Origin of the sequence: Halobacterium sp. KA-4 (genome assembly GCF_021028995.1) — an archaeon.
Classification (GTDB): Archaea; Halobacteriota; Halobacteria; order Halobacteriales; family Halobacteriaceae; genus Halobacterium.
The window spans coordinates 1-55,093 of the sequence record NZ_JAJJZG010000001.1; the positions used below are offsets into that span (position 1 = coordinate 1).

Here is a 55,093-nt window from a genome sequence, read left to right on the forward strand (position 1 = left end):
GACGAGTCGGGGGCTGACGCCCGCCGACTCGTCGAACACTTCACCACAGTCTGGACAGCAGTCAGAGGTGACCTCGATTTCTCGGTCAGGGTCAGGAGCGTCGCGCCATTCCGGGTCGTGCCCAGGCTTTCGACCAGGCGTGCCACCGTCAGTACGTGGCTGTTCGTCGTCCTCGTCCGATGGGGACGAGGACGACTCCTCTTGGTCCGATTGGTCCTTGCTCGGTGGTGTGTGCGGTCCCTCGTACCACCTGAGCTTTGCTCTAAGGCGCTTGTTCTCCTTTCGGAGCTTTTCGTTTTCTTCTTCAAGCGCAGCAAGACGGTCGAGGATTTCTTCTTTGGTCGGCTCCGAGGAGGTCATGAACAGACGAGACGGGATGGTCTCCGGATCGGAGACCATCCCTCCAGGGTGCACTCACTCGCCTGTTGCATCGATCTACGTTATTTGTTTCACGGCCCCTACGAGAGACTACCGAAACCGATCTGGGGCTAAACACGTACATTAAAAGAAAGTCAGAGGTGGCTCAGATATTCCCTCCGCTGTTCCATCTTTTCGCGTTCAGTTCGCTGATCATAGTGCCGATCAAGTACCCCCTCCGAGACGTTAGCTCGATCACTGACCGCGGGTTTCGGCCAATCCTGATTCAGCGCATACGTGATTGCACCTCGCCGAACCGCGTGGGGGCTCCGGCTAGTAGGACAACTGGATGCACTTCCATAGGCGGTTGCGGGACATGATTCGATATCTCGTTTTTCGGGACACGCTGCATCAATCACGCAGGGGCGAGTATACCGGTAGCAGTCCCCTCGAAGCGTCGTTGTATGCGCTCGCCCTACCTCAGTCGTTAGTAACGGTTGTCGGCCCGACTCCTCGGTGATGTCTTCTCTCGTTGTTTCGGTCCAATCGTTGAGAACCGTACACACCTCCTCGGAAAGTGCGATGAAGCGCTGTCCTCCCTCCTGATTCTTGATCGGTGTCCCAGTCTCGGGGCGATGGACTACATGGATATACTGTTCGTCGGGGTCGTAGTCTTCGAGATCAAGCGAGCGAGCAGCACCGACTCGCATCATCGTGTGCCACAACAAAGTCAAGACGACGTGCGGACGAGAGGCGTACTCAAACTTCGCAAGGAAACTAAGGATTGCTTTTGCTCGATCCGGGTCGAGCATTACCGTTCGGACGTTCTCGTTTTCACCCAGAGCCGGTGAGAGCACTTTCGTGTGGAGATCTGGACTGACGCCATCGATTGATTCGAGCCATCGAATGAAGACTCGGAGCGTGTCCATCTGCGTCTTTTCGGTGACCGGTTCCAGATTGCCTTCCTCGCGCCGCCAGAGGCGGTATCGGTGTAGTATTCTGCCGGTCAAGTCGTTTAGATTAGTGATGTCTTCGCGGTCACACCAGCGGACGAAGTGTCCGAGACGGGAGCTGTGCGAGTAGATGGTTGCTTGTGATACCTCGTGCTCACGGTCTGTGAGATAGAGGTCGAGTGCTGTTTCAGGGTCGATTGGTTCGAGTGACATAGTCAGTTGGCAGCGAATCCAGTAAGAGCCGCTCAGGTCAGAACCCTCAATTCGGACGCCTCATGGCCTGCAAGGGAGTTCGTTCGACGGTCGAACTAAAGCCTGCAGCGCCCATTCTTCTACAGACGGAGCAGGCCGAGTGCCTCGGGACTTGACTGCGAGGCGGTTCACGTAACGCCGTGCATTCCCATCACGGCGTACACCGGGTTTTAAAGCCGGCCTTGGAATTTACTGCGTGCATCTAGCGGTTCCACAGTACCAAGTTACAGGGTCAACGGCCCCGCGCACGGTGGCGCGGGGCTTGTCAGTGAACTCGGCCTCTACCCCCAATTAGGGGGACGGGACGAATCCCCGGTTCGGCGTCACTACTCCTGACTTCAGGGCGAGCTGACTGTCGCCCGTCCGCCGCGACGACTGTAGGCCACGACGGACGTACCGCCATCCAACGTTTTTCGCTCCAACATAGTCCGCATTCGCCGTTGCATCACACGACTCACACTCAAACTCCGCCTGCCTGACGCGATTCCCCTTGCTCGTGTGGCCACACTCCGGACACCGTCGACTCGTGTTCTCCGGATCAACGTACTCTACACAGATGCCTTCCGCGTCAGCCTTGTACTCGACGAGATCCACGAGTTGGCGGTGCGCCCACTGATGGAACTCTTTGACCGGCGGCGCACGCTCTCGGATGTGTCGGAGGTTCTCGACGGCGATGTACTCGCAGTCGTGAATGAGTGCTTCCTCGATGATATCGTTGGCCACACGATGCAAGACATCGCGGACGTATCGGGACTCCCTACCGCTCATCTGCTGGATCGTGCGGTGCGCAGACTGCGTGCCGGTCTGTTGGAGATTGCCGCGAATCCGCTCGAACTCCCGATGCCGGTGCCTGAGTTCCCGACCGGACGCGAAGTACGCTGTCGAGGTGGTGGCGATGTTGACGATCCCAAGGTCAACGCCAAGAACTGTCCTGTCCTCGTCGTCGCCCTGTCGTTCGACCTGTTTCTCAGGCTTCTGTTTGCGAAAGCCGAGATGCAAGTAGTAGTCGCCATCACGCCGAGAAAGCGTGGATTCGGTGACCTCCCAGTCCTCGTCTTCGAGGTACTGGTATTGGTAGCCGTCTTCCTCATCCGGCAACGCGAGGTCACACCGAATCCGGTCATCGACCGTTGCGAGTGAGACTGTCTCGTCGTCGAACAGCGTCATCGTCCGCGTGTCGTATTTCACCGTCTCAGCGGTGAAATTCGGACGCGAGGTTTTGTACTCCTCGTCTAATTCCTCGAGTTCCTCGACGCCAGAGAGTGCGGCTGCGGCCTGGTGGGCGGCCAGAATTGCGTGTTGACTCCCAAGACGCGTCTTCTCCAACACCGTGTCGTAGGCGAGGTCTTGGAGGTAGGTTTTCCGCGTTTCACCCGTCCGCCAGCCGATTTGGCTGCTGATGTTGCAGGCGTCTTGCCACTCGCTGATGGTGGTGTCGAGCAGTTGCTTCTGCTTGTCGGTGAGGATAGGGCGGGTGATTGCGGTACGTCTCAAGTAATCGTCCGCCACGTTCTTCAATAGACGAGTAAGATAGTTAGTAGTTAGTGATTTGTGGCAGCGAGTGTCGGCTTCCTCCCCGCCCACGGTGGGGCGGGGAATCTGCCTCGCTACCTAGTTTGAAAGTTGACCGATTGTGGGGGGTCGATTCTCCGATGCCCGGAATCCATGCAGATACGCGAGCCGCGCCGTTTTTCCGGCAGTACGGCGCGTACTCGTGTATGGCGACACTCGGCACGAAACTGGTTCAGATGGACACGGTGCCCGCGGTGTTACACTACGCGGACGGTGGTCAGGATGGTCCACTGGAGATCCAACACGTGCAGGTCGAGGACAACACCGTGAGCGCGGTGATTCATGTACAGGCAGGCGGAACGCAGTCACTCGCACGGATTACAGGCGGGCTGGACGACGACGAGCTCAAGCTCGAGATTCCGACCGAGCCCGCGGACTTCGACTCTGTAGAGGCGTTCTTGGCTGCCGACGACATCTTTGAGACTGCGAAAACCATCGTCGACATCCAGACGGACCTCTGATTCAAGTCTGACAAGGACGGGACGTTATCCGTCGACCTGTCCTGGGTCACGACTCGGTACGAGTCCCTGCGCCATGAGGCGGCGTGCGACGACGACGAGCCCGTTCCCGACGCCGGTGCCGAAAATGGCTTGCTCGGTGTGCGTGTCGGGCATGATGGAACTCACGAGGAACGACGACCGGTCGATGAGCATGAGCCGACCGACGGCAATGTCGTGCTCGGCGTCGGTCTCGCTCCGGAGCCACTCCAGCCCGGAGGTGAACGTCGTGGCTTCCGGCACTGCGTCCTGAATCTCGGTCTGTGCGGACCCCGAGACGGCACCGATAGCCAGGCTAACACCGTCTGGAAGGCTGTTCAGGTGTTCGACGAGTTCGTCGGTTAGCAGCTCGTCGTTGCCAACGACGAGCACGACTTCGTCGTCGGCGTCCTCGACGAGCTCGTTCGTGCGGTTCGCAATTGCGGTCTGCCCGGTTAACGTCCACACCTCTTGTACTGACGATTTCGCGTCGCTCTCGACGCTTTCGACGGCTTCGAGGGCATCGTGAAGCTGTTCGACGCGAGATTCGTACTGGTCGCGCAACGTCTCGGTGGCCTCCGCCAGCGGGACAGCGCGGAACTGCTGAGGACTGGAGTGCTGGATTTCGACGAGCCCCTGCGCTTCCAGGACGCGAATCGCATCGTAGATTCGTGTCCGCGGTACGTCGGTTATTTCACTGAGCTTTTTCGCCGTGCCAGTCGGAACCCGCGTCAGTCCGACGAAGCACTTGGCTTCGTACTCTTTCAAGCCGAGTTCTTGGAGTACATCGATGGCCTCTTCGGCGTTCTCGTTTCTGGTCATGTGTCCCAACCCGCAGTCCGGTCGAATCCGGGGTTGGCTTCGAATAGCACTGCAGGACGGATAGGCGTTGTCACTATCATCATCAGTAGTGATGCCAGTTATTCACCCTGTTAGCAACTCTATAAGCCGTATAGCCACGACTCTAGAATCTATTTGTGATTTCTTCAGTGACAAATCGAAGGGTTTAGCGAGCCGTAATCTCACACTCGATTCGCTTGTGCTCTAGGTTAACCCAATTAATCACAAAACGATTATACGGTCGGCTGAGAAATTTTACGGATGGCACGTGATCGGTTTGTGTCCCAACCACAACTCCGCGTGCCAGCCTCGCCACACCGTGTGGCGGGGTTTCCGGAGCGGGCAGGCCAGTCATGAGTGCTAATTCATCCGACAACGCACGCGCCGTTGCCATCGAACAGCTCGAACAGTTCGGCTTGAGCACGTACGCGGCGCGGACGTTCGTCGCGCTCGTCGGACTCGGGACTGGAACCGCCAAGGACGTCAGTCGGGTCGCAGACGTGCCCCGAACGCGTGTCTACGACGCCGTCGACGAACTCCGCGACCACGGGCTCGTCGACGTCCAACAGTCCACGCCCAAGGAGTTCTGGGCCATTTCCTCGGAGACGACCGGACGAAAGGTCGAACGTGAGTGGCAGCACCGTGCGGCCGTCCTCACAGAAGCGCTGGACGAAATCGAGCCAATCGAGCGGCGGGACGAACAGCGTGGCGTCTGGACAGTCTCCGGCCGGGAGACAGTGACCGATCGCGTACTGGAGTTCTGCGAGAACGCCGAGGATCGCATCGTCTACATGACTGTCGAGGAATTGCTCACCAAGGACGTCGTCGACGCTCTCGAAGCTGCCACGGACCGCGGCGTCGACATCGACCTCGCAGGCGTGTCACCGGAGGTCCAAGAGCGCATCCAGGAGGAGGTACCCGGCGCCGAGCTGTTCGAATCGCTGTGGATGTGGTCGGACACGCCAGCTGGCCGGCTCATGATGGTGGACGGCGAGACAACACTCGTGAGCGTGCTCGTCGACAACGAGAACGGCCAGCCGACGACACCCGAGTCGGAGACGGCCATCTGGGGAAGCGGAGAGTCGAACAGCCTCGTCGTCGTGCTGCGGGCGATTTTCACGTGGCGTCTCGACGACTCCAACTAGCTATCTCGCGGCAACAGTGAGTACGGCTGCGGTCAATCCACCCCATGCGACAGCGCCGCCGACGGCGAACGTGAGCAGCGCGCCACCCCCAAGGAAGCCGGCGACAGCCCACGTGAGTACGCCGACCGCGGCGAGCGCGTGAATCGTCATCACACCAACCGGAGGTTCACGGCCACCGATGGAGAGCCACGTTCCATAGGCACCGAGCGCGAGCGCGAGCACGTAGGACAGAGCCCCTAGCCCGCCCCACAGCGAGAACAGGCTCGCCAGCAGCGAGTCGCCTCCTCCGTCACTAGAGCCGGGTGCGGTGGACACGGTCGATCCTGCTGACGTCCGCTGTGTTGGCTGTTGCGCGGGCTCAACGGTGACGTTCACGGCCGCGTCATTGAGGCTGCGGACGCCCAGTTCGTCCTCGACGACGAGCGAGACCTCGTACGTCCCGGGCTCCTCGAACGCGGTCACGTATGTCGGCGCCACACCGGACCGCCGCTCGTCGTCGATAGTGAAGTCATAGAGCGCGATAGCGCCATCGTCGGTAGACTGCCGCCCCGAGAACTCGATCGACTCGCCGGACCGAACAGTCGTCTCGTTGGCAGCGAGGACCGCAATCGGGCGCTCGTAGCGCGGGCCGAACGGCTCGCTCGCGAACGGCATCGGGTCGGCCTTCCCACCGTCAGTGACGACCGCGTCGCCCGCACCGCCGGGGTTAAGCGTCTCGTGGTAGGGGCCAGACTCGGAACCCCAGTAGTTGTGCTCCGCGACCACGGTTCCCCTGTCGAGAGAGCTACGCAGGCCGACGATGTGGCCGTAGATATCGTTGTAGATGAGTTCGACGTTCGGCGCATTATTGACAATCACGCCGGTCGCAGCGGCGTCACTGCCGCCGTCGGCCCGCTCGCTGTCGGCAGTGTTCAACACGACGGCGTTGTTCGCCAGCCGTGCCGGCGTCGGACCGGTAACACGCACGCCGTTCGCGTTCGCCGCGATGGTGTTGTTATGGATTTCGGTAGTCGTACCCGCGATCTGACCCGCGACATCAACACCGAACTCATCGTTGTCGAGCGCCTCGTTGAATCCAACGGTCACCCCGCCGAGAATATCGCTCGCCTGAACGGAGAGCCCGTCATCGGCATTCCCAACGAAGCGGTTTCGGAGGGCAGTCACGCCGCGTACGCGGACCGCGGATACGGCGATCCCCGAGCCACCGTTCGCCCGCACGACGTTGTCCGCAAACATCGTGTTGTCGACTTGCTGAGTTGCGAACGTCACGCCGCCATCGCCGTTTTCGGCGAAGGTGTTGTTCTGCACATCGAAGTCATCCACAAAGACGTACTCCGCGGTGGCGTCGACACCGTACCGGTCGTTGCGCACAAACTCGTTGTTCTCGACGGTGAACGTGACGTACTGGATGCCGCCGGTCGTCCGTCGCAGCCCGATCCGAAGCCCGTTCCGGGAATCGACGACCGTGTTTCGCGCGAAGCGCACGCGGTCGGCGTCGGTCGCCCCCTCCACGTGGAAGCCGCTTCCGGACGCGTCCCGGACCTCGCTGTTTACTACGTCGACCTCGTTGAGCGCGCCGCCACGGAACACGACGCCGTCACCGCCCACGCTCTCGATTCCGACGCGTCGGAGTGTCACGTCCTCAACGCGATGCTCGTTCGTGGCCTGTGGCCGCGCGTCTGTCGACTCAATCTCAAACACCACGCCAGCACCCGAGACGCCGGCGACGGTAACGTCGGTGAGTCTGATGTTCGAAATCTGCCGGGTACGCACGCGAACGCCGTTCGTACCGGTATTCGCAAAGGTGGTACCGGAGATTCGCACGTTCCGGACTGCGTCCACATACGGGTTGGTCTCGGGAACCTCGAACGCTATGCCCGTGCGTCCAACGTCGGTGAACCGGGCGTCCACAACCCGAATCGACGGCGACCCGTCCCGCGTCGTGATGGCCATCCCGTCGCGGACGTGCTCACGAACCGTCGAGTCGGCGAGCCGAATCGAACCCTCGCTGGAGGTCGCCGTAACCGCGGTCGTGCCGTGTTCGACGACGGTGTGTGTCAGCCGCAGTGTCGAGTCACCGTCACCAGCGTACTCGATGGTCTGCCACGTACCCGCGTCCGAGGACGCATCCGCGGTCGTGAACTGAATCGGGTTGGCCGCGGTCCCGGCTGCGACCAGACTACCCTCGACGGTTATCGTGACCTCCTCGCCGACGTTGACCCGCGTACCGGATTCGACAGTGAGCGTCACGTCGCCAGCAACTGTCAGGTCGCGGCCGACGTAGTACGGGCCATCATCGGCCGTCCACGTCGTGTTCTCGGTCACGTTACTCTCGACGTACGTCGGCGTCGCCTCCGCGGCCGCCGCTGGCACGACAGCGCTCGCCGCAACACCGGTAGCAACCACGCCGATAACCACGATTGCGCCGAGGAGAACCTTTCCTGACGTCATGTGAGTACGGTTAGGAGCCGTCCCAACGGGTAATGTACCGACCAATCGAACGCTCCAGTACCGCCCGTAACCGCTGAGTTCTTCGCGTCGTCATTCGGCGTCGTCGGGTCCATGCCACGCAACACTTCCTCGCCGTCCGGAATCCTGTCGGCATCCGAGTCAGTCGCAGTCGGATTGGAGCCGTACCGTCGTAGTTCTATGGCGTCTTCGATGCCGTCGTCATCCGTGTCCGCGTCCAACGGGTCTGTTCCCGTGTCGCGGAACTCGGTCAGGTCGGTGAGCCCGTCGCCGTCCGTATCGCGGTCCTCGGGGTCGGTGCCGAGTTTGACTTCAAGCGGATCCGGAAGTCCGTCGAGGTCCGCGTCAGCCTCGATAGCGGACGTGTTGGCTGCGAGTTCGGACCGGTCATCAAGGCTATCGGCGTCCGTATCCGCGTCTCCGTAGTCCGTGCCCGCGCGGACCTCCTCATCGTCGCGAATACCGTCGTCGTCCGTGTCGCGATCGGTCGGATCGGAGTCGAACTGGTGGACCTCGTAGCCGTCTTCAAGTTCGTCGCCGTCCGTGTCGGCATCGCGGAAGTCGGTGCCCAGCGTGAGTTCGTTGGTGTTCGAGAGCCCGTCGGCGTCAAGATCGCCGCCCTTGTTGATGACGTGGACCGTAATTGCCCGGTCGTCGCGGCGCGAACTATCGCCGCTCCGTGAACTGTACATCGTCGCGTACAACGTGTGTCGGCCCGGTTCGAGGTCCTGTTCACGGGGTTTGAGCGTGAGGGCGGCGTCGATCGTCGCCAGTTCGCCAAGCGTCACCGTCGTCACATCTAGTGAGGTGTCGAGTGGCTCGTTGTAGCTGGCTTCCCGGGTTTCGGTCAGCCGGACGTCGTAGTCGGCGTAGTAGGAGTCGGAGTCGTTGAGGTAGTCACCGACGGTCACTTGCACGGTCGCGGGTTCGTCAGCCCACACGTAGTAGACGTCATCCCGTTCGGTCGCCGCGCCCGCGCCGGTCACGTCGACCGAGAGGACGCCAGAGTCGACCGTAGTGGCGTCAACGGCGCCAGTCACAAGCGCCGTCGCCGGGCTCGTCGCCAGGAGAGCAACGATGACGGCGACCACGGCGACGCGCGGAGCTGAGCACCGAGACACGTACCTCTGTCTTGGTGTAACGCACTTGAATATAGTGGTGAGTCTACCCCGGGTACGAGAACAGTCCAGCCGCCGTCTTGGGTTACGGGGAGTCAAGGAGAACTCCGTCTTTTAGCGCGGGGAGGATGTCAATCGTAGGGGCGTGACTGCTGGCGGTAGTGTTCAGAGTGGCCTTATGGCGCGAGCGGCGTCGCTACCGGTGGAGCGTCTCATACACCTGTGGGAGCAGGTACGCGAACACAGCGAACACCGCGGCGAACAGTAGCGCCAGCAGCAGTTCAACGGGTCCCATGTGAAATTTGTTCTCTACAATAGGACGTAATCTTTGTGGCCGTCGAAGAGAAAACGGTTTGCCGCCCTACGACTCACGAAAGACCATGAAGGTACGAATCGGTGCTGGCGCGACCGACGAGGAGGCGCAGGCGGTCGCCGCCGCGCTCGCCGAACACGTCGCCGACGAGGTCGAGGTGTACCTCGGCGAGGCCGACGAGCCCGCAGCCACCCACGCCCCGCTCGAGCGCTCCACGAGCGACGAACCCGAGGAACGCGACCTCGGGCCCACCGAACGCGAGGAACGGCTCCGCGAGGAAATCGAGGACATCCTCGAAGGCGGCCCCGAGAAGTACAAAGAACGCCTGAGTGAGCAGGACAAACTGTTCGTGCGCGACCGCCTCGACCTCTGGTTCGGCGAGGACGGTGGGGATGGTACGGGCGACCTCCTGTTCGAGGACGGGAAGTTCGCCAACTTCGATTCCTGGCACCCGAACAGCCCGGACGTCGACGACGCCGACCCCGACAGCCGCCTCCCGGCGGACGGCCTCATCACAGGGGCGGCGGACTTCGAGGGCCGAGACGTCCACTTCATGGCCAACGACTTCACGGTAAAGGCGGGGTCGATGGCCGAACGCGGCGTCGAAAAGTTTCTCCGGATGCAGCAGCGCGCGCTCAAGACCGGCCAGCCGGTGCTGTACCTGATGGACTCCTCGGGCGGCCGCATCGACGAGCAGTCCGGGTTCTTCGCCAACCGCGAGGGCATCGGAAAGTACTACTTCAACCACTCCCGGCTCTCCGGACGCGTCCCCCAGATTTGCGTGCTGTACGGCCCGTGCATCGCCGGCGCCGCGTACACGCCCGTGTTCGCGGACTTCACCGTGATGGTCAAGGGAATGTCCGCGATGGCCATCGCCAGCCCCCGGATGGTGAAGATGGTGACCGGCGAGGAAATCGAGATGCAGGAACTGGGTGGCCCCGAGGTGCACGCCCGCCAGTCCGGGAGCGCGGACCTCGTCGCCCGCGACGAGGAGCACGCCCGCGAACTCGTCTCGGACCTGATTCAGTACCTCCCCGACAACAGCGACGAGAAGCCGCCGAGCCAGCCCGCGCAGCAGCCCGCGAAACCCACCGAGGGCATCGACGGCCTGATTCCCAAGTCCCCGAACCGCGCGTACGACATGCACGACCTTATCGAGCGCGTGGTTGACGGCGACTCCTTCTTCGAACTCAAGCCCGAGTACGGCAAGGAGATTCTCACGGGGTACGCCCGCATTGACGGTCGCACCGTGGGTATCGTCGCGAACCAGCCCGCCGAGCGCGCGGGCGCCATCTTCCCGGACGCCGCCGAGAAGGCAGCGGAGTTCGTCTGGAAGTCCGACGCGTACAACATTCCGTTACTCTACCTCTGCGACACCCCTGGCTTCATGGCGGGCTCGCAGGTTGAGAAGGACGCCATCCTGGAGAAGGGCAAGAAGATGATTTACGCGACCAGCGAGGCCACCGTCCCGAAGCAGTCCGTGGTCGTACGGAAGGCCTACGGCGCGGGCATCTACGCCATGAGCGGCCCGGCCTACGACCCCGAAGCCACTATCGCGCTCCCCTCCGGCGAAATCGGCATTATGGGCCCGGAAGCCGCCATCAACGCCGTCTACGCGAACAAACTGAACGACATCGACGACCCCGAAGAACGAAAGCAACGCGAGCAGGAGCTCCGCGAGGAGTACCGCGAGGACATCGACGTCCACCGAATGGCCAGCGAGACCGTCATCGATGAAATCGTCCCGCCCTCGGAACTCCGGACAGAACTCGCGAACCGCTTCGCGTTCTACGAGGACGTCGAAAAGGACCGCCCGTCGAAGAAACACGGCACGATTCTCTGAGGCAGCGACGTTTCGGGCGCGCTACGACATGTGTGCGGTGACGTCGGTCGAGGAAATCATGCCGACGTAGTCGTCGTCGACCACGGGGAGGTGTTTGATGCCGTACGTCGTCATCATCGCGGCGACCTCCTCCATGTAGAGGTCGGGCGCGGCGGTCTCGACCTCGGTCGTCATCACGTCCGCGACCGTCATCTCGGCGACGTCCTGTCCGTCGGCGACGGCGTCGAGGACGTCGGTGCTGCTGATTATCGCGCGCGGCGTCGTCGTCACGACGAGCGCGCTGATGTCTTTCGCGCGCATCCGCTGTGCGGCCTCTTTCACAGTCGCGTCGGCGCTAATCGTCTCCAGCGGCGTGGACATCACGTCCTCAACTGTGGGCTTCTCGGTAGAAGACATACGACACCCCACGCACCCCCCTACCAAGGCAGTTTCCCCGTCCGCAGCCACGAACGTTCATGACGCGCCCGCCGGATACGTCGGTATGGTCGTCCCGCAGTCGGTTCCGGAGTTGACCGCGAAGTACGCGCTCCTGCTCGGACAGGTCGCAGAATTCGTCGCCGTGACGCTCGTCGTCTACGTCTTCGGACGGCTCGTCGTCCGGCCGCTCGTCGAGTCGCTGTTCGCCCGCTGGGACCTCGCGCCGACGCTGGAGAACACCGTCGTGAAACTGCTGCGCGCCGGCGTCCTGCTGGGCGCGGTCGCCGCGGGCGCGTGGGCGGCGGGGTTCGGCGCGTTCCTCGGCGGGTCGGCGCTCATCTTCGCCGCGCTCACGCTCGCCGTCGGGTTCGCTGCACAGGACGTGCTCTCGAACTTCGTCGCCGGCGTGTTCATCGTTCAGGACCCGAACTTCAACATCGACGACTGGATAGAGTGGGAGGACAAGGCGGGCTTCATCAGCGACATCGGGTTCCGCGTGACGCGCATCCAGACGTTTGACAACGAGACCATCACCGTCCCGAACACGGAACTTGCGACGAAACCCGTGACGAACCGGATGAGCAACGAGACGCTGCGCATCTCCTACACGGTCGGCATCGGGTACGGCGACGACATTGACGCCGCGACCCGCATCCTCCTGGACGCGGCGGCCGACCACGACGACATCCTCGACGACCCGGAGCCGTCCGTCCGGGTCGCGGACCTCGACGACACCGCGGTGCTCCTGCAGTCCCGGTTCTGGATTGCCGATCCCGACCGCGAGGACTTCTCGGTGACGCGCTCGGAGTACATCCAGGACGTCACCGAGCGCTTCGCGGCCGCCGACGTGGACCTCTCGACGACCAGCCAGCACGCGCTCTCCGGCGAACTCACCGTCCACGAGCGCCCCGCGGAACCCTGAGTCCTACTCGCGCTGCAGCGCGTCCACGAGCACTGCGAGCGCGAGGCCGGCGAGCCCGACGTCCCGCGCGATTACGTCCCCGAACTGTCCGGTCGTCGCCCAGACGACGGCGAGGTACGCGACGGTCACCGCCAGCGAGACGATCGCGACGAGCGCGGCGAACGCAGTGTAGCGGTCCGCGAACAACAGCGCCGCGAACCCAATTTCGAGCATGCCGTTCGCGAGCATGAACGCCATGGGCGAGACGACGAGCCACGGCGCGAGCCAGTCGGTGACGTAGACCGCCCAAGCGCCCGGGTCGAGGAGTTTGTGGACGCCCGCGGCGAGTAGCATCGCGCCCAGTCCCCAGCGCGCGAGCGTCCCCGAGTCGGGTGCACCAGCAGCGAGTCGCTCCGCGCGGTCGCGGACAGTCACAGTCAGTCCTCGGCGTGTTCGCGCTTCAGCGAGAGTGCCGTGCGGTCGAACTCGCAGACCAACTCGTCGTCGCGGTTCACGGCGAACGCCTCGACGTGGAAGGTGACAATACCGCGCTCGCCGTCGCTGGTCTCGCGCTTGTCGGTGACCGTCGACTGCGCGCGAATCGTGTCGCCGTGGAACACCGGCACGGGGTGTTCGACGTCGTCGTACGAGAGGTTCGCGACGATGGTGCCGTCGGTTGTGTCCGGGATGGTGAGGCCGACGGCGAGGCTGAGCGTGTAGAGGCCGTTGACGACGCGCTCGCCGAACTGCGTGTCGGCGGCGAATTCGGCGTCGAGGTGCAGCGGCTGCTGGTTCATCGTGAGGTCGCAGAACTGCTGGTTGTCGGCCTCCGAGACGGTGCGGCGCTTCTCGTGTTCGATAGTTTCGCCGACGTCGAACTCCTCGTAGTAGCGTCCCGCCATGGGCGAGTGGGGTCGGCCCCAATCCTTAAAACCGCCGAAACCGCGGCCAGCAGGCTTTTACTCGGGAGATGGCCATCACCATTTTTCAGTCGGCAGGCGAGGTTGGGGATATGTCAGGGGACTACGTCCGTGCAGAGGTACTGGTGGCTGTCGTTCTCGTGGCTGCCGTGTTCGCCGGTGTGACGACAGCAGCGACGGGTGGCTCGATAGCAGCATCGCCGAACGACCCGAACACGACCGCGACACACACCGCGAGCGTAGTCGTCGACGGGAACGCCGTCGGTGGGTCGTGGACGAGTTTTCAGGTTGAGTACCAGGCGACCGACGTGAGCAACGTCGGGCAGAACGACGTGGTGAAAATCGGTATCGACCGCGACAACGACGCGCCCGGTGACACCATCGACGTCGACGTCTCCGACGACCTCAGCAGCGCCGGCGCGGATAACAACGGTCACACGCTGGACGTCGGACTCGGTGGGAACTACGGCCTCCAGCAGAACGACGAGCTCGTCGTCGTCTACGAGAACGCCCAGAACCCGAGGGCCGGCGACTACGATGTCGCGCTCCACGTGAACTACCAGAGCGCCGACGAGACGGATACGGCGACGCTCTCGATTTCGGCGGACACGACGACTACGCAGACGGCGACCGCGACCGCGACGGCCACGCAAACGGCAACTGCGACCGCAACGAGCACACAGACGGCGACCGCCACGCCGACGGCGACGACGACTGACTTCGGTGGGAGCGATACCACCACGACGTCGGACGGCAGCGACGGAGGCGACGACACGTCCGACATCGTCTCCTGGGCGTCCGTGAACGCGGACCCCGCGGAGCCGAGCATGAATGCGACGCACACGACGATTGCCACGGTCGACAACGAGACTGCGCGCGACTCGTGGAACGGGCTCGTCGTCAACTACAGCGGGACGGGGACGAACGTCAGCGGGGTCGGGCAGGGTGACGTGGTGAAAATCGGCATCGACCGCGGCGGCGACGCGGGCAACGACACCGTCGACGTGAACGTCTCCGACGACCTCAGCAGCGTCGACGCGTCGAACGACGGCGAGACGCTGACTGTCGGCCTCGGTGGGAACTACGACCTCCAGTACGGCGACGAGGTGGTGGTCGTCTACGAGAACGTCCAGAACCCCTCGGAGGGCATCTACCAAGTGCCGCTGGACGTAAACCACCAGAGCAGCGGCGGCACGGGAACCGCGTCGCTCGTCCTGCTGACGAACGACCAGACGACCGAGACCGCGACGCCGAACACCGAGACCGTGACCGAGACCAGCGAGTCGCCTACTTCGCCGACCACGACGGCGGAGTCGACGCCGTCGACGTCGCCCGGATTCGGCACCATCGCAGCAGTCGTCGCGCTCGCCGCGGCCGCGCTGCTCGCGCGTCGATAGACATACAAGCGGCCGGGGAGACGCCCCGGCATGGCTCGACGCAGCGTCTTGTTTTCGCCGGGCGACCAGCCGGAGTTACTGCGGAAAGCGCCGGAGACGGGCGCGGACGTCGTCGTCTTCGACCTCGAAGACGCGGTCGTTCCCGCGCGGAAGACGGAGGCGCGGACCGCCGTCCAGTCAGTGCTCGCGGACCCCAACTTCGACCCAGACTGTGAGGTCTGCGTGCGCGTGAACCCAATCGGAGCGGGCGCTCGTGACGACGTGGAGACGGTGCTCGCCGGGGAGAACCCGCGGCTGGACGCCGTCGTCCTCCCGAAAGCGCGGTCCGCCGACGAGGTGACGACGCTCGGCCGGCTGCTCGACGAGCGCGCGTTCGACGTCCCCGTGCTGGCGCTCGTGGAGTCCGCACGCGGCGTCCTGCACGCCGAAGAAATCGCGGACGCCGGACCGACGGACGCGCTCGTGTTCGGTGCGGAAGACCTCGCGGCGGACGTCGGCGCGACGCGGACCGACGACGGAATCGAGGTCCTCCACGCGCGCGAGCAGGTCGTGCTCGCTGCGGGTGCCGCGGGCGTGGACGCCATCGACACCGTCTACACGGACATCGAGGACACGGAAGGACTCACCGAGGAGACCGAATTCGCGGCGCAGTTGGGCTACGACGGGAAACTCGCGATTCACCCCTCGCAGGTCGACCCCATCAACGACGCGTTCACGCCCGCAGCGGAGGACGTGGAGTGGGCGAAGCGGGTTCTCGACGCCCAGGAGGAGGCCGACGAAGCGGGTCACGGGGTGTACCGCGTGGACGGCGAGATGGTGGACGCACCACTAGTGGCGCAGGCCGAACGCATCCTCGAACGGGCGCGGGCCGCCGACGGTGGCGACGCCGACGAGTAAGCGGGCGAACGACTACGATTACAGGTTCCGCCACGCTTTTGCTGAGCGACAGAGTCGGTCGGTGTATGGCGGACGCTAATCCCTTCGAGAGCCTGCAGGAACAACTCGACGACGCGAGCGAGTATCTCGACGTCCGAGAGGACGTCCTCGACCGACTCAAACAGCCCGAGCGCGTGCTCGAACTCACGCTCTCCGTGGAGATGGACGACGGCACCATCGAGACGTTCGACGCGTACCGTTCGCAATTCAACGGCGACCGCGGCCCGTACAAGGGCGGCATTCGCTACCACCCGGGCGTCACCCGCGACGAAGTGAAGGCGCTCTCCGGATGGATGGCGTACAAGACGGCGGTCGTCGACATCCCCTACGGCGGCGGCAAGGGCGGCATCGAACTGGACCCCAGCGAGTACTCCGAGAGCGAACTCGAGCGCATCACGCGGTCGTTCGCCAAGGAGATTCGCCCGTTCATCGGCGAGGACAAGGACGTGCCCGCGCCCGACGTGAACACGGGCCAGCGGGAGATGAATTGGATCAAAGACACCTACGAGAAGCTGGAGAACACGACCGCGCCCGGCGTCATCACGGGGAAAGCCCTCGAAAACGGCGGCAGCAAGGGTCGCGTCGAGGCGACCGGTCGCTCGACGATGTTCGCCGCTCGCGAGGTCTTCGACTACCTCGACAAGGACATGGAGGAAGCCACGGTCGCCGTGCAGGGGTACGGGAACGCCGGCTCCATCGCCGCGCGGCTCCTCGAAGACCTCGGCGCGAACGTCGTCGCCGTCTCGGACTCCTCGGGCGCCATCTACAACCCCGAAGGATTCGACACCCGCCACGTCAAGGAGTTCAAACGCGACACCGGTAGCGTCGCCGGCTACGACGGCGCGACCGAGGAGTTCGGCAATGACGACCTGCTCACGCTGGATGTCGACCTGCTCGTGCCCGCGGCCCTGGAGAACGCCATCGACGGCGACCTCGCGCACGACGTCGAGGCGGACGTCGTCGTGGAGGCTGCGAACGGCCCGCTCACGCCGGACGCGGACGAGGTGCTCGCGGAGCGCGGCGTCTACGTCGTCCCGGACATCCTCGCGAACGCCGGTGGTGTCACCGTCTCGTACTTCGAGTGGGTGCAGAACCGCCAGCGCTTCCAGTGGACGGAAGAGCGCGTCAACGAGGAACTGGAAGCCGTCATCACGGACGCGTTCGACGCGATGATCGACGCCTACGAAGCCAACGACCTCCCGAGCCTCCGCATGGCCGCGTACGTCGTCGCCGTCCAGCGCGTCGTCGACGCCTACGAAGGCAGCGGTAGCTGGCCGTAACTCCTCGAAAAGAGCCGCTCGTTCGGCGCTACAGGTAGCCTTCTTCCGCGAGGCGCTCGACTGCTTCTTCGAGCCGTTCGGTGCTCGCCGCGTACGAGATGCGCGCGTAGCCCGGCGTGCCGAACGCGCTGCCGGGGACGGTCGCGACGTGGGCGTCCTTCAGGGCGTCCTGGCACCACTGCTGGTCGTCCTCGTCCACCGGGACCATCACGTAGAACGCGCCGTCCGGCTCCGGGACGTCGGTGCCGTGCTCGGCGAACAGTTCCAGCAGGCGGTCCTTCCGGGACTCGAACGCCTCGACCATCTCCTCGACCGCTTCGTCCGTGTTCTCGATGGCTTCGACGCCGCCGTGCTGGACGAAGTTCGTGGCCGAGGAGACGGAGTGCGAGTGCACCTTCCCCGCCTGGTCGATGAGTTCTTCGGGCCCCGCGAGGTAGCCCAGGCGCCAGCCCGTCATCGCGTAGGCCTTCGAGAAGCCGTTGATGGTGACGGTACGCTCGAACATCCCGTCGAGGGCGGCGAGGCTCACGTGCTCGCGGCCGTAGTTGATGTGCTGGTAGATTTCGTCCGAGATGACCGTGATGTCGTGCTCGACGGCGAGGTCACGGACGCTCTCCATGGCTTCACGCGAGTACACCGAGCCCGTGGGGTTGCTCGGGGAATTCACGACCAGCAGTTCGGTGTCGTCCGACACCGCGGCGGCGAGTTCGTCCAGCGCCGGCTCCAATTGGAAGTCGTGCGGCGAGAGGTCCACGCGAGTCAGTTCCGCGCCCGCGATTTTCGCCATCGCCTCGTAGGACACCCACGCGGGGTCCAGCAGCGCGACCTCGTCGCCGTCGTCGACGAGCGCCTGGAACGTCTCGAACAGCGCCTGCTTCGCGCCCGGCGTGACGATGACGTTGCCCGCCTCGTAGTCGATGCCGTCGCCGCGGAGCTTCGCCGCGATGGCCTCCCGCAGTTCCGGGATGCCGTTCGAGGACGTGTAGCCGGTTTCACCGGCTTCGAGGGCGTCCTCGGCGGCGTCCTTGACGTTCTGCGGCGTGTCGAAGTCGGGTTCGCCGACCGAGAGGTCGATGACGTCCTTGCCCTCGGCTTCGAGTTCGTTCGCGAGGTTGCTGACCGCGAGCGTCGCGCTCGGTTCTACTCGTCGTACCCTGTCGGTGAAGTCCATCTTAGAGTTCCTCCGCGAGGTGAATCGCGCTGTCTACGGCTTCCGCTCCCTTCTGTACTCGTTCGCGGGCTTCCGCGCCCGACATCCCCGGCCCGGCGACGCCGAACGCCACCGGCGTGTCGCGGTCGAGGCTGACGTCGGTGAGCTTCTGGGCGGTCGCGTGTGCGATGACCTCGTCGTGGTCGGTGTCGCCCGTGACGATTGCGCCGACGACCGCGACGGCGTCAACGTCGTCGCGGCGCGCGAGCCGGTCGGCGGCCAGCGGCGCGTCGTACGCGCCCGGCACGCGGACCAACTCGACGACGTTGGCGTCCGCGTCGTCGGCCGTCTCCACGGCCGCCGACTCCATCTGTTCGGTGACGCTGCGGTTGAACTCCGCAACGACGAGCCCGAGCTCTACCATACTCATTGGGTCTCCCGGGGCGGATAAAGGCCTACCGTTACGGACAGTTCCCGCGAACCCACAAGTTTGTATGCACCCCGTTCCGTTTGGCGAACGAAATGCCCTCCTTCGGACGCCGCCGAACTACGGCGCTCGCGGTCGCCCTCGCGGTGCTGGCCGCGCTCGCCCTCCGGTTCGTCGCGCTCGGCGACCGCATCTTCCACTGGGACGAGGCCCGGGTCGGCTACTGGGTACTCCAGTACGCCGCGACCGGCGAGTGGGCGTACCGCGCCATCGTCCACGGGCCGTTCCTCTTCCACGTGAACGAGTGGCTGTTCAGCGTCCTCGGGACCAATGACGCCGTCGCGCGAGCACCCGTCGCGGTCGTCGGCGCACTCCTCCCCGTGACGGCGTGGCTGTTCCGTACGCGCCTCGACGACGTGGAAGTCACGGCGCTGGCCGCACTGCTCGCGCTCAATCCCGTGCTCGTCTACTACTCGCGGTTCATGCGCAGCGACGTGCTCGTCGCGGCGTTCAGCGTCGCCGCGCTCGGCCTCGCGGTACGCGCGCTCGACACCCGGCGCGGCGGCTACCTCGTCGCCGCCGGCGCGATGCTCGGACTCGCGTTCACGACCAAGGAGAACGCGCTCGTCTACGTCGCGATGTTCGTCGGCGCGAGCGCACTCCTGCTGGACGAACAACTGTTCACGGCCCGCAAGCGCGACGAATCCTGGGAGCGCGTGCTCCACGAGAACCTCCAGCGCGTCGGGAGCGGCCTGCTCGCGTGGCGGCGCGCCATCGCGGGCGGCGCGCTCGCGTTCCTTGTCATGGTCGTCGTCTTCTACGCACCCCGGCCAGAGTTCTACGCGGCGTTCACGAACCCGACGCAACTACCGGGCGTCATCGCTGCGGGGACGGCCGGCGCGTGGGCGGAGTTCTGGAGCACATGGGGCGTCAGCGGCAGCGCCTCCCGTCAACACAGCTACGTCGCGTTCCTCGCGGACGCGCTACGGACGCTCGGCGCGGCGTCCCTGATGCTCGTCGCTGCCGCAGTCGTCGGCTTCCTCGCGGAGCGCTACGTCGCCGACGAACCCCGTGACCTCGTGCTGTTCGCGGGCTACTGGGCGGTCGCGTCGGTCGTCGTCTACCCCGCGATTACGGACATCTCCGGACACTGGTCGGTCGTGCACGCGGTGGTTCCGCTGGCAATTCCCGCAGCCGTCGGCGTGCGCGTAGTCGTGGACCGCGGCCGGTCAGCCTACCGGAGCGACGACCGTATTGGCGTCGCGCTCGCCGCGCTCGTATTGCTCGCGGTCGCCGGGCAGATGGGGGCCGTAACCGCGGAAACGTCGTACCTGATGCCCCAGGACGAGGATAACGTACTCGTCCAATACGGCCAGCCCGGCAGCGACATGCGCGCGACGCTCGACCGAATCGAGCGCATCGCCCCCGAGAACGAAGGCACGGACGTGCTCTACTACGGCAGCCACTTCCACGTCGCGAGCGAGTACGGCGTCGTGGACCCAGTTAGCGCCGCGGAGACGAACTGGTCCAATCGACTCCCGCTCCCGTGGTACACGGAACGCGCGGGCGCGGTGACCGACTCCACGACGCGACTGTCCAAACCGACGGTCGCCGGGAACAAGACGGTCAGCGTCAAGACCACGGACGCGCCGGTCGTCGTGACGCAGGCGAAACACTACCAGGACGTCCGCGAGCGCCTCGGCCCCGAGTACGAGGGGTGGACGTACGAACTCACGGCGACGAACACGATAATCGTCGTCTTCGTGGACACCGGTACACCGGGCTTCGCCGAACCCGAGTAACCACGGTCGTGTACACTCCATCGGTTCATTCGGCAATTCTTATGCAGGAGTAGGCGGAAGTCGCGGGTGATGACGGTACCCGTTCCCGGAGCGACAGTCGGGGTCGTCGGCGGCGGCCAATTGGGCCGGATGCTCGCGGAAGCCGCGAGCCCGCTGGGCGTCGACGTGGTCGTCCTCGACCCAACGCTGGACTGCCCGGCGTGCCCGCCCGCCGCCGACCAAATCGTCGGTGGATTCGACGACCGCGACGCCATCCGCGAGCTCGCCGAGCGCGCGGACGTGCTCACGTACGAAATCGAGCTCGCGGACCCCGCGGTGCTCGCGAACGTGAGCGACGAGTACGACGTGCCCGTCCACCCGTCCCCGGGGACGCTGGAGACGATTCAGGACAAACTCGTGCAGAACCGGGCGTTCGAGGACACGGGCGTGCCGGTCCCGCCGTTCCGCGCGGTCGACGACGCCGACGACCTCGAAGCCGCCTTCGAGGAATTCGGCCGGCCGCTGATGCTGAAGGCGCGCACCGGCGGCTACGACGGCCGCGGGAACGCGCCCGTGAAGTCGGTCGCGGAGGCTCGCGAGACGTTCGACGGCCTCGACGGCATGGTCGCCGAGAAGCTCGTGGACTTCGAGCGCGAACTCTCGGTCATCGCGGCCAGCGGCGACGGCGAGACGGCGACGTTCCCGGTCGCGGAGAACGTTCACGAGGCCGAGATTCTCCGCGAGTCGGTCGTGCCGGCGCGCGCCAGCGAGCGCGTCCGCGAGGAGGCTACCGAGGTCGCCCGCGACGTGCTCGACGCGCTCGACGGCCGCGGCGTCTTCGGCGTGGAACTGTTCGAGGTGGACGGCCGGATTCTCGTTAACGAGGTCGCGCCCCGCCCGCACAACTCCGGGCACTACACCATCGAGGGCTGTCACACCTCGCAGTTTGAGCAGTTCGCCCGCGCGCTCTGCGGGCTGCCACTCGGGGACACGACGCTCCGCCAGCCGACCGTGATGGCGAACGTGCTCGGCGACCCCGACGACGAGGAGCGCCCCGCCGAGTTGGCGGGCGTGTCGAGTGCGCTGCGGGACGACCGTATCGCCTTCCATTGGTACGACAAACGCGATGTCCGCCCGCTCCGGAAGATGGGCCACGTCACAGTCGTCGGCGACGACCGCGGCGAACTCCTGATGCGTGCTCGCGCCGCCCGCGACGCGCTCTCGTTCACTCCCTCAGACTCATGACTACAGTAGCAGACCTCGTCGAGTTGTTCGAATCGGAAGCACAGCGGGACCGTCCCAGCGAGCAGACGCCCGACGTCGGGATTATCATGGGCAGCGACAGCGACCTCGACGTGATGGCGGGCGCGCACGACGCGCTCACCGACCTCGGCTTCGCGGAAGTCACGGACTACGACGACCCGCCTTCGGGGTACACCTTCGAGTCGTGGGTCGTCTCCGCACACCGGACACCGGACCTGATGTACGCGTACGCGGAGACCGCCGCCGACCGCGGGCTCGACGTCATCATCGCGGGTGCCGGCGGGAAGTCCGCGGACCTCCCGAACATGACCGCGTCGCTTGCGTACCCGATTCCGGTCGTCGGCGTCCCCGTGCAGGAGAAGTCCGTCGACTCGGTCATCGGAATGCCGACGGGCGCACCCATCACGGCCGTCGACGCCGGGAAGTCCTACAACGCCGGGCTGTCGGCCGCACAGTTCCTCGCGACCAGCGACGACGAACTCGCCCAGCGGCTCCGCGACCTCCACGCCGAACGCCGGGACGGCGTCGCGGACGTCTCCCGCGAACTCCACGAACGCGGGACGCCAAGCTTTCGGGCGAGTCGCGACTGACCGGACACTCCCGGACGCCCGAACGCCGCAGTCGCCCTGAAACCCTCGAATTCTCCCGCCTGCGGGCGTGCGGGCATAAATCAACGTTTATGGGCGTGGGGTCCAAACTCCCGCTCGTCACGGAGACACTCCTATGAATCCATGGATCGCCATCGGTATGTTGGCGCTCGTGGGCATCCTCATCCCCGCATCGATGATGGTGGTGTCCTCGCTACTGCGCCCGACCGTACCTGAACAAGGGAAGCGAGCCACCTACGAGAGTGGCGAGGTTCCGACGGGGGACGCGCGCGTCCAGTTCAACATCCAGTACTACATGGTCGCGCTGCTGTTCCTCGTGTTCGACATCGAGACCGTTCTCATCTTCCCGTGGACCGTCATCTACCAGGACGCCGTCCAGTCCGCCGGCCTGACGCGGGCACTGCTGCCGATGCTCGTCTTCATCGGCGTGCTCGTCGTCGGCCTCGCGTGGGCGTGGCGCAAGGGCGTCGTTCAGTGGGTGCGGACACCACGGCACGGAGGAAAACCACATGAGCAGTGACCAACCACGCGACAGTATTACGGGAACCAGCGAACCGCTGACGGACACCCGCGAAGCCCGAATGGGGGAGGGCGTCGACAGCCGGTTCAACTCGAAGCTCCGCGAGGCGTTCGGCTCGACGCCGTTCATCCTCACGAAGTTCGACAAATTCATGAATTGGGTTCGCGGGTCGAGTATGTTCATGCTGCAGTTCGGTATCGCTTGCTGCAGCATCGAGATGATGCACACGTACTCAGTCAAACACGACCTGGACCGCTTCCACGCCGGCGTCCCCCGCGCGTCGCCGCGGCAGGCCGACGTGATGATCGTGCCGGGGACTATCGTCTCGAAGTTCGCCCCGCGCATGAAGCGCGTCTACGACCAGATGCCGGAGCCGAAATTCGTCGTCAACATGGGGAACTGTTCGACCTCCGGCGGCCCCTTCCAGGAAGGATACAACGTCGTGAAGGGCGCCGAGGAAGTCATCCCGGTCGACATCCACATCCCGGGCTGCCCGCCCCGCCCCGAGGCGCTCGTCTACGGCGTCGCGAAACTCCAGGAACGCATCGCCAACGGCGAGTCATCGCCGGTCACGGTCAAGCCCTACGAGCTCGAACAGTTCGGGGACCTCGACCGCGACGAGATGGTCCAGAAGCTCGCCGACGACATCGACGAGGAGACCCTCGTCATGCGCTACAACTGGGCTGATTCGCCATGAGTACGTACGAAGAGCGCAACGTCGAACCCCCGACGACCGAGTCGGGCGACGTCGACGGTGACGCCATCGAAGCGCTGCTCGGCGACCACGTCCTCGACCGCGAGGAACACCTCAACGCCGACGCCTACGTCGTCCGCGCGGACGCCGTCCAGGACGTCCTCCAGACGCTAAAGGACGACGCCGGCTTCGACCACCTCTCGTGTGTCACCGCCGAGGAGCACGAGGACCGCTTCGAGAGCATCTACCACCTCAAGCAGTACGACGACCCGACCAACGAGGTCAGCATCGTCGTACCGACGTCCCGCGAGGAGCCGGTCAGCGAGAGCGCGGCCCCCGTCTTCCGCACTGCCGACTGGCACGAGCGGGAGGCCTACGACCTCGTCGGCGTCCAGTACGACGACCACCCGAACCTCGAACGCATCCTCCTCCCCGACACGTGGCAGGGCCACCCCCTGGGTCTGGACTACAACCAGGACAAGCCCCAGATTGTCACGTTCGAGGAGAACAAGAACCCCCTGGAGGACCACGCCCGCGGCGGCGAGGACTCGGACACGATGTTCCTCAACATCGGTCCCCACCACCCCGCCACGCACGGCGTCCTCCACGTCGAGACGGTGCTGGACGGCGAACAGGTCGCGGACGTCAACCCCGACATCGGCTACCTCCACCGCTGCGAGGAGCAGATGGCCCAGAAGGGGACGTACCGCTACCAGATTATGCCGTACCCCGACCGCTGGGACTACGGCCCGGGCGGCATCATCAACGAGTGGGCGTACGCCCGCGCCGCCGAGGACCTCGCGGACATCGAGGTCCCCGAGTACGCGCAGGTCATCCGGACGATGGGCTCGGAGATGTGCCGCATCGCCTGCCACCTGCTCGCCACCGCGACGTTCGCGCTGGACCTCTACGGCGACTTCACCGCCATCTTCATGTACGGCATGCGGGACCGGGAAATCGTCCAGAACCTCCTGGAGGACCTCACCGGCCAGCGCATGATGTTCAACTACCTCCGCCTCGGCGGGGTCGTCTGGGACATCCCCGAACCCCGCGACGAGTACTTCGAGAACGTCCGGGACTTCCTCGACGACCTCCCGGCGAAGCTCGACGAGTACCACGACCTCATCACGGAGAACGAAATCTTCCAGTCCCGGTGTGTCGACACCGGCTACCTCGACCCCGAGGTCGCGAAGAACTACGGCGTCACGGGCCCGGTCGCCCGCGGCTCCGGCATCGACTACGACCTCCGCCGCGACGACTCCTACGGCTACTACGACGAATTAGAGTGGGACGTCGTCACGGAGGACGGCGGCGACAACTTCGCGCGCCTCCTCGTGCGGATGCGCGAAATCGAGCAGTCCGCCCGCATCATCGAGCAGTGCGTCGACCTGCTGGAGGACTGGCCCGAGGACGAGCGCAATATTCAGGCCAACGTCCCGCGCACCCTCAAGCCCGAAGCCGGCAAGGAGACGTACCGCGCCGTCGAGGGCGCGAAGGGCGAACTCGGCATCTACATCCGCGCGGACGGCACCGAGAAGCCCGGGCGCTTCAAGATTCGCAGCCCGGCGTTCTCGAACCTCTCCGCGCTCAAGGAGATGTCCACCGGGGAGTACATCCCCGACCTCGTCGCCACGCTCGGCAGCCTCGACGTGATTCTCGGGGAGGTGGACCGATAGATGGCGACGGCGACGCCACTCCCCGACACCATCCAGGACATCCTCGGCATCGGCGGCTTCGCCGGGGAACTGCTCTCGATGCTGCTGGGCGCGGCGCTCGTCGGCACCATCATGCTGACGATGACCGCGTTCGCGGGCCCGTGGGCGAAGCGCAAAATCACCGCGGCGTTCACGGACCGCATCTCCGTCAACCGCATCGGCCCGATGGGGCTGGGGACCATCATCGTCGACGCAGTCCGCCTGCTGTCGAAGGAACTCATCATCCCCGAAGGCGCCGACCGGCCCGCGTACGACATCGCGCCGGTCGTGCTCGCGGGCTCGGCGCTGCTCGCGTTCGCCGTCATCCCGATGGGCAACGGCATCCACCTCGCCGACCCCGAGACCGGACTCGTGTTCGTGTTCGCAATCGCGTCGATTGCGAGCCTCGGCCTCCTGATGGGCGGGTACGCGTCGAACAACAAGTACAGCCTCCTCGGCGGCCTACGCGCCGTCGCCCAGAACATCGCCTACGAGATTCCGCTCGTCGTCACCGCGGCCTCCGTCGTGCTGTTCACGGGGTCGCTCCAGATGAGCGAAATCGTCGCCGCCCAGACCGTGGAACTGGTGACCATCGCCGGCATCCGGATTCCGGCGTGGTTCGCGTTCGTCAACCCGTTCGCGTTCGTGCTGTTCATGATCGCGAACCTCGCGGAGGTAGGCCGCAACCCCTTCGACACGCCCGAAGCGCCGACCGAAATCGTCGGCGGCTACCAGACCGAGTACTCCTCGGTGTACTTCGTGCTGTTCTACCTCGGCGAGTTCGTCCACATCTTCCTCGGCGGCGCCATCATCGCGACGCTGTTCCTCGGCGGCCCGGCGGGACCGTTCCTGCCCGGGTTTGTCTGGTTCACCATCAAAATCTGGGCGGTGTTCCTGTTCACGCAGTGGTGCCGGTCGGCGGTCCCCCGCGTGCGCATCGACCAGATTATCGAGATTGGCTGGAAGGGCCTGCTGGTCCTCTCCTTCGCTAATCTCCTGCTCACCGCAGTTATCCTCGGGGTGCTCGGACTATGATTGGACTACTCAAAGGGATGGCAACGACGATGAAACACGCCCTCGACGGTGAGACGTTCACCGTCGAGTACCCGGAGGAAGCGCCCGAAGTCAGTCCGCGCTTCCGCGGGGTGCACAAATTCAGCCAGGAGCGCTGCATCTGGTGTCGCCAGTGCGAGAACGTCTGCCCGAACGACACCATCCAGATTGTCACGGACAAACAGCGCAACGGCGAGCAGTACAACCTCCACGTCGGACAGTGCATCTACTGTCGGCTCTGCGAGGAGGTCTGTCCGGTGGACGCGATTCTCCTCACGGAGAACTTCGAATTCACCGGGGACACGAAACACGACCTCGTGTTCAACAAAGAACAGTTGAAGAACGTGCCGTGGTACAACGACCTCGACCCGCTGGCGTCCCGCGAACCCGACCGGGGTTCCTGGGTCGGCGAAGGCGAAGGCGAGGTCGACTACCAGTAGTTGCGCGCCCGTCTCGAAACCTACAAAGGGCGTATTTGCGAACCACAAGGTGACTGAAATGACGACCGAAACAATCGCGTTCGGGCTGTTCGCGCTGCTCACTGTAGCGTGCAGTCTCGGCGCTGTCCTGGTGCGGGACGTGTGGCACTCCGCGCTGCTGCTCGGCGGCTCGCTGATGAGCTTCGCCGTGCACTACGTGATGTTACAGGCGGAGTTCGTCGCCGCGATGCAGATTCTCGTCTACGTCGGCGGCGTCCTCATCCTCATCACGTTCGCAGTGATGCTCACGCGTCAAACTGGAGGTACAGGAGAGGTGACTAACGCATGACGACGCGACCACGACTGCGCGACCCGTCGACGTTCGCGACGGGCGTCGTCGCGGTCGCGTTGTTCGCGGTGCTCGCAGCTGTGTTCCTCGGCGCCGGGTTCGAGGGCGCGGCCGGGTTCGCCGGCGACGCGAACCTCACGGCGACCATCGGCTACGCGCTGCTGGGCCTGATGGACGTCGCGGGCGAGAACACGGTCGCCAGCGAGGGCTTCCTCGCAGCGTTCATCATCGTCGCGTTGCTGCTGGACGCCGCGCTGGAGGGCTCGGTGCTGCTCGCGAGCCGCGACAACGAAGGGGGTGACGGCGAGTAATGGCGGTCGCCGTCGAGTACTACCTCCTGTTGTCCGCGGCCGTGTTCTGCACGGGTGTGTTCGGCGTGCTCACGCGCGAGAACGCGCTCATGTTCCTCATCAGCGTCGAGCTGATGCTGAACTCGGCGAACATCAACCTCGTGGCGTTCTCGCACTTCTACGGGAACGCGACGGGCCAGGTGTTCAGCCTGTTCGTGATGGCGCTGGCCGCGGCGGAGGTCGCCGTCGGCCTCGGCATCGTGCTCGTGTTGTACCGGAACTTCGACGAAGTCGACGTGCGCAACGCGACGACCATGAGGTGGTAAGATGGTAGGTGCATTCGACTTCACTCCGGCCATTCCGCTACTACCGTTCGCCGCGTTCCTCGTGGCGATGCTCGTCGGCCACTTCGCGCCGCGGCTGCTGCCGAAAGGCGGCGCGATTCCCGGCATCCTCGCGACCGCCGGGTCGCTGCTGTTGTCCATCTGGACGTTCCTGACGGTGAGTGGCGGCAGCTACCACGCACAGGATATCTACACGTGGGTCGTCGGCCAGAACACGTTCAGTCTCCACTTCGGCATCCTCGTCGACCCGCTGTCGGCGATGATGCTGGTCATCGTGTCGCTGGTCGCGGTCCTCGTGCACGTGTTCAGCCTCGGCTACATGAACGACGAGGGCGAGACCGGCCTCCCGCGGTACTACGCCGGCCTCGGCCTGTTCACGTTCTCGATGCTGGCGTTCGTCGTCGCGGACAACCTCCTGATGGCGTTCATGTTCTTCGAGCTGGTCGGGCTCTGCTCGTACCTGCTCATCGGGTTCCACTTCCGGGAGCCCGGCCCGCCGAGCGCCGCGAAGAAGGCGTTCCTCGTCACGCGCTTCGGGGACTACTTCTTCCTCATCGGCGTCGTCGGCATCCTCGCGACGTTCGGCACCGCGCGGTTCGTCGCCGTCGGTGACGGCGTCCACAGCTTCCCGCACCTCGCCGAGCAAGCGCTCGCGGCTGCGGGCGGCGAGGGAACGATGCCCGAACACGTCGCGCACTTCCTCGACGTCATCGGCATGAACGCCGAGACGTGGTTCGCGATTCTCGGCCTACTCGTGCTCGGCGGCGTCGTCGGCAAGTCCGCGCAGTTCCCGCTGCACACGTGGCTGCCGGACGCGATGGAGGGCCCGACGCCCGTCTCCGCGCTCATCCACGCCGCGACGATGGTGGCGGCCGGCGTCTACCTCGTCGCGCGCATGTACGGCTTCTACGCGCTGCTCCCGACCGTCCTCGCGATTATCGCGCTGGTCGGCGGGTTCACCGCGCTGTTCGCCGCGTCGATGGGTGTCGTCAAGGACGAGCTCAAGCAGGTGCTGGCGTACTCGACCATCAGCCAGTACGGCTACATGATGCTCGGCCTCGGCACCGGCGGCTACATCGCTGCGACCTTCCACCTGATGACCCACGCGTTCTTCAAGGCGCTGCTGTTCTTGGGCGCCGGGTCGGTCATCATCGCGATGCACCACAACGAGGACATGTGGGACATGGGCGGCCTCCGCGAGAAGATGCCCGTGACCTACTACACGTTCCTCTCCGGCAGCCTCGCGCTCGCCGGCATCGTGCCGTTCTCGGGCTTCTGGTCGAAGGACGAAATCCTCTACGAGGCGCTCATCTACGGCGCCGGCGACAGCCCGATTCTGCTCGCCGCGTACGCGATGGGGCTGCTCGCGGTGTTCTTCACGGGCTTCTACACGTTCCGGATGGTGTTCCTCACCTTCCACGGCGAACCCCGTAGCGACACCGCCCGCGACCCCCACGGCGTCCGCTGGAACGTCAAGCTCCCGCTGGTCGTCCTCGGGATTCTCGCGGCCACCGTCGGCCTCGTGAACATGACGCCCGTCGCGGAGCTCACGGGCCTCCACATCGAGTATCTCCACCAGTGGCTGGTGATTCCGGAGGCCAGCGACTTCGCCGCGCTCGGCTACGACAACTACCACCACCTGCTCGAACAGTTCGCCGGCTACCACGCCGCGGACATCGGCCCGCTTGCGCCGGGCGCCGTCTCGCTGGCGCTCGCGCTCGGCGGCGCCGGCCTCGCGTGGGTGCTGTACAACGTCGACTCGCCGACCGAGCACACCGAGAAGCTCGGCGGCGTCAAGACCGTACTGTACAACAACTACTACCAGGACGAGTACCAGGTGTGGCTCGCGCAAGGCGTCACGCTCCCGCTCGCCCGCGCCGCCGACACGTTCGACCAGGGCATCGTCGACGGCGTCGTCAACGGCGTCAGCAGCGTGAGTCTGTTCGCCGGCAGCCGCGTCAAGCGGATTCAGGACGGCCTCGTGACGCACTACGCCGCCCTGTTGACGCTGGGTCTGGTCGTCCTCCTGGTGGCCTTCGGCCTCCTCGAGGGGTGGTTCTGAATGTTGATTGAAGCACTCATCGCCGTCACGTTGGTTTCGGCGTTCGTCGTCATGCTCGCACCCGACGAGGTCGCGGGCAAACTGGCGTTCGCCCTGAGTCTGCTCCCCGTCGCGGGGAGCCTCTGGATGTTCGGACAGTTCGACGCGAGCGGTAACGCGCTCTTCGAGAGCGGGAACCTCGCGTTCGAGACGACTGCACGCTGGATTAGCGTCGGCCCGTACGCGCTCAACTGGCACGTCGGCCTCGACGGCATCAGCATGCCGCTGGTCGTCCTGTCGACGCTGCTGACGTCGCTCGCCATCGTGAGCGCGTGGACGCCGATTCAGGAGCGCCAAAGCCAGTTCTACTCGCTGATGCTGTTCATGCTGGCGAGCCTCCTGGGCGTGTTCACGGCACTGGACTTCTTCGTCTGGTTCGTCTTCTGGGAGTTCGTGCTCGTGCCGATGTACTTCCTCATCGGCATCTGGGGCGGCCCCCGGCGGAAGTACGCGGCAATCAAGTTCTTCGTCTACACGAACGTCGCCAGCCTGGTGATGTTCATCGGATTCGTGGCGCTCGTGTTCGCGCTCCCGGTGCAGACGATGGACCTGCCGGCCATCGCGGCCGCGCTCGACGCCGGCAACTTCCAGACGACGTACGGCCTCGGCGCCGAGACCCTGAAGGTCGTCGCGTTCTTCGCGATGTTCCTCGGGTTCGCGGTGAAGGTGCCGCTGGTCCCGATGCACACGTGGCTGCCGGACGCCCACGTGCAGGCCCCCACGCCGGCCTCGGTGATGCTGGCTGGGGTGCTCCTGAAGATGGGGACGTACGCACTGCTCCGGTTCAACTTCACGATGCTGCCGGGCGTCGCGCGCGACTACGCGGTGCTCATCGCTATCTTCGCCGTCGTCTCCGTGATTTACGGCGCGATGCTCGCACTCGCCCAGCAGGACCTCAAGCGCATCGTCGCGTACTCCTCGGTATCGTCGATGGGGTACGTGATTCTCGGGCTCGTGGCGTACAACGTCTACGGGCTCGGCGGCGCGACCTTCCAGATGGTCGCCCACGGCCTCATCTCGGGGCTGATGTTCATGTGCGTCGGCGTCATCTACAACGTTGCCCACACGCGCATGGTCGGTGACCTCTCCGGCATCGCCGACAAGATGCCGGTGACCGCCGCGGTGTTCGTCGCCGCGGCGTTCGGCTACATGGGCCTGCCGCTGATGGCGGGCTTCGCTGGCGAGCTGTTCATCTTCCTCGGCGGCTTCAGCGCCACCTTCCCGTACGCGCAGCTGTTCACGGCGCTGGCGATGTTCGGCATCGTCGTCGTCGCGGGCTACCTGCTGTTCGCGATGCAGCGCGTCCTCTTCGGGCCGTTCAGCGCGGACACGGACTACGACATCGTGCCCGCAGCGCCCCACGACGCGGCAGCCATCGTCGTGCTGGTGTTGCTGGTCGTCGTGCTCGGGACGGTCCCCGAGGTGTTCTATGGCATGATTCAGGACGCGGTCAACCCGATGGTGGACTCGCTGCCGGAGGCAACTGCCTTCCTCACCGGGGGTGAGCTCTGATGGTGGAACTGCCACCGCTGACGCCCCAGATTCTGCTCGGGCTGACGGCCATCGTGCTGTTCGGCATCGACATTATCGCGCCCGACACCCGGAAGAACGGGCTGCTGGCGTCGGTGAGCGCCATTGGCACCGTCGCCGCCGCCGCGACTGCGGTGTGGTTCCTCGCGGCCGGCTCGGGCGATTACCGGTTCGTGCAGTTCGACGGCGCGCTCGTCGTGGACGCGTTGAGCCTGTTCTTCGCGTTCGTCGTCGCAAGCGTCGCCACGCTCGTCGTGATCGGGAGTTACGACTACATCGAGGGCGAGGAGCACGTCTCCGAGTACTACTCGCTGGTGCTGCTGGCGGCGACCGGCATGTCGCTGATGGCGGCCGCCAACAGCCTCGTGACCGTGTTCGTCGCGCTGGAACTGGCGAGCCTCCCGTCGTACGCGCTCGTCTCGTTCCTGAAGACCGACCGTGGCAGCGTCGAAGCCGGCCTGAAGTACTTCCTCATCGGTGCGCTGTCCTCCGCCGTGATGGTGTACGGCATCAGTCTGGTGTACGCCACCACGGGGACGCTCCTGCTGGACGACATCGCGGCCGAAGTCGCCGGCAACCAGTTCGGCGGCGTGCTTGGCCTCGGCATCCTGATGCTCGCCGGTGGGTTCGCGTTCAAGACGGCCTCGGTGCCGTTCCACTTCTGGGCGCCGGAGGCCTACGAGGGCGCGCCCGCGCCGATTAGCGCGTTCCTCTCGTCGGCATCGAAGGCAGCCGGCTTCGCGGTCGCGTTCCGCGTGTTCACGACCGCGTTCCCGCTCGACGCGGTGGCCGCCGTGGCCATCGACTGGTCACTGCTGTTCGCCGTGCTCGCGGTGGTCACGATGACCCTCGGGAACTTCGCGGCGGCCACGCAGAACGAGGTCAAGCGGATGCTCGCGTACTCCTCCATCGGGCACGCCGGCTACGTGCTGATGGGGCTGGCCGCGCTCCAGAGCGGCGCCGCGGAGGCGAACGCCTTCGTGCTCGGCGCGTCGATGACCCACCTGCTCGTCTACGGCTTCATGAACACGGGTGCGTTCCTGTTCGTCGCGCTCGTCGAGTACTGGGACGTGGGCCGCACGTTCGAGGACTACAACGGCCTCGCGACCCGCGCCCCCGTGGCGTGTGTCGCGATGACCGTGTTCATGTTCAGCCTCGCCGGCCTCCCGGTCGGCGGCGGCTTCCTCTCGAAGTACCTGCTGTTCGCGGGGACCGTCCAGGCTGGCTTCGCGTGGCTCGCGGCCATCGCGGCTATCAACAGCGCACTATCGCTGTACTACTACTCGCGAGTCGTCAAGGCAATCTGGATCGAGGACCCCAGCGACGACCTCTCGCTGGCCGGGACGCCGACCGGCCTCTACACCGCCGTCGTCGCGGCGGCGGTGGCGACGGTCGTCCTGCTGGTGGCGTTCGACCCGGTCGCGCAGACCGCCGTCCACGCTGCCGACGTCCTGTTCGCGCTGTAAGCGAACGGGGCACAACGGTACCTTTTAGCGGATTCGGGAGCTATCACGGGTCAACGAATGGTTTCTCGGCTCGTGCTCGGCTGCGGCACGACCGGCCACGCCCTCGTCGAACACCTCTCACAGCGCCGCGGCGAGCTGTTCGTGCTCGACAGCGACGCGAGCCGCGTGGAGTCGCTACGCAACGAGAAGGTCGCCGCCGAGGTCCGGGACGTCACCGACCCCGACGAGATTAGCGGGCTGGAGCGCGACGTCGACGTGGTCCTGGTGGCGACCGACGGGGCCGCCGCCAACCGGCTGGCCGCGGAGGCCGCCCGCGAGGTCTACCCGGACGCCGAACTCGTGGCGTACCTCGGATTCGAGGCGACCAGCGACGACCGCGAGGCGCTAGGCGCGGTTGCCGACCGCGTTATCGACCCCGGGGCGGCGATACTCGACCACATCGAGGAGGTCGCGACCGCCGAGGGCTCCGAGAGACTGCAGGCACTACGCACGACGCTCGAAGCCATCGACGGGACGATAGGCGTGTTCATGCACGACAACCCCGACCCTGACGCCATCGCGACGGCAGTCGGACTGTCGCGCATCGCCGCGGAGTTCGGCGTCGAGACGGAGGCGTGCTACTTCGGGGAGATCTCCCACCAAGAGAACCGCGCGTTCGTCAACCTCCTCGAACTCGAGGTCCGGAACGTGGAAGTTGGCGAGGAACTGGACTTCGACGCCATCGCGCTCGTTGACCACTCCGCACCCGGCGTCAACGACCAACTCGACCCCGAGACGAAGGTCGACATCGTCGTCGACCACCACCCGCCGAACGACGACGTGGAGGCCGACTTCGTAGACATCCGCCCCGGGCTGGGCGCGGCAAGCACTATTCTCGTCGAGTACATTCGCGGGTTCGGTCTCGACGTCGAGACTGAGGTCGCGACGGCGCTGTTATACGGTATCCGCGTGGACACCGACGACTTCGCCCGCGAGATTACGACCGACGACTTCGAGGCGGGCGCGTGGCTGCTGGACCGCGCGGACACGGACGTCTTGGAGCGCATCGAGAGCCCGTCTGTGAGCGCGGACACCCTCGACACCATCGCGCGGGCCATCCGCAACCGCGAACTCGACGGGTCCGTGCTGGCATCCTGCGTCGGTGCCATCTCCGACCGCGACACGCTCGCACAGGCCGCCGACCGCTTGCTCGCGATGCGGGGCGTGACGGTAACGTTTGTCTACGGCTATAGCGAGGGTACCATCTACGTCTCCGCGCGGTCGCGGGGCAGCGACGAGGACCTCGGCGCGGTACTGCGGTCGGCGTTCGACGAGATGGGGAGCGCGGGCGGCCACGCGGACATGGCGGGCGCACAACTCCCACTGGGGCTGTTCGACGATGTCGGCGAGGAAGCCGAGCAGACGCTCACGGAGATGGTCGAGGACGTGGTAGCGACGCGGTTCTTCGAAGCGATTCGCGGGGGGTGAGTTTTTCCCGGTCGACGCGTAACGGGCACGTGATGGACTCGGCCCTCGACCACAACGGCGCGAAACCCACGGTCGACGACTACATGACCCGTGACGTCGCGACCGTCTCCCCCGACGACACGGTACGCGACGTCGCGACCCGTATCTCCGAGAGCGAACACAACGGCTTCCCGGTGACCGAGGGGCGACGTGTCGAAGGGTTCGTCTCCGCGCGGGACCTCCTCCTCTCCGACCCCGACGAACTCGTGTTCAAGGTGATGAGCGACGAGCTCATCGTCGCCCATCCCGAGATGAAGGTGACCGACGCCGCCCGCGTCATCCTGCGATCGGGCATCCAGAAGCTCCCAGTCGTCGACGACGCGGGCAACCTCGTCGGCATCATCTCGAACTCCGACGTCATCCGCTCGCAGATCGAGCGCGCCACCCCCGAGAAGGTCGGGAAGCTCAAGCGCACGCTAGAGACGATTCACGGCATCGAAGCCAGAGAGGAGCGACGCACTGTCCAGTTGGACGAGTTGGTGCCGACACAGGGGAAGGTGTACGCCGACGAATTAGAGGGGCGCCAGTATGAACTCGAACACGGCCTCGCGGAGCCGCTAGTCGTCATCGATAACGGCGGCGTCGAACTCCTGCTGGCGGATGGCCACCACCGCGTGATGGCCGCCGAACGCGCGGGCATCGATGAAATGGACGCCTACGTCATCGTCCTGGAGCGCCGCGTCGATCTAGGGATGGCCCGTACCGCGGACAAGGAGGGCCTGGAGTCGATTTCTGACATCCACGTCGTGGACTACGCCCACCACCCGCTCGTAGAGACAATCGAGCGCCTCCAGTAGCCGGACGCCTACACCTCGTTGACGGCCAGCGTGTCGTCAACCCGCAACGTCACGTCGTCGCCATCGACGGTGACTGTGACTTCAACAGCCGTCGCGTCGGCCGTGAGGTCGGCGCTGTCCGGATCCCACACGAACGACAGGCTTGCAGGGAGTTCACGCTGCACGTCAACGCCATGGTCGTAGTACAGCGGGACGACTGCCGGTGAACCCATGACCGCGGCCCGCGTCATCAGCGACAGCCAGCAGTTCTCGCAGGCAAACGTGGCGTTGACATGACCGTCCTCGATTTTCTCAAACCCTCGACGGCGACCGGCGCGGAGCAAACGAAGCAAAGTTCGCGGAGGGGAGCAACGCGGACGGGGTCAAAGAGCACTCCGAACGCGTCGGCTTCGTCTTCGGCAGGCTTGCCATCCGCTTCAAGCGCATCGAGAGCCCCCTCCAACTCGTACAGTTCGTGTTCATCGGGCTCATCGCCGTCCCCGTCGCACAGTACCCGCTGCTGAAGTGGCTTCCGCTCGCCCAGGGTGACAATCTCCTGCGGACCGCGATGCAGGACGTCGTCGCGCTTTGGAACCTTCCGCCCACCGAACCCGGCATCCTCGTCGTGACGGGTGTGGGCTACCTCGTCGCCGGCTACGCTGCCTTCCATTACTGCCACAGTGGACGCGCCGTGAAGGCGTAATGGGGCACTACTGACTGGTTTGACGCTCGCAATAAGGTGGCCGCCTGGCGTCGTCCACCCATCCGACCGGTTCCTTCATTATTCTCCCGGCAAGATTTGAGGGCATGTACGACGACGAGGATCTCGCCGACATCCGCGAGGCACGGGAGGACTGGGAGGACGACACCCTCGACCCCGTGCTCAACGCCTACGGCGAGCGCAAGGAGCGCTTCGCCACCGTCTCCAACGTTAAAGTCGACCGGCTCTACACCCCGGAGGACGTCGCGGACCTCGACTACACCGAGGACCTCGGATTCCCCGGAGAGTTCCCGTACACCCGGGGCGTCTACCCGACCGGCTACCGCGGCCGCACGTGGACAATGCGGCAGTTCGCGGGGTTCGGCACCGCCGAGGAGACCAACGAGCGCTTTCACTACCTCATCGAGAACGGCCAGACTGGGCTCTCGACGGCCTTCGACATGCCGTCGCTGATGGGGCTGGACAGCGACGACCGGATGAGCCTCGGCGAGGTCGGCAAGGAGGGCGTCGCCGTCGACACGCTACGCGACATGGAGATTCTGTTCGACGGCATCGACCTCTCGGAAGTCTCGACGTCGTTCACCATCAACCCGAGCGCGCCAGTCATCTACGCGATGTACCTCGCGCTCGCCGACCAGCAGGGCGTTCCCCGCGAGGAGATTCGGGGCACCCTCCAGAACGAGATGCTCAAGGAGTTCATCGCGCAGAAGGAGTGGGTCGTGCCGCCGGAGCCCTCGCTGGACCTCGTGACCGACGTCGTGGAGTACTGCGCAGCGGAGACGCCGAAGTTCCACCCCATCTCCATCTCGGGCTACCACATCCGCGAAGCCGGCTCGACCGCGGTTCAGGAGTTGGCATTCACGCTCGCGGACGGGTTCGCGTACGTCGAGGACGCCCTCGACCGCGGCCTCGACGTCGACGACTTCGCCCCCCAGCTCTCCTTCTTCTTCAACTCGCACAACTCCATCTTCGAGGAGATAGCGAAGTTCCGCGCCGCCCGCCGCATCTACGCCCGCGTGATGGAGGAACGCTACGACGCCGAGGCGGAGGCCTCCAAGCAACTGAAGTTCCACACGCAGACCGCGGGGCAGAGTCTGACCGCCCAGCAGCCGCTGAACAACGTCGCTCGCGTCACGCTGCAGGCGCTGGCGGCAGTTCTGGGCGGCTCCCAGAGCATCCACACGAACTCCTACGACGAGGCGCTCGCGCTCCCCAGCGAGGACGCCGTGCGGGTCGCGCTCCGCACCCAACAGATTATCGCCGAGGAGTCCGGCGCCGCCGACATCGTCGACCCGCTCGGCGGGAGTTTCGCCGTCGAAGCCCTCACCGACGAGGTCGAGGAGGAGGCGATGGCGTACATCAACGAAATCGAGGCGAAAGGCGACGGCTCGATTCGGGACGGCGTGCTCGCGGGCATCGAGGAGGGGTACTTCCACCGCGAGATTCAGGAGGCCGCCTACGAGTACCAGTCCCGCGTCGACGACGGCGAGGAGACGGTGGTCGGCGTCAACGCCTACGAGGTCGAGGAAGACACCAGCCCGGACACGCTCCACGTCGACGAGGACGCCACGCGCGAGCGCCAACTCGGCCGGCTGGAGGACGTGAAAGCCGAACGGGACGACGACGCGGTCGCGGACGCGCTGGACGCGCTCCGCGAGGGGATTCACGCCGACGAGAACACGGTTCCCTACATCGTGGACGCGGTGAAGGCGTACGCAACGATGGGCGAAATCATGCAGGTGTTCGAGGACGAATTCGGCGGCTACCAGGAGACCGCCGCGGTCGCCTGATTAGAGGTACGCCGAGTCCCACCGTGTCGCCTTCCGCTTGTTCCCGCACTCGCTGCACTCCACGCGCCCCATCGCGTCCATCGAGGTGTCCAGCGACCCGCAGTTCGCGCAGTAGAAGCCGTAGCGGTCCGCGCGGTCGGGCGTGTTGTAGGCCGCGTAGAAGGGGGCCTTCGAGCCGCGCTCGCGCTCGTCGTACGCCACGAAGACGGTGCCACCGTCGACCTCGTGTTCCTCCGTGAGTTGCGCGGCCTCGTCCGCGGGGAGGTTGACGTAGAGGTGTTCGGTGTACGTCTCCCCGGCGATGTCGAGCGTGCGCTTGCCGGTGCGCGCGTAGCCGCTCGCCTGGTAGAACTCGTTGCCCGCACGGTTCGCCGCGAGCACGCGGCCCTCCACGCGGTTCGCGCCCCGCTCCAGGAGTTCGGTCTCGGTGTGTTCGAGCAGCCGACCGCCGAGTCCCCGGTCTCGGTGGTCGGGGTGGACGTGTAGCCACTGGATGGCCGCGACGCCGGCCGTGGAGGCCGACGACTGGTCGCCGTCGGGCTGGCGGACGTCCAATTCGCTCTCGGAGAACGCGACCACGCTGTCGTCGTCCACGACGACGAGGTAGACGACGTCGTCGGCGTCGAGGCGGCCGGCGAGGCGCTCCGCGCCGTACCACTCGTCGGCCGCGGCCGCGACAATGTCCTCGCCGAGCTGGCCGGCGTACGTCGCTTCGAGAGACGCCTCGGCCACGCGCCGGATGCCGTCCGCGTCGTCGTGAGTGGCTTCCCGAATCTTCATGTCCGTTGGCATGTGGTTCCATCCACTAATACCTACCCGCGGTCCACGAACGGTCAGGCGTCGGCGCGCTCGGAGACGAAAATGATAGCCAGGAGGCCGATTCCGAGCAGAATCCCCACGGAGACGACCCCGAACAGCGCGAGGTTCAGCGGGTTCAACTGGAACGTAATCGGGCCGACGGCACCGTAGGCTGCGCCCGACCCCTCCACGAGCGGCCCGGAGGGGCCGCCGCCGTCCCCGTAGACGATGATGCCGAGCACGTAGCCGAACAGCCCGGCGACGGCGACCGCGGAGGCGTACATCCACAGCACCACTCGTCGGCCGCGCGTGTCGCGTTCGCTCACACGCGGTCGTAGGCAGCGGAGTGGGTAGCCTTTTGCGGTGTCGCCGCCAACAAGCCGGGTATGGAAGACAAGGAGCTCATGTTCGTGGTGCTGGCGGGTATCGCACTCCTGATGTTCCTGACCGGCTTCGTACTCGTTCTCGCGTAAAGAAGAGCCGTGCGTCTCAGTCCGCGGACTGGGCGTCGTCGGGTTCGCCGCCGTCCGTCGCCGGGACGGGCGAGTCGCGCTGTTGCTCGTACCACTCCCAGTCGTTGGTAAGCTGGCCCGTCTCGTCGAGGTTCCACGGGTCGCCGCTGTCGACCTTGGGGCCCTCCTTCCAAGAGACGACCATGTTCCACACCCACAGCAGGGTGCTGATGCCGATGAGGAACGCGCCGACGGTCGCAATCTGGTGGGCGGTGACGAACTGCGGGAGGTACGTCGCGTACCGCCGCGGCATGCCGCCGTAACCGAGCCACAGCATCGCGAGGAAGGTCAGGTTCGAGCCGACGAGGCCGAGCCAGAAGTGCGCGTGCGCGAACCGCTTCTGGTACATCCGACCGGTGACCATCGGGAACCAGTAGTAGGTGCCCGCGAACAGCGCGAAGCCGATGGCCCCGTAGACGATGAAGTGGAAGTGACCGACGACGTAGTAAGTGTCGTGGAGGATGAGGTCGACGGGGATGGCGGCGAGGAAGATGCCGGTGACGCCGCCGATGATGAAGTTCTGGACGAAGCCGATGCAGAACAGCATCGGCGCGGTGAGCCGGAGCTTGCCGTTCCACATCGTGGTAATCCAGTTGAACACCTTCACGGCGGATGGTATCGCAATCGCGAGTGACACCGCCATGAAGCTCGCGCGGAGCCGCGGGTCGATTCCCGTGGTGAACATGTGGTGGGCCCACACGCCGAACGAGAGCACACCGATGGCCAGCGTCGAGTAGACGACGAATTTGAACCCGAACAGCTTCCGCCCGGAGAACTTCGGCAGCACGAGGCTGACGATACCCATCGGCGGTAGCACGAGAATGTACACTTCTGGGTGGCCGAAGAACCAGAACAGGTGTTGCCAGAGAATCGGGTCACCACCGGCGACCGTGAAGAAGGTCGTGCCGAAATTCCGGTCGAGCAGCAGCATGACGAGCGCGCTGCCCAGCAGCGGGAACGCGAACAGAATCAGGCCGGACTGGGTGAGCATCGTCCACGAGAAAATGTCGAGACTCGGCCAGCCGACGTCGTCGCCGCGCTCGGTGAAGATTGTCGCGATGAAGTTGACCGCGCCCATCGTCGCCGAGACCCCCGTGAGGTGGAGGCCGAGCAGCATCATGTCGATGGCGGGGCTGGTCATCTGGATGGACAGCGGCGTGTACATCGTCCAGCTGGTCTGGGCGGTCGCGATGCCCGGAATCAGGAAGCCAGCCCAGACGAGGAGCGCGCCCGGCGGCAGCAGCCAGAAGGCGATGGCGTTGATTCGCGGGAACGCCATGTCGTCGGCGCCGATGAGCAGCGGGATGAAGTAGTTCCCGAACGCCGCAATCATCGGCGTCCCGAACAGGAACAGCATCGTGATGCCGTGACTGGTCAGGAGCCCGTTGTACAGCGCTGGCCCGATGACGTCCGTCGCGGGCGCGGCGAGTTCGATGCGCATGAGGAGCACGGCGAGGCCGCCCCAGACGAACGCGATGGCACCGTACGTGCCGTAGAGAATCCCGATGTCCTTGTGGTCGACCGTCGTGAGCCACCGGACGACGCCGCCCGGCTTCTCTTCGTGTCCGTGTTCGGTGCGCTCCCCGAGCGCACCGCCGACGTCGCTGAGAGGCGTGTACGACCGCCAGTCCTCGAGACGAGCGAGGGAAGCAGCCACCGCAACGAGAAGCACGCCCATCAGCACGGTTAGCACCAGTGATGACGAGGCCATGGACCACAGTCAGTACCGGACCGTAAAGAAAGCTTAGGATTGGGCGCGCCAGCGCGCGCACCGAGAATCGCGGGACGCCGCGCAGATTTCGCGCGGGAGCGAGCGTGGAGTCGAACGGGTGGTCGACGTTCAGTGCGGGCCGACTTCTTCCTCGCCGGTCTCGATGCGCTTGGCGGCGACGTACGTGAGGATGGAGAGCCCGACCAGCATCCAGCCGACGAGGATGAATTGGATGACGCGTTCGAGCGTAAAGCCCGACCCCCACGGGTTCACGGCCACGAAGGCCACGAAGAAGAACGCGAGGATGGCCAGCGGGACGATGTTGACCGTGAGGTCGAGGAGGGTATCCTTGTCGAAGATGGTGGAACTCATTAGCGGGAGTTCGGAGCGGCGGACAAATATAGGTTGAGGATTCAGCGCCAGCCCCGGGCTACAGACGCCCGGTTTCGAGGAGGAACAGCGCGACCGCGGCGGCGACGACGACGATGCCCGTGCCGCCGAGCGCGAGGCCGCGCGCGGTCGCGGACGTGGCGACGTAGAGGGCGGCGCCGGCTGCCCCGAACAGCACGCCGACCGCCAGCGCGGGCTGGTACAGCGTGGACGCGAACCCGGATTCGCGGAGGATGCCGACGACGCTGCCCGCGAGCAACACCAGGCCACCGACCGCGACGGGGAGCAGCCCGTCGAAGAGGATGCCGATTTCGGAGATGACGAGGCCCAACACGAGCGGAATCGGCCACGGGCTGGCGCGCGGGTACTGGTCGCTCAGTCCCTGCTCCGTTTGCTCGACCATACCACGACGTTCGGCGCGGTGGGTTAGAAAGCCATCGCTTCCGTTCAGACGGCGACCACGGCGTACGTCATCAGGAAGCCGAAGTACAGCGCGACGAGCACGGCGAGCGCGCGCAGCCGGAACGACCGGAGGTCCTCGCTCTCGTCGTGGTAGGCGTCCTCGAACGCCTCGCGCTCGTCGTCGTCGAGGCGCTCGTGGTGTTCGAGCCCGCGGTGGAGCGCGCGCAGGCGCTCGGTCGGGAACGGCTCGCCGCAGTACGAGCACCGGGGTGCGTCGTCGGGAGCGGTGGTGTCGGTCATAGGAACGGTGGTTCGGCGGCCGGCTGGCCGATTATCCAGAGGCTGGTCATCGTGTAGAACACCATCACGAGCGTGAGCGTGTACTGGCTGCGAATCGCCTGCAGGCGGCCCGGGAGTTCGTCGTAGGCGGTGGCGTGGGCGACCCAGATGGCGAGCAGGTGGCCGAGCAGGACCGCGGCGACGCCGACGCCGGAGAGCCAACTCGGGAGCACGAGCGTGCGCGCGACCGGCGGGTCCAGCGGCGCGAGCAGCGCACCGAACAACGACGGGGACAGCGACAGCGCGTACACGAGGTAGTGCGCGAGGTGGTAGCCCGCGGCGATGGCGAGCAGCGACGGCGCGAACCGGCGCGCGAGTACGGCGGCGTCCGTGTACGTCGGCGCGACGTCGCGGGCTTTCCGGGCGGCCCACCAGTAGAGCCGGTGGAAGCCGAGGAAGCCGACGAGGAGCGCAGCCGGGTAGAGGACGGGCGCGGGGACGCCGGCGTCGACGACCGAGCGCGCGAACGACGCCCACGCGGGCGTGCCGACGAACCCGTCGTAGGTCGTCCCCCAGACGAGCGCGACGACGAACGCGACGCCGCCGTTCGTAGTGACGACGTCGTCGGTCAGCCGCATCGCTGGTAGTCGGAGTTCGAGGCCGTCGTCGGTGCGCTGGAGTGGCGCGACCGAACCGTACATCGCGAACAGTCGCGAGAGCGGGTCGACTTCCTCGAACCACTGGTCGTGGCCGACCGCGACGACGCCGACCACGGAGAGCGCGAGGTAACCGAGCGCGGCCGCGGCCAGCATCCGTGGTTCGTCGGCGAGCGGGCTGACGACCTCGAACCAGACGAGTGTGAGCAGGAACGCTGTCGACGCCCACGACGCGCGACCGGGCGGGAGCGCGACGTCGCGGCCGTCGAGCACCCACGCGACCGGGCGCGTGAGCGTCCGGAACGGGTTCACGGCGGGCCACGAGTTCCCGACGAGGTACGTCGACATCGCGAACACCGCCCACCAGCCGACCCAGACGAGCACGATGGCACCGTTCCGGAGCGGCTCGGTCGGCCCCACGAACCCGGTGAGCAGGACGAACACGAGCCCCGCGAGACCGACGGCGTGGCCGACCCACGCGAGCACGCGTCGGGGCGCGGGAACGTGGCGGTGCCACTCGTGGACGGCCGCGACGAAGGCGCGGTCCGTGACGAAACTCGCCAGCAAGAACGACGCGCCGACGACGGCGCCACCCGTCGAGAGGAACAGCCACGTCGGTACCGCCAATTCCTGCCCGCTGGCGTCGCGGAGGCTGCCGCCGTGCGCGGCGGCGACGCCACAGACCGCGACGAGGCCGACGACGGCACCGAGCACACGCGCGCCGCGACGAGACATATCTGGGGGTTACCGGCGGCTCCTCGTGAGGATTGCGGTACGGCTCCGGCGCGGACGGAGTTGGATGGGTTTTTAGTATTCGCCCCGCAACTCGCTGGTATGACCGTCACGGACGACTCAGAGGACCACGGCCACCACCTGCCGGCCGTGGAGGACTGGCCGAAGGGCTTCGGCGAGGCCAGCTGGTGGCCGTTCGTCACCGCCGTCGGTGCCGCCGGGTTCTACATCGGCGCCGCGCTGTACGTGCTCGGACAAAACGAGACGTTCGGGTTCGTCACCCCGATGGTGGGTCCGGCCGTCTTCGTGGGGAGCGTGTTCGTCTTCCTCGCGGGCCTGTACGGCTGGGTGTACCACGCCTTCGTGAAACATTTCTGGAGCCGGGAGACGACCGGCGGCACCGCGCTCCGCTGGGGGATGATACTGTTCCTCGGCACGGAGATTGCGACGTTCGGTGCCGGGTTCGCGTACTACTTCTTCATCCGCGCGGGCTCGCAGTGGTCCCAGGCAGTCCAGCACGTTCCCGAAGGGTTCCTCGGCGCGCTCGTCCTCGCGAACACCGCCATCCTCGTGGTGTCCAGCATCACGCTGCACTTCGCGCACGTCGCGCTCCGGAAGGGCAACCGCTCGCGGTTCCTCTCGCTGCTCGTCGCGACGCTCGTGCTCGGCGTGGTGTTCATCGCCGGCCAGGTGTACGAGTACTACGAATTCATCGTCCACGAGGGGCTGTCGCCGACCGGCGGCATCTTCGAGAGCGCGTTCTTCGGGCTGACCGGCCTCCACGGCCTCCACGTGTCGCTGGGTGCGGTGTTGCTCGCCATCGTCACCGTGCGCGCGTTCAAGGGCCAGTACTCCCACGAGCGCGACGTCTCCGTGGCCACCGTCTCGATGTACTGGCACTTCGTCGACGCCGTCTGGATCTTCCTCGTCGTCGTGCTGTACGCCGGCGCGGTCGTCAGCTTCTAAGCGACCGTCGTCTTTTTTCGCGGCTGCCGCGAACCGGTAGTCATGACAGTCGACGCCGACCGGCTGCGCTCGCTCGTCGACGCGCCGGTCGTCCACCGTGAATCCGTCCCGAGTACGAACGACCTCGCGCGCGCCGAGGGCCGCGAGGGCGCAGCCCACGGCACGTTCGTCGTCGCGGACGAGCAGTCCGCGGGCCGTGGCCGCACGGGGAATGTGTGGGCGTCGCCGCCGGGCGGCGTCTGGTCGAGTACGCTCGTCTCCCCCGACTTCGACGCGAGCCACGTCGGCCGACTCACGTTCGCGGGCGGGCTCGCAGCCGCCGAGACCGTCGAGTCGTTCGGAGTGGACGCGGGCCTGAAGTGGCCCAACGACGTGGTCGTCGGGGACGACTCGCAGAAGCTCTGCGGCGTGCTCACCGAAGCGGTCGTCGACGAGGTGCCGGTCGCCGGCAAGCCCGTCGACGAAGTGCTCCCGGGCACGGACCCCACGGACGCGGAGTTGTCGTTCGCGGTGCTGGGAATCGGCGTGAACGCGGCCCTCGACCCGAGCGACCTCGACGTGGACAGGGACGTGACGACGTTGCGAGCGGAAGTCGGCGACGTGGACGCGACAGAAGTCGCGGCGACACTCCACGAGCGACTGCTCGCGTGGGTCGAGCGCGTCGGGACTGACGACGGGTTCGCGGCGGCGCTGGACGCGTGGCGCGAGCGCAGTGCGACGCTCGGCGAGCGCGTGCGAGTGGAGACGCGGAGTGGCGAAACGGTCGTCGGCGACGCCACCCGTGTCACGTCGCGGGGCGCGCTCGTCGTCGACACTGGCGACGAGGACGTCGCGGTCACGGAAGGCGAATGCAGTCGGCTTCGACGCGCGTAACTACGTGGCGAAGCGGAACGGAGGGAGAAAGTAGGCGAAAGAAGCGTCGCGTCGTTAAACGTCGATGGTCGTGTTCTCGGGGTCCTCGACCCACTCCTGGTAGGTGTCTTCCTCGACGACCGCGATGGTGCCGAGCATCTCGGAGTGGCCCTGGCCGCAGAACTCCGCGCAGTAGAGCTGGTAGGTGCCCTTCTCGTTGACCTCGGTGATGAGGTAGTTGGTCTGCCCGGGGACGGCGTCGGCCTTCAGGCCGATTTCGGGCGCGTGGAACGCGTGAATCACGTCAGTGGACTTCGTGCGTATCACGAGCTTCGTGTCCTCCGGGACCACCATCGGTTGGTTGCCGACGTCGACGTCACCGGTCGCAGCGCCGGAGCTCACCGTGAGGTTCTCCTCGGGGTACTCGTAGTTCCAGTACCACTGGACGCCGACGGAGTCGACGACGACGGTGTCGTCTTCGGCCATCGCCTCTTGGGCGTCGGCCTGCGTCGCGGTGACCGACGGCTGCGCCATCACGCCGTAGGCGGCGACGCCGACGAACAGGAGGACGACGGCGGTGGCGACGGTCCACGTGATTTCGAGCCGACGGTTCTCCTTGGTCGGTTTCGCCTCGTCGCTGTTCCGGAACTTCCACACCGTGTAGACGAGGATGCCCTCGACGAGCAGCGTGACCGGGAGCGCGGCCGCGAGCAGCATCGAGTTCAGGTTGCGGATGAGCTCCTCGGTCACCGACTGGTACTGCTGGGCAGCGACCGGGTCCACGAAGGCGGCGAGGAAGCCGACGGCGGCGACGAGAACGGGTACGAGCCGCTTGCCTCTCATACTATCGTGGTCGTTCGGAGCGGTTCCATAAATAGGTGCTGAATCGGTGCGTCGGCGAGTCGGATAGGCTAAGTGGGCCGCGGCGTAATCAGCCGACGAGAGACGTTCGTGACTCGAAACATCCCCGACCGGTTCACGGCAGTGCTCGCGACGGCCGCGATGGGCGTCTACGCCCTGCTCGTCGTCGGCGCGACGTCCGCGCTGACGAACGCGGCCGCAGCGTGTCGCTCGTGGCCGGCCTGCGACGGACGCTGGTACGCCCTCGACTCGCTCTCGCTGGCGGTCGTCTGGGGCCACCGGACCGCAGCCGTCGTCACCGGCGTACTCGTACTCGCCGCCGCGGTGATGGCGTGGCGCCGCGACTCCTCCACGCGCGTCCGCGCTGCGGTCACCGTCGCGCTGGCCGCCTACCCCGTCCAAATCGCGCTCGGCGCGCTCACCGCGACGACGCCGGCGTCGGCCGCGCTCGGCGGCGCACACCTCGCACTCGGCGTGCTCATCTTCGCCGGCCTCGTCGCCGCGCTCGCGTGGACGCTGGAACTCCAGACGGGCCACCTCCCCTCGGCGGAGTGGGAGGGCGAACCGAAAGATGACGACGGCGACGACAGCGTCCCGACCACCGGCCCGCTGGCGACCGCGTACGCGTACTTCCGGCTGACGAAGCCGCGCCTGATGTGGCTGCTCTGCCTGGTCGCCGCAGCCGGCATGGCGCTGGCCGCCGGGCCGAGCCTCCGCGCCGAGACGGTCGTCGCGACGCTCGGCGGCGGCGTGCTCGCCATCGGCGCGTCGGGCACGTTCAACCACGTACTCGAACGCGAGAAGGACAAGAAGATGTCCCGCACCGACGACCGGCCAATCGCGACCGACCGCATCCCGAAGCGCAACGCCATCGCGTTCGGCGTGACGCTGGCGGCGGCGTCGCTGGCCGCGTTCTACAGCGTGAACCCGCTGACCGCGGCGCTCGGGTTCACCGCCATCGTGTTCTACTCGGTGGTGTACACGCTCGTGTTGAAGCCCAACACCCGACAGAGCACCGTCATCGGCGGCGCGGCGGGCGCCCTCCCCGCGCTCATCGGCTGGGCCGCGGTGACGGGTGACGTGGGCGTCGCGGGCCTCGCGCTCGCGACGGTCATCTTCCTGTGGACGCCCGCGCACTTCTACAACCTCGCGCTCGCGTACAAGGACGACTACGAGCGCGGCGGCTTCCCGCTGATGCCCGTCGTCAGCGGCGAAGCCACGACCCGCAAGCACATTGTCTACTACCTCGGCGCGACGCTCGTCGCCGCGGTGGCGCTGTCCGCGCTCGCAGGCCTCGGCGTGCTATACGCGGCGACGACGGTCGTCTTCGGCGGCGTCTTCCTGTACGCCGCGATGCGCCTCCACCGGGAGCGCGACCGCGCCGCCGCGATGCGCGCGTTCCACGCGTCGAACGCCTACCTCGGCTGCCTGCTGGTGGCGGTCGTCGTGGACGCGATGGTGGTCTGAGTGGGCGCGTCAGTCTCGCTCTCCCCGAGCCGGTTCCAGCCCACGCGGAAGACGCTGCTGTACGCCGCGCTCCTGCTGAACGGCGAACTCGCCGCCGTCCTGTTCTACTTCGCGGTGTCGTCGTCGGTCCCCACCGACCCCGTGATACTCGCGTACCCGTTCGTCTGGATCAACGCCTCCATCTGGGCCGTCTCCCGGGTCGACCTCCCGGACGCCTCCCGCCGACAGCGCCTGCTCGCGCTCGGCGTCGGGCTCGCGTACTTCCTCCTGTTGGGAGGGGTCGGCGGCATCTACATGTTCCACGGTGCCGGCCTCGGCGCGCGCATCTCGTGGCTCTCCCCCGGCTGGGGGCCCGCATTCGTCTACAGCGGCGCGAGCCTCACCGTCAGCCTCCTCCCGTTCAAGGTCGTCGGCTACGCGACGCTGGCGTACCTCGTCGCCGCCACCGTCCTCGACGCCGCGAAGACCGGCGTCGCGGGCCTGCTCGGCCTGCTCGCGTGCGTGAGTTGCACGTGGCCGATAGCCGCGACCGTGTTCACGGGTGCGTTCGGCAGCGCGTCCGCGCTCGCGGCCGCCGCGCAGAACGAGCCGTACGGACTCTCGACGGTCGTGTTCGTCTCCTCCGTCCTGTTGCTCGTGTGGCGGCCGACGCGGTAGCCGGCCGCGTTCCGCAGTGCTTTACGTCCGCGCCCGCCGACTCCACAGTATGACTCCCGTAGTCGTCGCCGAGGCCGTCGAGAAGGCCTACGGCGACACCACCGCCGTCGACGGCGTCTCGCTGTCGGTCGGCGAGGGCGAGGTGTTCGCGCTCGTCGGCCCGAACGGCGCGGGCAAGACGACGCTCGTGCGCTGTCTGACCGGGACGACGACGCCCGACGGCGGCAGCGTCGAGTTGCTCGGCGACGAGCCCAGCGAGACCAACGACCAGCGCGTGGGCCTCCTCCCGCAGGACTTCGCGCCACCGGACCGCCTCACCGCGGGCGAACTCGTCGGCTACTACGCCGGCCTCTACGACGACGCCCGCGACCCCGAGGCAGTCCTCGCGGAGGTCGGCCTCGACCCCGACACGGAGACGTGGTACGGCGACCTCTCGGGCGGCGAACAGCGCCGCGCGTGCGTCGCCGCGGCGCTCGTGAACGCGCCGGACGTACTGTTCCTCGACGAACCGACGACCGCCGTCGACCCGGCGGGCCGGCGCGCGCTCTGGCGCGTGTTCGAGGACCTCGCCGAGTCGGGCACGACAATCTTCCTCACGACCCACGACATGGCCGAAGCACAGCGCCTCGCGGACCGCGTCGCACTACTCGCGGACGGGCGGGTCGCGGCGACGGGAACCCCCCGAGAGCTCGTCGCCGAGCACGGCGGTGAGCCGCGACTGGTCGTCGAACTCCCCGAGGAACCAGCGGAAGCGCCCGACCTTCCCGGGTTCGACCCCGAGGTGACGCGGGAGGGACTCGTCTTCTCGGACGTCGCACCCGAGGCCATCGGCGACGTCGTGACGGCGCTCGACGACGCCGGGGTCGAGTTCGAAGCACTGTCGTGGCGCGAGCCGACGCTGGAGGACGCGTACCTCGCGCTCGCCGGTGACATCGAGGGCGTGGAGGTGCAGCGATGAGCCGGCTGGCTCGCATCCGGGCGGAAGCGACCGCGGCCTACCGGACGTTCCTGCGGCGTCGAACGGCGGTGTTCTTCACGTTCTTCTTCCCGGTGTTGCTCATCGTCATCTTCGCCGGGCTCGTCCGCACGACGTCGGGCAGCGGCGGGCTGTTCACGGAGCCGACCGCCTACTACGTGCCGGCGTACCTCGCGACCGTCGTGCTGTTCACGCCGCTGTCCCGCGTCGGGAGCACGGTCGCGCGCCACCGCGAGGGTAACCGCTTCGAGAAACTCTCGACGACGCCGCTGACCCGCGCGGAGTGGCTCGCCGCGCACACGCTCGTGAACGTCGCACTCATCGCCGCCGCGTCCGCGGTGCTGCTGGTCGCGCTGCTCGCGACGGGTGCATCGTTCGCGCTCTCCCCGTGGCTCGCCGTGCTCGTGCCCGCGACGTCCGTGGTGTTCTGCGGCGTCGGCGCGGTCATCGGGAGCTACGCGGACGGCCAGGACGGTGCCATCGCCGCGAGCAACGGCATCGCGCTCCCAGTCCTGTTCCTCTCGGAGACGTTCGTCCAGCCCGAACTGTTCCCGGCGTGGTTCCGACCCATCGTGGACCTCTCGCCGCTGGCGTACTTCGCGCGCGGCGTCCGCGCAGCCACCACGCAGGGGGGCGACGTGACGACGAACACGGCCATCGTCGTGGTGCTCGCGGTCGTCGCGTTCGCCGTCGGTACGCTCGCGATTCCGTGGACCGAGTGAGAAGAACTACGCCACGAACCCGGTTCGCTGGGTGACTGCGGCCGCGCCCGCGACGACCGACAGCACGACCGCGACGGCAGCGACGCCGACCCACAGCGTGAACGCGAGACTCGCCAGCGCGCCCGCGAGCAGCCACTGCGCGACGCCGAGCGGCACCGCGAGAACGCCAGCGACGGTGGCGGTGCGCGTGGCAATCGTCTTCGCTTGCGCGACGCGGAGCGCGGTGGCGTCCGCCTGCGATTCAGCCGAGCCGAGAACCGTCTCCGCGCCGTCGCCCGCGACGAACGTCGTGTTCCAGCAGCGCTCGCAGGGCGGGTCGGGATCGGGCTGGCGCGTCCCGCAGGCCTTGCAGCGCCACACCTGTTCGTCGTCGTCGGCGTCCATGCTGGCGTCTTCTCCCGATTCCGCGAGCAAGTAGCTATCGATGCTCCCGTCCTCAACCCATCTGCTATTGCAGATTAGACAGCCGGTACGGGAGGGAATGAAAGGGGCGGCGGGCTCGCGCTTGCCTGGTCGTCTCGCGACGCAAGCACCGCAGGAACGAGCACAGCGAGTGACGAGGAGCACAGCGAGCGAGCGACCGCGAGCCCGCCGGGGCTTTCGAGGAAGCGTAGACGACAGAGAGCGAAACTACTGCAAACGAACCTAGCGCGGGACCCAGGAGTAGACGTGGTTGAGCATCCAGTAGGTGACGACGCCGAGGAACAGCGACAGCGACCACGCCGTCACGGCAATCCGGCCGTACTTGGCGTGGCTCGTCTCCCGCAGTTCCGCCGGGGTGTGCGTGAGGCCGAGCGTGATGGCGTAGAGGACGACGGGGACGGCGACGACGGAGAGGACGATGTGGATGGCGAGCATCAACAGGTACAGCGGTTCGACGACGCCGGCGTACTGGGCGAGGAACTGGCCTTCTTCGATGACGATGGACTTCTCGAAGCCGCCGCCGACTTTCCAGAGGTAGAGCACGAGGAACACGCAGATGAGCGCGAACGCGGTCAGCATGGCGGCGCGGTGCTTCTGGACGTCGCCGCGCTTGATGAAGGCCGCACCCACGAGCAGGCTGGTGAGCGCGAGCGTGTTCACGACGGCGATGGCGTCCGAGAACAGGAGGACGGTCTCGTCCGAGAGCGGCGGGAACAGCGGGACGACGCCGGAGAAGGCGGCGGCGACGAGCGCGTAGCCGACGACCGAGAGCACGACGGTGACGCGGCGCGGGTTCGCTCGTGCGTAGTCGGAGACGGAGGTCATGGGCGGACGTTCGGCCCCGGCCACAAACCCGCTTTCGCTTCTCGCGGGAACAACCGGAGTTTGGGTAGCGCAAGCAGAACTGTAATAGAAGTCCGTTAGAGTGAAACACGTATGTGGCAAAATTCGGGTTATGAGCCACGAATCCCAGCGGAACATCCGGTGCCTGGTGGCCAAAGTCGGACTCGACGGCCACGACCGGGGCGCTCACGTCATCACGCGGGCGTTCCGCGACGCCGGATTCGAGGTCATCTACTCCGGGCTCCACAAGGCCCCCGAGGAGATCGTGCAGGCGGCCGTCCAGGAGGACGTCGACGTGCTCGGCATCTCCATTCTCTCGGGCGCGCACAACACGCTCGTCCCGAAAGTCGTCGAGGGCCTCCAGGAGTACGACGCCTTCGAGGACACGCTCATCATCGTCGGCGGCATCGTCCCCGACGAGGACCGCGAGGGCCTGAAGGAGGCGGGCGTGGACGCCATCTTCGGGCCGGGGACGCCGATGGAGGAGACCATCGAGTTCATCCGAGCGAACGTGAAGCGGCGTGACTGAGATGGCCGCCCAGGACGCTCCCGACCTCGTGGACGAACTGCTCGCTGGGAAACACCGGGCGCTCGCGCGCACTATCACGCGCATCGAGAACCGGTCGCCGGGCTACCGCGACCTCGTTGCCGCGCTCTACCCGCACACGGGGAACGCGGACGTCGTCGGCATCACGGGCAGCCCGGGCTCGGGGAAGTCGACGCTCGTGGACAAGATGGCGAAGGCGTACCGCGACCGCGGGCTCACCGTCGGCGTCATCGCCGTCGACCCCTCCAGCCCCTTCACTGGTGGCGCGGTGCTCGGGGACCGCATCCGGATGGCGTCCACCGCGACGGACATGGACGTATTCTTCCGGTCGATGTCCGCACGCGGCAGTCTCGGCGGCCTCTCGACGGCGACCACGGACGCCGTCAAAGCGCTGGACGCGTTCGGGAAGGACAAAATCATCATCGAGACGGTGGGCGCCGGACAGAACGAGGTCGACGTCGTGAAGACTGCGGACACGGTCGCCGTGCTCGTGCCGCCCTCCTCCGGCGACGACGTCCAGATGCTGAAGGCGGGCATCCTCGAAATCGGGGACGTCTTCGTCGTGAACAAGGCGGACCTCGCCGGCTCGGACAAGACCGTCACCGAACTGAAGAACATGCTCGAGATGCGCGAGGGCGAGGCCGGGGACTGGGACCCCGAAGTCGTCGAGACGATTGCGAACACCGGCGAAGGCGTGACCGAGTTCCTCGACGTGCTCGACGCCCACGCCGACTGGCTCGACGAGTCGGGCCGCCGCGAGGCCAAGCGCCACCAGCGCCACGCCGAGGAACTACGGAACCTCCTGCGGGAGGACGCGAGCGAGCTCGTCGAGGACGAACTCGACGCACGCGGCGGCATCGACGAACTCGTCGAGCGCATCGACGCCGGCGAGACGACGCCGTACGACATCGCCGACGACGTAATCGAGCCACTCGCGGACTGCCTCGACCAGCAACGCGACTGATTCTGTCACAACGGCTAAGCGACTGGCGGCTGAACCTCCTGGCATGCGACTTCGTAGACTCCTCGCTGGCGGCGTCGGCACCGTCGCGGCCGCGGACCTCCTCGACCGCGGCCTCCGCGCGAAGGCCGGCGAGTTGCCGCCGGCGCTCGCGGGCGCACAGGACACCTACCGGTGGCGTGGGTTCGACGTGGCCTACACCGAGGCCGGCGACCCCGACCGCCCGGACGTGGTCTGCCTGCACGGGATTCACGCCGCCGCGTCGAGCCGCGAGTTCGCGGGCGTCTTCGACGCGCTCGCCGAGGACTACCACGTGATTGCGCCCGACCTGCCGGGGTTCGGGCGGACCGACCGCCCGCCGGTCGCGTACACGTCCTCGCTGTACGAGGAGTTCGTCGCGGACTTCGTCTCCGAGGTCGCCGACGACCCGGTCGTCCTCGGAACTTCGCTCTCGGGCGCGTGGGCGGCGATTGCCGCCGGGGAGGCGGACGTCTCGGGGCTGTTGCTCGTCTGTCCGACCGCGGACACCGGTCCGCGCCGACCGTGGTTGCGCGCGCTCCTCCGCTCGCCCGTGCTCGGCGCGGCGGCGTTCGACGCGCTGACCGCGAAGCCGTCGCTGCGGTTCTTCGACGAGCGCGACGCCTTCTACTACCCCGAGCGCATCCCCGAGGGACTCGTGGACTACCAGTGGCAGACCGCCCACCAAGAGGGCGCACGGTTCGCACCCGCGTCGTTCGTCGGCGGCTACCTCGACGCGGACGTCGACCTCGGTGCCGAACTCCGCGAGCGCGACTGCCCGGTGACGCTCGTCTGGGGCCGGGAAGCCACCATCTCGACGCTCGCCGCCGGCCGGGACGTCGCCGAGGACGCGGACACGCGGCTGGTCGTCGTCGACGAGACACGCCTCCTCCCGCACGCAGAACAGCCCGAGGTGTTCCTCGACGCGGTCCGCGAGGACCTACCGCGGCTCGAAGACCACTAACCGCTCGCCCCGCGTCTCCGTCTCGCCGAACCCGGGTTCGACGTCCAGCCCGATTTCGACGTCCTCGACGTCCGCCTGCACCTGCCCCGTGAGCCGTACGGGGCCGAAGTCCACGACGGCCGTGACGTAGGGTGCGTCGTCGGCGAACGACGGCGCAGGAACGTGAACTCTCGTGTACGTCGCCACCTCGCCGGAGTCGGGGAGTGGCGTTTCGTCGAGGTCGGCGCTCCCGCACTCCGGGCAGACGCGCCGCGGCGGCAGGCTCCCGTGGCCGTTCGCGCACTCCACGTAGTAGCCCTCGCCGTCGGCGAGCGCGTCGAGGAACTCGTCGAAGCCCGCGTCGCGCACGGGTTCGTCGTCTTCAGTCATTCTGCGACCTCCTCCAGAACGTGAACGACGGCACTCGCCACCGTCCCACCGGCGTTGTGCGCGACGCCGACGCGCGCCTCGGGAACGTGCTCGCTGTTGACGTGGTCGCCGCGCAGCAGTTTCGTGAGTTCCGCGACCTGGCTCGTCCCCGTCGCGCCGACCGGGTGTCCCTTCGCCTTCAGTCCCCCGGAGAGGTTCACGGGGAGGGCGCCGTCCTGCGTAGTTATCCCGTCACGGGCAGCCGTGATTCCCTCGCCGGTCTCGAAGAAGCCCAGCGACTCCAGCGCGAGCACTTCCGCGATGGTGAAGCAGTCGTGGACCTCCGCGAGGTCCACGTCGTCGGCTGCGACGCCGGCGTCGGCGTAGGCTTCCTCGGCGGCCTCGGTGGCGGCGGGCGAGGTCGCGACGTTCTCGCGGTCCTGCAGCGCCATCCGGTCGCCGCCCTGTCCCGTCCCGGTAATCGCGACGCCCGCGTCGAGGTCGTTGGTTTCTGCGTAGTCCTCGCTGACGAGGACGACCGCGCTCGCGCCGTCGGTCACGGGGCAGGCGTCGTAGAGGTGCAGCGGGTCCGCGACCGCCGGCGAGTCCAGCGCAGCCTCCACAGTGATTTCGCGCTGGTACTGCGCGTGCTCGTTGCCCACGGCGTTGGCGTGGTTCTTCACCGCGACGTGCGCGAGGTCCTCGCGCGTGCCGCCGAACTGCTCGAAGTACGCCGTCGCCATCATCGCGTACGCGCCAGGGAACGTGACGCCCGCGCGCACCTCGTACAGTTCGTCCGCGGCGATGGCCAGCGCCTCCGTCGACCCCGCGGTCGAGAGGTTCGTCATGCGCTCGGACCCACCGACCACGAGCACGTCGGCCTCGCCGTTCCGGACGTCGCGGACGGCCTGCCGGAGCGCCACGCCGCTGGACGCACAGGCGCTCTCGTAGCGCGTCGCCGGCGCCTGCACGCCAAGCGCCTCCGCCGCGAGCGGCCCCTGGTGGCCCTGGTGCTCGCTCAACTCGCCCATGAAGTTGCCGTAGTAGACGCCCTCGACGTCGTCGCGGGCGACGCCAGCGTCCTCGATGGCGGTCGCCCCCGCCTCCGCGAACAGGTCGCGGCTCGTGCGCTCGGGGTGGCGGCCGAACTTCGTGATTCCGGCGCCGGCCACGCGAACCTTCGTCATACCACAGGATTGTTCGAGTAGGGTCAAAAGGTGTGGGGAACCCCGGGTTACATCCCCATGTCCGCAGCCGCGTCCGGCACCGGGAGGTCGTTCGGAGCAACGCCGAGCAGTTCCGCGGCGTGGTCTAGGGCCATGTCGAAACCGTAGTAC

58 protein-coding genes and 1 pseudogene (1 of these 59 cut by a window edge) are annotated in these 55,093 nt (G+C 66.4%); 34 read left to right on the forward strand and 25 right to left on the reverse strand.

Features of this window, described 5'->3' with window-relative positions; translation table 11 throughout:
- The 3 genes and pseudogenes from LPA44_RS00005 to LPA44_RS00015 all read right to left on the reverse strand — a co-directional run.
- Positions 1-399 (reverse strand): annotated as a pseudogene (locus LPA44_RS00005) (IS66 family transposase); the annotation flags it as partial.
- Positions 400-512: 113 nt separating this feature from the next.
- Complete coding sequence (locus LPA44_RS00010; RefSeq protein ID WP_230887551.1) at positions 513-1,523, reverse strand: tyrosine-type recombinase/integrase; 1,011 nt, start codon at positions 1,521-1,523, stop codon at positions 513-515.
- Positions 1,524-1,853: 330 nt separating this feature from the next.
- Positions 1,854-3,071 (reverse strand): RNA-guided endonuclease InsQ/TnpB family protein, encoded by a 1,218-nt coding sequence (locus LPA44_RS00015; protein ID WP_230887552.1) that lies wholly within the window; start codon positions 3,069-3,071, stop codon positions 1,854-1,856.
- 209 nt (positions 3,072-3,280) lie between these two features.
- Here LPA44_RS00015 and LPA44_RS00020 point away from each other — a divergent pair, with 209 nt between their 5' ends.
- A complete protein-coding gene (locus LPA44_RS00020; RefSeq protein ID WP_230887553.1) occupies positions 3,281-3,595 on the forward strand; it encodes a hypothetical protein in 315 nt (104 codons plus the stop codon).
- A gap of 24 nt (positions 3,596-3,619) precedes the next feature.
- Here the strand turns inward: LPA44_RS00020 and LPA44_RS00025 are convergent, their stop codons facing one another.
- The gene (locus tag LPA44_RS00025) at positions 3,620-4,432 is read right to left on the reverse strand and encodes a TrmB family transcriptional regulator (protein WP_230887554.1); all 813 of its coding nucleotides are present in this window, start codon (positions 4,430-4,432) and stop codon (positions 3,620-3,622) included.
- A gap of 371 nt (positions 4,433-4,803) precedes the next feature.
- On the opposite strand from LPA44_RS00025, the gene LPA44_RS00030 reads away from it, so the two are divergent.
- A complete protein-coding gene (locus tag LPA44_RS00030) occupies positions 4,804-5,595 on the forward strand; it encodes a TrmB family transcriptional regulator (RefSeq protein ID WP_230887555.1) in 792 nt (263 codons plus the stop codon).
- Here LPA44_RS00030 and LPA44_RS00035 read toward each other — a convergent pair whose 3' ends face one another.
- Both LPA44_RS00035 and LPA44_RS18185 read right to left on the reverse strand, forming a co-directional pair.
- Positions 5,596-8,046 carry a right-handed parallel beta-helix repeat-containing protein gene (locus LPA44_RS00035; protein ID WP_230887556.1) on the reverse strand — a complete coding sequence of 817 codons (2,451 nt, stop codon included), beginning with the start codon at positions 8,044-8,046 and terminating at the stop codon, positions 5,596-5,598.
- On the reverse strand, positions 8,043-9,185 hold the full coding sequence (locus LPA44_RS18185; protein ID WP_230887557.1) for a calcium-binding protein: 1,143 nt from the start codon (positions 9,183-9,185) through the stop codon (positions 8,043-8,045). The genes LPA44_RS00035 and LPA44_RS18185 overlap by 4 nt, the downstream gene beginning before the upstream one ends.
- A 377-nt stretch (positions 9,186-9,562) precedes the next feature.
- Between LPA44_RS18185 and LPA44_RS00045 the strand changes: the two genes are divergently transcribed.
- On the forward strand, positions 9,563-11,338 hold the full coding sequence (locus tag LPA44_RS00045; protein ID WP_230887558.1) for an acyl-CoA carboxylase subunit beta: 1,776 nt from the start codon (positions 9,563-9,565) through the stop codon (positions 11,336-11,338).
- Between the two features lie 21 nt (positions 11,339-11,359).
- Here the strand turns inward: LPA44_RS00045 and LPA44_RS00050 are convergent, their stop codons facing one another.
- Complete coding sequence (locus tag LPA44_RS00050) at positions 11,360-11,734, reverse strand: CBS domain-containing protein (protein ID WP_230887559.1); 375 nt, start codon at positions 11,732-11,734, stop codon at positions 11,360-11,362.
- Between the two features lie 85 nt (positions 11,735-11,819).
- On the opposite strand from LPA44_RS00050, the gene LPA44_RS00055 reads away from it, so the two are divergent.
- Positions 11,820-12,677: a mechanosensitive ion channel family protein gene (locus LPA44_RS00055; RefSeq protein ID WP_230887560.1), complete on the forward strand. Its 858-nt coding sequence runs from the start codon at positions 11,820-11,822 to the stop codon at positions 12,675-12,677.
- Between the two features lie 3 nt (positions 12,678-12,680).
- Here LPA44_RS00055 and LPA44_RS00060 read toward each other — a convergent pair whose 3' ends face one another.
- On the reverse strand, positions 12,681-13,091 hold the full coding sequence (locus tag LPA44_RS00060) for a DoxX family membrane protein (RefSeq protein ID WP_230887561.1): 411 nt from the start codon (positions 13,089-13,091) through the stop codon (positions 12,681-12,683).
- A 2-nt stretch (positions 13,092-13,093) separates the two neighbouring features.
- The gene (locus tag LPA44_RS00065) at positions 13,094-13,558 is read right to left on the reverse strand and encodes a MaoC family dehydratase (RefSeq protein ID WP_230887562.1); all 465 of its coding nucleotides are present in this window, start codon (positions 13,556-13,558) and stop codon (positions 13,094-13,096) included.
- A gap of 110 nt (positions 13,559-13,668) precedes the next feature.
- On the opposite strand from LPA44_RS00065, the gene LPA44_RS00070 reads away from it, so the two are divergent.
- The 3 genes from LPA44_RS00070 to LPA44_RS00080 all read left to right on the forward strand — a co-directional run bounded on the left by LPA44_RS00070 (position 13,669) and on the right by LPA44_RS00080 (position 17,189).
- Complete coding sequence (locus tag LPA44_RS00070) at positions 13,669-14,973, forward strand: PGF-CTERM sorting domain-containing protein (protein WP_230887563.1); 1,305 nt, start codon at positions 13,669-13,671, stop codon at positions 14,971-14,973.
- A 30-nt stretch (positions 14,974-15,003) separates the two neighbouring features.
- A complete protein-coding gene (locus LPA44_RS00075; RefSeq protein WP_230887564.1) occupies positions 15,004-15,870 on the forward strand; it encodes an HpcH/HpaI aldolase/citrate lyase family protein in 867 nt (288 codons plus the stop codon).
- A 65-nt stretch (positions 15,871-15,935) separates the two neighbouring features.
- Positions 15,936-17,189 carry a Glu/Leu/Phe/Val family dehydrogenase gene (locus LPA44_RS00080; RefSeq protein WP_230887565.1) on the forward strand — a complete coding sequence of 418 codons (1,254 nt, stop codon included), beginning with the start codon at positions 15,936-15,938 and terminating at the stop codon, positions 17,187-17,189.
- A 28-nt stretch (positions 17,190-17,217) separates the two neighbouring features.
- Here LPA44_RS00080 and LPA44_RS00085 read toward each other — a convergent pair whose 3' ends face one another.
- Both LPA44_RS00085 and ribH read right to left on the reverse strand, forming a co-directional pair.
- Positions 17,218-18,360, reverse strand: coding sequence for a pyridoxal phosphate-dependent aminotransferase (locus LPA44_RS00085; RefSeq protein WP_230887566.1), 1,143 nt, complete (start codon positions 18,358-18,360; stop codon positions 17,218-17,220).
- Position 18,361: 1 nt separating this feature from the next.
- A complete protein-coding gene (gene ribH, locus LPA44_RS00090; protein ID WP_230887567.1) occupies positions 18,362-18,763 on the reverse strand; it encodes a 6,7-dimethyl-8-ribityllumazine synthase in 402 nt (133 codons plus the stop codon).
- A 98-nt stretch (positions 18,764-18,861) separates the two neighbouring features.
- On the opposite strand from ribH, the gene LPA44_RS00095 reads away from it, so the two are divergent.
- From LPA44_RS00095 to LPA44_RS00170, 16 genes are all read left to right on the forward strand, one after another.
- On the forward strand, positions 18,862-20,568 hold the full coding sequence (locus LPA44_RS00095; RefSeq protein WP_230887568.1) for a flippase activity-associated protein Agl23: 1,707 nt from the start codon (positions 18,862-18,864) through the stop codon (positions 20,566-20,568).
- Positions 20,569-20,595: 27 nt separating this feature from the next.
- Complete coding sequence (locus tag LPA44_RS00100) at positions 20,596-21,792, forward strand: 5-(carboxyamino)imidazole ribonucleotide synthase (RefSeq protein ID WP_330166472.1); 1,197 nt, start codon at positions 20,596-20,598, stop codon at positions 21,790-21,792.
- Entirely contained in the window at positions 21,789-22,400 is a 612-nt protein-coding gene (purE, locus tag LPA44_RS00105; RefSeq protein ID WP_230887570.1) for a 5-(carboxyamino)imidazole ribonucleotide mutase, read from the forward strand. Before LPA44_RS00100 ends, purE begins: the two co-directional genes overlap by 4 nt.
- A gap of 133 nt (positions 22,401-22,533) precedes the next feature.
- The gene (locus tag LPA44_RS00110; protein WP_230887571.1) at positions 22,534-22,938 is read left to right on the forward strand and encodes an NADH-quinone oxidoreductase subunit A; all 405 of its coding nucleotides are present in this window, start codon (positions 22,534-22,536) and stop codon (positions 22,936-22,938) included.
- Positions 22,928-23,635, forward strand: a complete 708-nt coding sequence (locus LPA44_RS00115) for an NADH-quinone oxidoreductase subunit B (protein ID WP_230887572.1) — start codon at positions 22,928-22,930, stop codon at positions 23,633-23,635. Before LPA44_RS00110 ends, LPA44_RS00115 begins: the two co-directional genes overlap by 11 nt.
- Positions 23,632-25,308 (forward strand): NADH-quinone oxidoreductase subunit D, encoded by a 1,677-nt coding sequence (locus LPA44_RS00120; protein WP_230887573.1) that lies wholly within the window; start codon positions 23,632-23,634, stop codon positions 25,306-25,308. The genes LPA44_RS00115 and LPA44_RS00120 overlap by 4 nt, the downstream gene beginning before the upstream one ends.
- The gene (locus LPA44_RS00125; RefSeq protein ID WP_230887574.1) at positions 25,309-26,361 is read left to right on the forward strand and encodes a complex I subunit 1/NuoH family protein; all 1,053 of its coding nucleotides are present in this window, start codon (positions 25,309-25,311) and stop codon (positions 26,359-26,361) included.
- Entirely contained in the window at positions 26,358-26,819 is a 462-nt protein-coding gene (locus LPA44_RS00130) for a NuoI/complex I 23 kDa subunit family protein (protein WP_157502830.1), read from the forward strand. The genes LPA44_RS00125 and LPA44_RS00130 overlap by 4 nt, the downstream gene beginning before the upstream one ends.
- A gap of 58 nt (positions 26,820-26,877) precedes the next feature.
- Positions 26,878-27,147: an NADH-quinone oxidoreductase subunit J gene (locus LPA44_RS00135; RefSeq protein ID WP_230887575.1), complete on the forward strand. Its 270-nt coding sequence runs from the start codon at positions 26,878-26,880 to the stop codon at positions 27,145-27,147.
- Complete coding sequence (locus LPA44_RS00140) at positions 27,144-27,458, forward strand: proton-conducting membrane transporter (RefSeq protein ID WP_230887576.1); 315 nt, start codon at positions 27,144-27,146, stop codon at positions 27,456-27,458. Before LPA44_RS00135 ends, LPA44_RS00140 begins: the two co-directional genes overlap by 4 nt.
- Positions 27,458-27,763: an NADH-quinone oxidoreductase subunit NuoK gene (gene nuoK / locus LPA44_RS00145; RefSeq protein ID WP_230887577.1), complete on the forward strand. Its 306-nt coding sequence runs from the start codon at positions 27,458-27,460 to the stop codon at positions 27,761-27,763. The genes LPA44_RS00140 and nuoK overlap by 1 nt, the downstream gene beginning before the upstream one ends.
- Before the next feature lies 1 nt (position 27,764).
- Positions 27,765-29,843 (forward strand): NADH-quinone oxidoreductase subunit L, encoded by a 2,079-nt coding sequence (nuoL, locus tag LPA44_RS00150; protein ID WP_230887578.1) that lies wholly within the window; start codon positions 27,765-27,767, stop codon positions 29,841-29,843.
- Positions 29,844-31,394, forward strand: coding sequence for a complex I subunit 4 family protein (locus tag LPA44_RS00155; RefSeq protein ID WP_230887579.1), 1,551 nt, complete (start codon positions 29,844-29,846; stop codon positions 31,392-31,394).
- On the forward strand, positions 31,394-32,878 hold the full coding sequence (locus LPA44_RS00160; protein ID WP_230887580.1) for an NADH-quinone oxidoreductase subunit N: 1,485 nt from the start codon (positions 31,394-31,396) through the stop codon (positions 32,876-32,878). The genes LPA44_RS00155 and LPA44_RS00160 overlap by 1 nt, the downstream gene beginning before the upstream one ends.
- A 57-nt stretch (positions 32,879-32,935) precedes the next feature.
- Entirely contained in the window at positions 32,936-34,345 is a 1,410-nt protein-coding gene (locus LPA44_RS00165; RefSeq protein ID WP_230887581.1) for a DHH family phosphoesterase, read from the forward strand.
- Positions 34,346-34,377: 32 nt separating this feature from the next.
- Complete coding sequence (locus LPA44_RS00170) at positions 34,378-35,181, forward strand: CBS pair associated ParBc domain-containing protein (RefSeq protein ID WP_230887582.1); 804 nt, start codon at positions 34,378-34,380, stop codon at positions 35,179-35,181.
- A gap of 8 nt (positions 35,182-35,189) precedes the next feature.
- Here the strand turns inward: LPA44_RS00170 and LPA44_RS00175 are convergent, their stop codons facing one another.
- Positions 35,190-35,513 (reverse strand): DUF7351 domain-containing protein, encoded by a 324-nt coding sequence (locus LPA44_RS00175; RefSeq protein WP_442903352.1) that lies wholly within the window; start codon positions 35,511-35,513, stop codon positions 35,190-35,192.
- 122 nt (positions 35,514-35,635) lie between these two features.
- On the opposite strand from LPA44_RS00175, the gene LPA44_RS00180 reads away from it, so the two are divergent.
- Both LPA44_RS00180 and LPA44_RS00185 read left to right on the forward strand, forming a co-directional pair.
- On the forward strand, positions 35,636-35,863 hold the full coding sequence (locus LPA44_RS00180; protein WP_230887584.1) for a hypothetical protein: 228 nt from the start codon (positions 35,636-35,638) through the stop codon (positions 35,861-35,863).
- 104 nt (positions 35,864-35,967) lie between these two features.
- The gene (locus LPA44_RS00185) at positions 35,968-37,671 is read left to right on the forward strand and encodes an acyl-CoA mutase large subunit family protein (protein WP_230887585.1); all 1,704 of its coding nucleotides are present in this window, start codon (positions 35,968-35,970) and stop codon (positions 37,669-37,671) included.
- Here LPA44_RS00185 and LPA44_RS00190 read toward each other — a convergent pair whose 3' ends face one another.
- The 7 genes from LPA44_RS00190 to LPA44_RS00220 form a co-directional block, all read right to left on the reverse strand.
- Positions 37,672-38,463: a GNAT family N-acetyltransferase gene (locus LPA44_RS00190; protein ID WP_230887586.1), complete on the reverse strand. Its 792-nt coding sequence runs from the start codon at positions 38,461-38,463 to the stop codon at positions 37,672-37,674.
- A 41-nt stretch (positions 38,464-38,504) separates the two neighbouring features.
- On the reverse strand, positions 38,505-38,795 hold the full coding sequence (locus LPA44_RS00195; protein ID WP_230887587.1) for a DUF7520 family protein: 291 nt from the start codon (positions 38,793-38,795) through the stop codon (positions 38,505-38,507).
- 163 nt (positions 38,796-38,958) lie between these two features.
- Complete coding sequence (gene ctaD / locus LPA44_RS00200; RefSeq protein ID WP_230887588.1) at positions 38,959-40,692, reverse strand: cytochrome c oxidase subunit I; 1,734 nt, start codon at positions 40,690-40,692, stop codon at positions 38,959-38,961.
- Positions 40,693-40,821: 129 nt separating this feature from the next.
- Positions 40,822-41,064, reverse strand: coding sequence for a DUF6684 family protein (locus LPA44_RS00205; protein ID WP_230887589.1), 243 nt, complete (start codon positions 41,062-41,064; stop codon positions 40,822-40,824).
- Between the two features lie 58 nt (positions 41,065-41,122).
- Positions 41,123-41,485 (reverse strand): DUF7541 family protein, encoded by a 363-nt coding sequence (locus tag LPA44_RS00210; RefSeq protein ID WP_230887590.1) that lies wholly within the window; start codon positions 41,483-41,485, stop codon positions 41,123-41,125.
- Positions 41,486-41,529: 44 nt separating this feature from the next.
- Positions 41,530-41,784, reverse strand: coding sequence for a DUF7410 domain-containing protein (locus LPA44_RS00215; protein WP_230887591.1), 255 nt, complete (start codon positions 41,782-41,784; stop codon positions 41,530-41,532).
- A complete protein-coding gene (locus LPA44_RS00220; RefSeq protein ID WP_230887592.1) occupies positions 41,781-43,154 on the reverse strand; it encodes a hypothetical protein in 1,374 nt (457 codons plus the stop codon). The genes LPA44_RS00215 and LPA44_RS00220 overlap by 4 nt, the downstream gene beginning before the upstream one ends.
- A gap of 99 nt (positions 43,155-43,253) precedes the next feature.
- Here LPA44_RS00220 and LPA44_RS00225 point away from each other — a divergent pair, with 99 nt between their 5' ends.
- Both LPA44_RS00225 and LPA44_RS00230 read left to right on the forward strand, forming a co-directional pair.
- Entirely contained in the window at positions 43,254-44,117 is an 864-nt protein-coding gene (locus LPA44_RS00225; protein ID WP_230887593.1) for a cytochrome c oxidase subunit 3, read from the forward strand.
- A gap of 42 nt (positions 44,118-44,159) precedes the next feature.
- The gene (locus LPA44_RS00230; RefSeq protein ID WP_230887594.1) at positions 44,160-44,990 is read left to right on the forward strand and encodes a biotin--[acetyl-CoA-carboxylase] ligase; all 831 of its coding nucleotides are present in this window, start codon (positions 44,160-44,162) and stop codon (positions 44,988-44,990) included.
- Positions 44,991-45,044: 54 nt separating this feature from the next.
- Here LPA44_RS00230 and coxB read toward each other — a convergent pair whose 3' ends face one another.
- The gene (gene coxB / locus LPA44_RS00235; RefSeq protein WP_230887595.1) at positions 45,045-45,812 is read right to left on the reverse strand and encodes a cytochrome c oxidase subunit II; all 768 of its coding nucleotides are present in this window, start codon (positions 45,810-45,812) and stop codon (positions 45,045-45,047) included.
- Between the two features lie 159 nt (positions 45,813-45,971).
- Here coxB and cyoE point away from each other — a divergent pair, with 159 nt between their 5' ends.
- Genes cyoE through LPA44_RS00255 form a run of 4 tightly spaced genes read left to right on the forward strand, consistent with a single transcriptional unit; the run spans position 45,972 to position 49,652 of the window.
- The gene (gene cyoE / locus LPA44_RS00240) at positions 45,972-47,297 is read left to right on the forward strand and encodes a heme o synthase (RefSeq protein ID WP_230887938.1); all 1,326 of its coding nucleotides are present in this window, start codon (positions 45,972-45,974) and stop codon (positions 47,295-47,297) included.
- Complete coding sequence (locus tag LPA44_RS00245) at positions 47,298-47,954, forward strand: DUF7546 family protein (RefSeq protein ID WP_230887596.1); 657 nt, start codon at positions 47,298-47,300, stop codon at positions 47,952-47,954.
- 49 nt (positions 47,955-48,003) lie between these two features.
- Positions 48,004-48,912, forward strand: a complete 909-nt coding sequence (locus LPA44_RS00250; protein ID WP_230887597.1) for an ABC transporter ATP-binding protein — start codon at positions 48,004-48,006, stop codon at positions 48,910-48,912.
- Positions 48,909-49,652 (forward strand): ABC transporter permease, encoded by a 744-nt coding sequence (locus LPA44_RS00255; protein WP_230887598.1) that lies wholly within the window; start codon positions 48,909-48,911, stop codon positions 49,650-49,652. The genes LPA44_RS00250 and LPA44_RS00255 overlap by 4 nt, the downstream gene beginning before the upstream one ends.
- A gap of 6 nt (positions 49,653-49,658) precedes the next feature.
- Here LPA44_RS00255 and LPA44_RS00260 read toward each other — a convergent pair whose 3' ends face one another.
- Together LPA44_RS00260 and LPA44_RS00265 are read right to left on the reverse strand one after the other, a co-directional pair.
- Positions 49,659-50,066 carry a hypothetical protein gene (locus tag LPA44_RS00260; RefSeq protein WP_230887599.1) on the reverse strand — a complete coding sequence of 136 codons (408 nt, stop codon included), beginning with the start codon at positions 50,064-50,066 and terminating at the stop codon, positions 49,659-49,661.
- 231 nt (positions 50,067-50,297) lie between these two features.
- Positions 50,298-50,900: a DUF420 domain-containing protein gene (locus LPA44_RS00265; protein WP_230887600.1), complete on the reverse strand. Its 603-nt coding sequence runs from the start codon at positions 50,898-50,900 to the stop codon at positions 50,298-50,300.
- A gap of 130 nt (positions 50,901-51,030) precedes the next feature.
- On the opposite strand from LPA44_RS00265, the gene LPA44_RS00270 reads away from it, so the two are divergent.
- The 3 genes from LPA44_RS00270 to LPA44_RS00280 are packed head-to-tail and all read left to right on the forward strand — an operon-like array spanning position 51,031 to position 53,408.
- Positions 51,031-51,447, forward strand: a complete 417-nt coding sequence (locus LPA44_RS00270; protein ID WP_230887601.1) for a cobalamin B12-binding domain-containing protein — start codon at positions 51,031-51,033, stop codon at positions 51,445-51,447.
- Position 51,448: 1 nt separating this feature from the next.
- A complete protein-coding gene (meaB, locus tag LPA44_RS00275) occupies positions 51,449-52,429 on the forward strand; it encodes a methylmalonyl Co-A mutase-associated GTPase MeaB (RefSeq protein WP_230887602.1) in 981 nt (326 codons plus the stop codon).
- A gap of 43 nt (positions 52,430-52,472) precedes the next feature.
- The gene (locus LPA44_RS00280) at positions 52,473-53,408 is read left to right on the forward strand and encodes an alpha/beta fold hydrolase (RefSeq protein WP_230887603.1); all 936 of its coding nucleotides are present in this window, start codon (positions 52,473-52,475) and stop codon (positions 53,406-53,408) included.
- Here LPA44_RS00280 and LPA44_RS00285 read toward each other — a convergent pair.
- The 3 genes in view from LPA44_RS00285 to LPA44_RS00295 are tightly spaced (at most 47 nt apart) and all read right to left on the reverse strand, a layout consistent with a single transcriptional unit that may run on beyond the window.
- A complete protein-coding gene (locus LPA44_RS00285; RefSeq protein WP_230887604.1) occupies positions 53,385-53,777 on the reverse strand; it encodes a Zn-ribbon domain-containing OB-fold protein in 393 nt (130 codons plus the stop codon). The two genes, LPA44_RS00280 and LPA44_RS00285, sit on opposite strands and share 24 nt — an antisense overlap.
- Positions 53,774-54,943, reverse strand: a complete 1,170-nt coding sequence (locus LPA44_RS00290) for a thiolase domain-containing protein (protein WP_230887605.1) — start codon at positions 54,941-54,943, stop codon at positions 53,774-53,776. Before LPA44_RS00290 ends, LPA44_RS00285 begins: the two co-directional genes overlap by 4 nt.
- Positions 54,944-54,990: 47 nt before the next feature.
- On the reverse strand, positions 54,991-55,093 hold the 3' portion of the coding sequence (locus LPA44_RS00295) for a DUF7111 family protein (RefSeq protein ID WP_230887606.1). 173 nt of this gene lie beyond the right edge of the window; only the last 103 of its 276 coding nucleotides appear in the window; its start codon lies off the right edge, out of view; the stop codon is at positions 54,991-54,993.

What these genes read in the sequence shown, in the direction of transcription:
- LPA44_RS00035 (WP_230887556.1), bottom strand. Translation starts at nt 8,046, where the DNA reads ATGACGTCAGGAAAGGTTCTCCTCGGCGCAATCGTGGTTATCGGCGTG.
- coxB (WP_230887595.1), bottom strand. Translation starts at nt 45,812, where the DNA reads ATGAGAGGCAAGCGGCTCGTACCCGTTCTCGTCGCCGCCGTCGGCTTC.
- LPA44_RS00230 (WP_230887594.1), top strand. Translation starts at nt 44,160, where the DNA reads ATGACAGTCGACGCCGACCGGCTGCGCTCGCTCGTCGACGCGCCGGTC.
- LPA44_RS00025 (WP_230887554.1), bottom strand. Translation starts at nt 4,432, where the DNA reads ATGACCAGAAACGAGAACGCCGAAGAGGCCATCGATGTACTCCAAGAA.
- LPA44_RS00225 (WP_230887593.1), top strand. Translation starts at nt 43,254, where the DNA reads ATGACCGTCACGGACGACTCAGAGGACCACGGCCACCACCTGCCGGCC.
- LPA44_RS00220 (WP_230887592.1), bottom strand. Translation starts at nt 43,154, where the DNA reads ATGTCTCGTCGCGGCGCGCGTGTGCTCGGTGCCGTCGTCGGCCTCGTC.
- LPA44_RS00285 (WP_230887604.1), bottom strand. Translation starts at nt 53,777, where the DNA reads ATGACTGAAGACGACGAACCCGTGCGCGACGCGGGCTTCGACGAGTTC.
- LPA44_RS00265 (WP_230887600.1), bottom strand. Translation starts at nt 50,900, where the DNA reads ATGACCTCCGTCTCCGACTACGCACGAGCGAACCCGCGCCGCGTCACC.
- LPA44_RS00065 (WP_230887562.1), bottom strand. Translation starts at nt 13,558, where the DNA reads ATGGCGGGACGCTACTACGAGGAGTTCGACGTCGGCGAAACTATCGAA.
- LPA44_RS00215 (WP_230887591.1), bottom strand. Translation starts at nt 41,784, where the DNA reads ATGACCGACACCACCGCTCCCGACGACGCACCCCGGTGCTCGTACTGC.
- LPA44_RS00280 (WP_230887603.1), top strand. Translation starts at nt 52,473, where the DNA reads ATGCGACTTCGTAGACTCCTCGCTGGCGGCGTCGGCACCGTCGCGGCC.
- LPA44_RS00050 (WP_230887559.1), bottom strand. Translation starts at nt 11,734, where the DNA reads ATGTCTTCTACCGAGAAGCCCACAGTTGAGGACGTGATGTCCACGCCG.
- LPA44_RS00085 (WP_230887566.1), bottom strand. Translation starts at nt 18,360, where the DNA reads ATGGACTTCACCGACAGGGTACGACGAGTAGAACCGAGCGCGACGCTC.
- LPA44_RS00250 (WP_230887597.1), top strand. Translation starts at nt 48,004, where the DNA reads ATGACTCCCGTAGTCGTCGCCGAGGCCGTCGAGAAGGCCTACGGCGAC.
- LPA44_RS00075 (WP_230887564.1), top strand. Translation starts at nt 15,004, where the DNA reads ATGGCTCGACGCAGCGTCTTGTTTTCGCCGGGCGACCAGCCGGAGTTA.
- LPA44_RS00160 (WP_230887580.1), top strand. Translation starts at nt 31,394, where the DNA reads ATGGTGGAACTGCCACCGCTGACGCCCCAGATTCTGCTCGGGCTGACG.
- nuoK (WP_230887577.1), top strand. Translation starts at nt 27,458, where the DNA reads ATGGCGGTCGCCGTCGAGTACTACCTCCTGTTGTCCGCGGCCGTGTTC.
- LPA44_RS00095 (WP_230887568.1), top strand. Translation starts at nt 18,862, where the DNA reads ATGCCCTCCTTCGGACGCCGCCGAACTACGGCGCTCGCGGTCGCCCTC.
- nuoL (WP_230887578.1), top strand. Translation starts at nt 27,765, where the DNA reads ATGGTAGGTGCATTCGACTTCACTCCGGCCATTCCGCTACTACCGTTC.
- purE (WP_230887570.1), top strand. Translation starts at nt 21,789, where the DNA reads ATGACTACAGTAGCAGACCTCGTCGAGTTGTTCGAATCGGAAGCACAG.
- LPA44_RS00045 (WP_230887558.1), top strand. Translation starts at nt 9,563, where the DNA reads ATGAAGGTACGAATCGGTGCTGGCGCGACCGACGAGGAGGCGCAGGCG.
- cyoE (WP_230887938.1), top strand. Translation starts at nt 45,972, where the DNA reads ATGGGCGTCTACGCCCTGCTCGTCGTCGGCGCGACGTCCGCGCTGACG.
- LPA44_RS00125 (WP_230887574.1), top strand. Translation starts at nt 25,309, where the DNA reads ATGGCGACGGCGACGCCACTCCCCGACACCATCCAGGACATCCTCGGC.
- LPA44_RS00120 (WP_230887573.1), top strand. Translation starts at nt 23,632, where the DNA reads ATGAGTACGTACGAAGAGCGCAACGTCGAACCCCCGACGACCGAGTCG.
- LPA44_RS00155 (WP_230887579.1), top strand. Translation starts at nt 29,844, where the DNA reads ATGTTGATTGAAGCACTCATCGCCGTCACGTTGGTTTCGGCGTTCGTC.
- LPA44_RS00205 (WP_230887589.1), bottom strand. Translation starts at nt 41,064, where the DNA reads ATGAGTTCCACCATCTTCGACAAGGATACCCTCCTCGACCTCACGGTC.
- LPA44_RS00140 (WP_230887576.1), top strand. Translation starts at nt 27,144, where the DNA reads ATGACGACGCGACCACGACTGCGCGACCCGTCGACGTTCGCGACGGGC.
- LPA44_RS00055 (WP_230887560.1), top strand. Translation starts at nt 11,820, where the DNA reads ATGGTCGTCCCGCAGTCGGTTCCGGAGTTGACCGCGAAGTACGCGCTC.
- LPA44_RS00255 (WP_230887598.1), top strand. Translation starts at nt 48,909, where the DNA reads ATGAGCCGGCTGGCTCGCATCCGGGCGGAAGCGACCGCGGCCTACCGG.
- LPA44_RS00290 (WP_230887605.1), bottom strand. Translation starts at nt 54,943, where the DNA reads ATGACGAAGGTTCGCGTGGCCGGCGCCGGAATCACGAAGTTCGGCCGC.
- LPA44_RS00165 (WP_230887581.1), top strand. Translation starts at nt 32,936, where the DNA reads ATGGTTTCTCGGCTCGTGCTCGGCTGCGGCACGACCGGCCACGCCCTC.
- LPA44_RS00010 (WP_230887551.1), bottom strand. Translation starts at nt 1,523, where the DNA reads ATGTCACTCGAACCAATCGACCCTGAAACAGCACTCGACCTCTATCTC.
- meaB (WP_230887602.1), top strand. Translation starts at nt 51,449, where the DNA reads ATGGCCGCCCAGGACGCTCCCGACCTCGTGGACGAACTGCTCGCTGGG.
- LPA44_RS00210 (WP_230887590.1), bottom strand. Translation starts at nt 41,485, where the DNA reads ATGGTCGAGCAAACGGAGCAGGGACTGAGCGACCAGTACCCGCGCGCC.
- LPA44_RS00070 (WP_230887563.1), top strand. Translation starts at nt 13,669, where the DNA reads ATGTCAGGGGACTACGTCCGTGCAGAGGTACTGGTGGCTGTCGTTCTC.
- LPA44_RS00020 (WP_230887553.1), top strand. Translation starts at nt 3,281, where the DNA reads ATGGCGACACTCGGCACGAAACTGGTTCAGATGGACACGGTGCCCGCG.
- LPA44_RS00185 (WP_230887585.1), top strand. Translation starts at nt 35,968, where the DNA reads ATGTACGACGACGAGGATCTCGCCGACATCCGCGAGGCACGGGAGGAC.
- ctaD (WP_230887588.1), bottom strand. Translation starts at nt 40,692, where the DNA reads ATGGCCTCGTCATCACTGGTGCTAACCGTGCTGATGGGCGTGCTTCTC.
- LPA44_RS00270 (WP_230887601.1), top strand. Translation starts at nt 51,031, where the DNA reads ATGAGCCACGAATCCCAGCGGAACATCCGGTGCCTGGTGGCCAAAGTC.
- LPA44_RS00170 (WP_230887582.1), top strand. Translation starts at nt 34,378, where the DNA reads ATGGACTCGGCCCTCGACCACAACGGCGCGAAACCCACGGTCGACGAC.
- LPA44_RS00135 (WP_230887575.1), top strand. Translation starts at nt 26,878, where the DNA reads ATGACGACCGAAACAATCGCGTTCGGGCTGTTCGCGCTGCTCACTGTA.
- LPA44_RS00030 (WP_230887555.1), top strand. Translation starts at nt 4,804, where the DNA reads ATGAGTGCTAATTCATCCGACAACGCACGCGCCGTTGCCATCGAACAG.
- LPA44_RS00130 (WP_157502830.1), top strand. Translation starts at nt 26,358, where the DNA reads ATGATTGGACTACTCAAAGGGATGGCAACGACGATGAAACACGCCCTC.
- LPA44_RS00080 (WP_230887565.1), top strand. Translation starts at nt 15,936, where the DNA reads ATGGCGGACGCTAATCCCTTCGAGAGCCTGCAGGAACAACTCGACGAC.
- ribH (WP_230887567.1), bottom strand. Translation starts at nt 18,763, where the DNA reads ATGGTAGAGCTCGGGCTCGTCGTTGCGGAGTTCAACCGCAGCGTCACC.
- LPA44_RS00110 (WP_230887571.1), top strand. Translation starts at nt 22,534, where the DNA reads ATGAATCCATGGATCGCCATCGGTATGTTGGCGCTCGTGGGCATCCTC.
- LPA44_RS00190 (WP_230887586.1), bottom strand. Translation starts at nt 38,463, where the DNA reads ATGCCAACGGACATGAAGATTCGGGAAGCCACTCACGACGACGCGGAC.
- LPA44_RS00115 (WP_230887572.1), top strand. Translation starts at nt 22,928, where the DNA reads ATGAGCAGTGACCAACCACGCGACAGTATTACGGGAACCAGCGAACCG.